The sequence below is a fragment of the Paraburkholderia sp. BR10141 genome (assembly GCF_056155635.1).
In genome coordinates this window covers 343388-401058 of the sequence record NZ_JBMIQH010000003.1, presented here as the reverse complement: position 1 = coordinate 401058, position 57671 = coordinate 343388, and the positions used below count along the sequence as shown (strand labels likewise).

The following is a 57671-nucleotide window of genomic DNA, read 5'->3' as shown; positions in this document are numbered from 1 at the left end:
CGGGTCTTGCCTTCGTGACCGAAGACCGCAAGAAGGATGGCCTCGTGCTCGACCAGTCGCTCGAAGCGAATTTCGTGCTGCCGTCGTTGCCGCGCGTGCCCGGCTTTCCGTTCTACCGGCGGCGCAGGCTGTGCGGCTGGGCCGCCGAACAGGCGCGGGCCTCGCGGGTCAAGCATCGCAGCCTCGCGCAAAGCGCCAGTAGCTTGTCGGGCGGCAATCAGCAGAAGCTCATTATCGGCAAATGGCTGATGACGAAGCCGCGCATCCTGCTGCTCGACGAACCGACGCGCGGCGTCGACGTCGCCGCCAAAGCGGAGATCTACCGCCAGATACTCGACGCGGCGCGCTCGGGCGTGACGGTGCTGATCGCCAGTTCGGAAATCGACGAATTGACCTTGTTGTGCGACCGCATTCTCGTGCTGTGCGAAGGGCGCGCCAAACAGATCGTACCGCGCAGCGATTTTTCCGGCGACCTGCTGATCAATCTTGCTTCGCCTTGAATCGATACTGACTGGAGACTGACCATGCTGCATGTGCAGGACCATGTCGCCGAGCCGGACGCGCCCACGCGCAGGCGTCAAATCAGCACGCTCATGACGCACCTGAAGTACTACCTGGGGCTGATCCTGTTGCTCGTGGTGGGCGCGTTCACTTCGCCTCACTCGACCGATGGCAGCAACATCTTTCTTTCCAGCGCCAATATCTCCGACGTGTTTCGCGAGGTCGCCAACGTCGGGGTGATGTCGATCGGCATGACGCTCGTGATCATCACCGCGGGTATCGATCTTTCCGTCGGCGCGATCATGGGCCTCGGCAGCGTGCTGACCGCCATGCTGCTGACTACCGAGGGATGGAACCGGGCGACTTACGCCTCGCTCGTGCTCAATGCGATTGCCGTGTTCTCGATCGTGTTCATCGTGCTCGGTGCATGGCGCAGGCCGCTGCGTTCGCATCGCGCGCATATGGGCGCCGCACGCGCGGTGCGCGGCGGCATTGCGCTGCTGTGCGCGGCGCTGGCGTGCCTGTATATCGTGTTGCACGCGGCGCACCGCATGCCGCTCGCCGGCGTGCTCTGGATCGTGCCGCTTGCGGGCTTCACGGTAGGCAGCATCAACGGCTGGATCATCACGCGCGGGCGCATGCAACCGTTCATCGTCACGCTCGCGGCGATGGTCGGCGTGCTCGGCGCCGCGCGGCTGATCGCCGGGCAGGACACCGCCGTCTATTCGATTTATAGCGGAACGAATGCGACCGCCGAAATCGAGAATCTGCGCGCGCTGCTGTTCAATCTGATCCCCGTGCCTGCGCTTTTCTTTCTCGTGATCGCGCTCGTCTTCAGCTTCGTGATGAACCGCACGGTGTTCGGCAAATATCTGTACGCGATAGGCGGCAACGAGAAATGCGCCGTGGTTTCAGGGCTCGACGTCAACCGCTACAAGCTGATGGCCTACGCCATTTCCGGCCTGCTCTCGGCGCTCGTTGGTGTGCTCTATGCGGCGCAGTACCGCCAGGGGAAGGCCGATGCCGGAACCGGCTGGGAACTCGATGCGATTGCGGCCGTTGTGATTGGCGGCACGAGCCTGGCCGGCGGAGTCGGACGGATATCGGGCACCGTGGCGGGCGTCCTCATATTCGGCTTCCTCGGCAACATCCTGTTGCTCAACGATATCGACAGCAATACGCAGCTAGTCCTCAAAGGCCTGATCATCGTGATTGCCGTGTTTCTGCAGCAGACCGACTATGGGCGCGGCGGCTGGATCAAACGGATCAGACACAGCATCGCGCAGCGCGATCGATAAAGAACGGCGCGCGGACGAGAAGCGCGCCGTCCGCGCGGCGATGCATTCGATCGCATTGACCTCAGCGTCCACGCGCAAGCCAACTGTCCACCGATTGCACGCCCTCGACCGAAGCCGCGCTGCGCTCGGCCAGCGCGACCTGTTCGTGCGCGTCGACCCATCCGAGCAGCGTGACGGTGCCCCCGCGAGCAAAGACAAAGATATGAGAAGTGTTGACGCCGTTACGCGCAAAAGCGACCCGGACGTTGTGCGCGAGTTGCGGGTTGCTCGCGCCTGAGTCGGTTTGAGCCTGTGCGGCCGGCACCATGGCGCTGGAAATCAGCAATGCGAGCGTGGAAGTGATGATGGCTTTCACGATACCTCCTTGCAGTGTGGCAAAAATGCCGGTCACATCCGGCAGCAAGTCTTCCGGTCCTTCTTCAACGCAGGGCCGCGGAAGTCAGAGGGCAAAACCAGCCCGCGCAGTGCGCGGTGCAATGGTCACCGCAAGGACGCGTCAGGGGTTCCGCCAGCCGGGCATGGAACGGCAGCGCCGTCGCCCGGCGAAAGTTGCGCTGGTGCGTGCTGGTGCATTGCGTTCGGACGGGACGTCGCGCGCGACGTGGCGGGGAACAGCGGGAGTCGAGGCGCGGGGAATTGCGTGGCGCGATGGTCTAAAGCCGGAAAGCCCGCGGGATTGATTCAACGCCCGCGCTGAATGTGCTTACCGGAGAATCTCGACTCGTTGCCCGGCAGGGTATACCTTGATCATAGTCGCTATTGCCCAGGCCTGCTGGTGACAGCGCTATCAGCAGATTTGCAACGCTGCGGACGCAACAGGCAAGAAACTCTTGTGTCGCCGTTGCAACTTCACAACGTCACAGCGTCGCTTTTGAAAGCGCTGTCAAGCGCGATTTGGCCGAAGTAGCACGGCTGTTCGGTACATTTCCCTCGCTGCGCATATTTTCCCTCACGACCGCAAACGGAGTTGCGAGCTTTATGACCATAACGGAATGGTCACAAAGCAGGGGCCTACTCCGGGGCCGCGCGTCGCGCAACTGTTATCGGTAACAGCGTTTTCCCTAGCCCGCCGGTTCGATACACGGGGCAGGGGCGTCCCTATAATCGCCTCGAAATGTGATTCGGAACATTTCAGTGAGGCAGCCTGGTAGGGAACGTGTAGAGCGCACGCGACCTGCGCGGTTTGGAGACGCCAAAATATATATAGGATAGCTAATGAACAAGAAGCTTATTGCATTGTCGGTGATGGCAGCTGCGACGACGATGGCGCACGCGCAAAGCAGCGTCACACTGTATGGCCGTATCGACAACGGCGTGCAGTACGAAACCGGCCTGCCGGGGGGTAGCAGGTTCTCGGCACAGAGCGGCGACTGGGGTTGCTCGTGGTTCGGCTTGCTGGGTTCGGAAGATCTCGGCGGCGGCACGAAGGCGGTGTTCCAGTTGGAAGGCCAGCTCAATACGATGACGGGCGCCTCGGCAGGCAACCTGTTCGGTCGTCACGCCACGGTGGGCTTCAGCAACGACCGTTTCGGTCTGTTCAAGATGGGTAATCTCGGCGCCGGCGAACTTTCGCAGGACAGCTGGGGCGCGGACCCGCAGTTGATGCAGCGTTACGCGATTTCGACGCTGGTGCGCGGCCGCAACTGGGCGAGCACGAGCAACGGCGCGGAATATGATTCGCCCACGCTGTTCGGCGGTCTCGTGTTCAAGGGCCAGTATTCGCTGACCAACAACACGAGCTGGAACTCGGCGCCGGTCAACGCGAAGGGCGTCCCGACGGGCCAGGGCCGTACGAATGCGATCGAAGGCATCTATACCTGGGGCAGCGGCGATTTCCGTGTGATCTATGACGAAGTCCGCGGCGCGGACGGTTCGTTCAACAACGTGTATTCGGCTTCGCGCTCGATTCTCGCTGGCGGCACGTACGTGATCGGTCCGGTGAAGATCTACGCTGGCTACCAGCATTTGAGCGCACCGAGCGCCACCAACGCAAGCATGGGCGTGACCGACGCGTCGCAGCCGGCTGGCGTGCGCGCACCGACGACGGTGGACCACGAGTGGATCGGCGCTGGCTGGCAGGTGAACGACGCTTCGGCGATCACGGCTGCGGTGTTCCACGCGAACGCGAACAACGGCAACGGCAACGCCACGCTGTTCACGCTCGGTACGACCTACAACCTGTCGAAGCGTACGTTCCTGTACGCGGAAGCCGGCTACGTGCACAACAGCTCGACGTCGAACATCAACCTTGGCAACGGTTCGTACGGCAACAACAACTTCGACGCGACGACGGGCACGTCTTCAAACGACAACCCGAACTACGGCCACAGCCAGACCGGCGTGTTCGCGGGCATCATGCACATGTTCTGATTTGACTTCGTTTGACCTGTAGTTGTTGTGATCTCTTTGTGTTAGGTACTGCTTAATTCTCTACATAGAGAGGCCGGTGCGATCTCTCCTCCACCCTGGTCGCACCGGCTGCTTTTTCTGCGTTCTTTTAGCCCCTTCGAATTCGTATCCGGGAGCGCTTTTTTCAGTGTTTGAAAGCGCTTTCATGAAAATGTTCAGGCGGAACTCATGACCGACGGCACCAACGAAGCACCCGGCGCGCCCAGTGTCCAGAGCGGACCCACTCCGGGTCCCAACGTGACGCTGGAAGAAATTGCGCGCGCAGCCGGCGTGTCTCCGAGCACGGTGTCGCGCATCCTGAACGGCACCGCGCGTGTTCTCCCCGAAAAGCAGCGCGCGGTGGAAGAGGCGATTGCGCGGTTCAACTATCGTCCGAATGTGCTGGCGCGCAGTCTTGCGAGCGGCCGCACCGAAACTATCGGTGTCCTGACACAAGCCGTGTCGAGCCCGTTTTACGCCGAGTGGCTGCGCGGTATCGAAGAGGCGCTTTCCGAGCCGGGCTTCACGCCGATTTTCGTGAGCAGCCGCTGGAATGTCGTCGACGAAAAGGCGCGCCTCGAAGAATTCATCGCGCGCCGCGTGGACGGCATCATTCTGTTGCATGCGCAACTCGACGAATCGACGCTCACCGAATACTCGCGCTACGCGCCCATGCTCGTACTTGGGCGCTCGGTGCAAAACGGGACGGCGCTCGCTGGCCTGCCGATCGACAACCTGCAGGGCGCACGCGACGCGACCCGTCATCTGATCGAGCAGGGCCACCGCGAGATCGCGTTCATTGCCGGCCCGAGCAGTCACGAGGACGCGATCGAGCGTCTCGACGGTTACCGCATCGCCCTGGAAGAAGCGGGTATCGGCTTCGACGCCGATCTGGTCGAGCAGGGCGATTACCTCGAAACGGGCGGGCTCGCCGCCATGGAGCGGCTGCTGATGCGCCGGCCGTCGTTGAGCGCGGTGTTCTGCGCGAACGACCAGACCGCGTACGGCGCGCGTCTCGCGATGTTCCGCCGCGGCGTACGCGTGCCCGAAGATGTGTCGCTGGTTGGCTTCGACGATCTGCCGACTTCTTCGTACATGACGCCGCCTCTGACGACAGTGCGCCAGCCGACCTATGAAATCGGCCGTCTCGCCGCGCAAGGCATCGTGCAGATGATCCGCAAGCAGCCCATCGCACTGAGCCCCATTCCGCTCACGCTGGTGACGCGCGAGACGACGCGTCGCATCGGGCCGTCGCCGAGCCCGGGAGACACGGCGGCATAAGGTTCGAATCCAGATCGGGCCGTTTTTTTAGTTTTGCAGTGAAAGCGCTTTCAAACAGATGAGCGCGGCAAGCAGGGCGTCAGGCACTGCGAATGAATACAACAGGGGAAGTAGTTCGTAGCAGCAGGGGAGCAATTGAACGTCACTCACAAACGTTTCACCAGGAGACATGTAATGAATTTCCGTTTTTCAGGCACTGCCGCTGCAGTTTTGCTCAGCCTGGCTACCGTGGCTGCGCATGCCAGCACCACGCTGACCGTCGCGGTGTTTCCGAAGCTCGACCAGGAAATCAAGGACGCGATTCCCGCGTGGAAGAAGCTGCATCCGGACGTCGACATCAAGGTGTCGTCGCTTGCGATCGCCGATCACCACAACGCCATGACCACCGCGCTCGCAACGAGCTCGGACCTGCCCGACGTGATGGCCGTCGAAGTCGGCTTCATTGGCCGTTTCGCAGCGGGCGGCGGTCTCGAGAACCTGGCGAAGCCGCCCTATAACGCAGGCCAGTACAAGAGCCAGTTCATCAACTACACGTTCGCGCAGGCTACGACGCAGGACGGCCAGATTGTCGGCATGCCGGGCGATATCGGCCCGGGCACGCTGTTCTACCGCAAGGACATTCTCGACAAGGCAGGCGTGACCGAAGCCGACTTGACCAAGTCGTGGGAGTCGTATCTGGCGGCCGGGCAGAAGATCAAGAAGGCGACCGGCGCATACCTGATGGCGTCGTCGCGCGATATCGAAGACATCTATATTCGCGCCGACCTGAAGGAAGGCGATGGCGTGTACTTCGACAAGGCCGGTAATCCGGTCGTGACCTCGCCGCGTTTCGTGAAGGCATTCGAGCTGGCGAAGAAGGCGCGTGATCTCGGCCTCGACGCGAAGATCACGCCGTGGTCGAACGAATGGGCCGAAAGCTTCAAGCGCGGCACGGTCGCCACGCAAATGATGGGCGCATGGCTCGGCGGCCACCTCTCCTCGTGGATCGCGCCGGATACGAAGGGCCTGTGGCGCGCAACGAATCTGCCCGACGGCGCTTATGCATCGTTCGGCGGCACGTTCTGGTCGATTCCGGTGAAGGCCACGCAAAAGCAGCTGTCGTGGGAATTCATCAAGTTCCTGACGACGCGCCCGGACGAGCAGCTCGCTTCGTTCCGCTCGATCGACGCCTTCCCGGCGCTGCTTTCGGCGCAGCACGACGACTTCTTCGCGCAGCCGGTGGCGTTCCTCGGCAACGAGAAGGCACGCCTGATCTGGCGCGATGCGGCCGCGCATATCCCGGCGATCCAGCGCAGCAAGTATGACCAGGTTGCCGAAGAGGCGGTCCACTCGGCGCTCGACAAGGTGGTCGACAGCAACGAGGACATCCACCAGGCGCTGCAGGAAGCACAGGCTGAAATCACGCATCGTGTCCGCCGTTAAGCGGCTCTGATGAAACGGCGCGGCACGCATCGCCGCGCTTTGAAGCCCGCTGCAACAGCGTGGCCGGTCGCCCCGGCCGGCCACGCCCGAATGGACGGAATTATTGATGAACTCTCCTCTGCCCACAACTGAACAGGTTTCCCGGGAAGGGCTCGTGCCCGATACGCACGCGCCGCTCGCCCACGCTCGTGGCAAGCCGCGGTTCAATCCGGTCAAGATTGCGCCGTACCTCTTTCTCGCGCCGTTTTTTCTGCTGTTCGCCGTGTTCCTGGCCTTTCCGCTGCTGTTTTCGCTGTATCTCTCGTTCCAGAGTTGGGACGCGACAGCGGGTCTGGCGAGCATGAAGTGGGTGGGCCTGTCGAACTTCACCTTCACGCTGACGGACCCGTGGTACTGGAAATCGCTCTACAACACGGCTTCGATGGCGGTCATGTCCGGCGTGCCGCAGCACCTCATTGCGCTGCCGCTGGCGTTCTTTCTGCAAACCGCATTTCGCCGCTGGCGCAATTTCGTGGTCGGGCTGTATTTCCTGCCTTTCATCACGTCGAGCGTGGCGATCGCGCTAATCTTCTCGTCGCTGTATTCGACCGACTTCGGCATGATCAATCTCGCGATCGCCGAGATCGGCAAGATTCCGGGGCTGCACTGGATCGTGCCTTCGAAACCGATCGAGTGGCTGTATAACCCCGCGAACGTGAAGCCGGCGGTTTCCGTCGTCGTCTTCTGGCGCTACGTGGGCTGGAATACGGTGCTTTATCTGTCCGCGCTGCAAACCATTCCGAAGGATCTCTACGAAGCGGCGCGCATCGACGGCGCCAATGGCTGGCAACAGTTCACGCGCATCACGATTCCGCTTCTCAAGCCGATGATCTTCTTCGCGGTCACGCTTTCGATCATCGGTGGGCTGCAACTGTTCGAAGAGCCGTTCATCCTGCTCCCGAACGAAGGCATGGGCACAAGCCAGTCCGGCCTGACGACGGCGGTCTACATGTATCGCACGGCATTCCACGACGGCGACTTCGGCACGGCCAGTTCGATTGCGTGGCTGCTCTTTATCACGATTTCCGCGCTGATGTGGCTCAACACGCGCATTTTCCACCGCAGCGGCATGAAAGAAGAGGCACAGCGATGAAACTGTCGAAAAACAAGGCGCGTTATACGGGCTACGCCGTCGTGCTGGCGGGCGCGGTGCTGATGTTCTCGCCGTTCTGGTTCATGTTCGTCTTCGCTACACATACGAGTTCCGAAATTTTCTCGATGCCGCCGCCGCTGTGGTTCGGCAACGCGTTTCTCGACAACATGGCGTCGCTCATGCGTCACATTCCGTTCTGGCGCAATCTGGGCTGGAGTTTTTATACGGCCACGATCCAGACCGTGCTGACCCTGCTCGTCACCTCGATGGCCGGTTACGCGTTTGCGATGTATGAATTCCGCTTCAAGAAGACGCTCTTTGCCGTCGCGCTCACGGCCATGCTGGTGCCGCCGTTCCTCAGCATGATTCCGACCTTCATGACAATGAATCTGCTCGGCTGGATCAATCAGCCGCGCGCGCTCTACGTGCCCGGCGCGGCTGCCGCGCTCGGCGTGTTCCTCATGCGCCAGTACATCGCATCGGCCATTCCGTCCGACCTGATCGAGGCGGCGCGCATCGACGGCTGCGGCGAGTTCCGCATCTACTGGAGCATCGTGCTGCCGCTGCTTGGGCCGGCACTGGGCACGCTCGGGCTCATCAGCTTCATTCAGGCCTGGAATAACTTCCTCTCGGCGCTCGTGGTGCTGCGTTCGCCCTCGATGTACACGCTGCCCCTCGCGCTGCGCATTTTGCAAAGCCCGACCAATTCGGACTGGGGCGCGGTAATGGCAGGCTCGGCGGTCGCCGTGGTGCCGTTGCTGGTGCTGTTCGCTTTCAGCTCGCGGCGCTTGATCGACGGTTTGACGACCGGCGCGGTCAAGGCCTGAGTTTCGCTTCGTTCATTTCATGCCGCTCGAGCAAGAGCGGATACGACTATTCAGGATACCTACCGTTATGTCGACGTTTCAATTCAAGGAAAATTTCGTCTGGGGTGTGGCCACCAGCTCGTATCAGATAGAAGGCGCAGCCCGTGAGGACGGCCGTGGCGAATCGATCTGGGACACGTTCTGCCGCGTGCCCGGCAAGGTCGTGAAAGGCGAAAGCGGCGACGTGGCCTGCGATCACTACCATCGCCTCGAGGAAGATCTCGATCTGATGGCGCAAATGGGCGTCAACGCCTATCGCTTTTCGATTGCATGGCCGCGCGTGCAGCCGGATGGCCGCGGCGCGTACAACGAAAAGGGCCTCGCGTTCTACGAGCGTCTGGTCGACGGCTTGCTCGAGCGCGGCATCCAGCCGTTCGCGACGCTGTATCACTGGGACTTGCCGCAAGCATTGCAGACGGAGCAAAACGGCTGGGAAAGCCGCGATACGGCTTATCGTTTCGCCGACTACGCCCGCAAGATCGGCAGTGTGCTGGGCGACCGCGTGGCGTCGATCGCCACGCACAACGAGCCCTGGTGTACCGCATGGCTCGGCAACGCAACGGGCTACTTCGCGCCGGGCAATGCCGACCTGAAGAAGGCTGCGCACGTGGCGCATCATCTGCTGCTTTCGCACGGCCTGGCCGTTCAGGCCATGCGCGCCGATGGTGTGAAGGCGCCGCTCGGCATCGTGCTCAACCAGTCGCCGGCACACGGCGCGACCGACGCGCCTGAAGACCTCGCAGCCGCATCGCTCGAATATGCGAAGTTCGTCCGCTGGTACATGGACCCGATCTTCAAGGGCGAATATCCGGCCGAAGCGCTGCAATGGTATGGCGCGAACGGCCCGCAAGAGGTGATTCGCGAAGGCGACTTCGACATCATCGGCACGCCGCTCGACTTCCTCGGCATCAACTACTACACGCGTATCTTCGCGAGCGCTTCGGGCAACAAGCGTCCACCGGGCGTGCACGGCTTCACGGACATGGACTGGGAAGTCTATCCGGAAGGTCTGACCGAACTGCTCACGAAGCTCAATGCCGAGTACAAGCTGCCGCCGATCTTCATCACCGAGAACGGCTGCGCGTCGAAAGACGTGCTCGAAAACGGCCGCGTGCAGGACACCGACCGCATCCGTTTCCTCGATCTGCACCTCGCCGCATTGTCCGAAGCCGCACGACAAGGCGTGGACGTGGCCGGCTATTTTGCATGGAGCATGCTGGACAACTTCGAATGGGCGTCCGGTTACGACAAGCGCTTCGGCATGGTGTACGTCGACTACGAGACCCAGAAGCGGACGCTGAAAGACAGCGCGCACTGGTATGGCAAGGTCATCGCGGAACATGCCGCCGCCGATCAAGCGTACTAAGGAGGACATAACAATGGGCGAACTCGTATTGCGCAACGTCGTGAAGACGTATGGCGAAGGTCCGCAGATCATTCAGGGCATCGATCTTCATATTCCTGATGGACAGTTCACGGTATTCGTCGGGCCGTCGGGTTGCGGGAAGTCGACCATGCTGCGCATGATCGCCGGGCTCGAGGAAGTGAGCGGCGGCGACATTCTGATCGACGGCCTACGCGTGAACGATCTGCAGCCTGTGGACCGCGGCGTGTCGATGGTGTTCCAGAGCTACGCGCTCTACCCGCATATGACGGTTGCGGAGAACATGGGCTTTTCGCTGAAGCTCTCGGGCAAATCGAAGCGCGAAGTACGCGAGGTCGTGGGCCGCGCTGCCGAAATCCTGCAGATCACGCACCTGCTCGAGCGCAAGCCGAAGGCGCTCTCGGGCGGCCAGCGGCAGCGCGTCGCGATTGGCCGCGCGATCGTGCGCAAGCCGCGCGTCTTTCTGTTCGACGAGCCGCTGTCGAATCTCGACGCGGCGCTGCGCGTGCAGATGCGCATCGAACTCGCGAAGCTGCACCGCGAACTCGGCACGACGATGATTTACGTCACGCACGATCAGGTCGAGGCGATGACGCTCGGCGAGCAGATCGTGGTGTTCAACAAGGGGAACATCGAGCAGACGGGCGCGCCGCTCGATCTGTACGACCGGCCCGCGAACCGTTTTGTCGGCGGCTTCATCGGTTCGCCGCAGATGAACATGCTCGGCGCGACGGTCGTGTCGCAAAACGGCGTGCAGACCGTCCTCGCGCTTGCGGGAGCGAGCCACCGTATCGCGTTGTCGGGCCGCCCGGATCGCGCACTCAATGGCGAATTGACCCTGGGCGTGCGCGCGGAACACTTGAGCATCGGCTTCGCGGACGAAGGCATCGCCGCTCGCGTTGAGCTGGTCGAACATCTGGGCGATGTCTCGATCCTGCACGCGCGTCTCGACGGCATGGCGCACGCCGTCGCGCTCAAGCTCGACAAGAAGGACGCGCAATACGAGGCGGGCGCGCGCGTGGCCATCAAGGTGGCCTCGTCCGCGGTCACGCTGTTCGATGCGAAAGGCGACGCGGTGGCGTTCGAGCGTCCCCAGGTGGGAGAGCACGTTCAAGCCGTCGTTTGACGTGCCGGTTTGGTCGGGGAAGAGTGCCATGACGAACAAAGGGTCGAAGGACGATTTCGCGTCCGCTGTCAATGCGCGCAGCAGGCAGGCCGCGACGTCCGATGAAACGCGCGATGTGACGGAGAGGGAGCGCGAGTCGCAACGCGACCGCCAGGAGAAACGGCGCGAGCCGCTGCATGCGTTTATCGTTCATTTCGACGCGGAGCCTGCGACGAAGCCGCCGCCGGATGAGCCGGACCAGCGAGTGTGACGATATGGGGGCAGGGATGATTATGAGTGTCGCGAATCGGCGTTACGACTTTTCTTGCCGCCCATTTAACGTTAGCCGGAACGGTACTTTTTTGCAGTACCCTGTGGCCAGCTTTCCAGGCGCTCTTTCCTTACTGGGCCGGGATCCGGCGCGGTTTACGCGGACTCCGCGTCGATTCGCCAAGCCCAGGTAAACCACGCATGGCGGCGCCGGAAGCGGGCATTTAACATGAATTAACGTTAAGGGTAACGTTATTATGTTTCTGCTTAATCGATGGTCTGCAGCAAAGGTAATCACCTCCCCCAACGCTCCGCTTTCCTGCGGCAGCGTCCGTATCGGCAAGCGAAGCGTACACCGCTACTCGCGCATATCCGCCGGCAAGCAACACACCCTGTTGTCGTGCCTCGCGGGTCGCTCGATCACAACTCGGGCTGCTTGACGGGCATCCATCAGACAGACCGATTATATGAAAGCGCAAGGGCCGCGGGGCGGATTCGGGCGAAACATGTTACCGGTAAAAACCCGCAGTTCGTTGGTGCGAGATATACCGGTGCAGGGCGTAGTTCAGGCAGGAAACGGTTGGGCAACGCCGATAAAGAGCCATTGGGGTGCGAAGCGCAATTTCGTTGCGTGCGCAACGACCCGATGCAATAAAAATCCGATAGAATTTTGATGGGTGGAGAGCGTCATGGAAAAGCGAGTATCCAAAGCCATTTTCAAGTCCCGCGCCTGCGAGCTGTTCCGCCAGGTCGAAACGCTGGGCGAAACCGTCGTCGTGACGGACCGGGGACAACCCACCATTGAAATCCGGCCGTATCGCAGCAAGACGGAGAATCCGCTCGAGCTGCTGCGCGCGTCGATCACGCATTTCAATCTCAAGCACGCGCTTGCACCGGTTCCCGCCGAGCAGGAAGAGTAATGATCACGCTCGACACGCTTGCGCTCGTGTGCTGGCTCGGCAAACAGAAAGCGCTGAGTCAGGCCGCGCACGATGCGATCGACCGTGAACTCGACGGCGGCGAGATCCTCATTTCAGCCATCAGCGCGCTGGAAATCGCGGAGTTCGTGAAGGCGGGCAGCCTGGGGCTTTCCATGGATGCCCGTAGCTGGCTCTCGACGTTTCTGAAGCTGGATGGCGTGCGCCTGATTCCGGTCGATTCGGAAATTGCGTTCCGGGCGGCGACGCTGCCGCCCGCGCTCACTTCGCATCAGAGGCTGATCGTTGCGACCGCCCGCACGCATGGCGGCGCGCTCGTGACCTCCGATGCGAAGGTGCGCGCCTCGACTTACGTCGAAACGATCTGGTGACGCGAGCGGCGGTGGCGCGCTCGCACCGGTCCGGTCGAGTCGCGCACCACCAGCTCGGCAGGCAGCGTGATGCGCTGCGAAGCGGCGTCGATGCCGGCGATCTGCGCGAGCAGCGTATTGACCGCCGAACGCGCCATTTGCTGAAACGGCTGGCGAATCGTAGTGAGGGCAGGATGAAACTGCTCGGACATGGGGATATCGTCGAACCCGATCACGGAAATGTCGTCGGGCACGCGCAGGCCTGCTTCCCTGACTGCGGCGATCACGCCGAACGCGCTCTGGTCGTTGGCCGTGAAGATCGCGGTGGGTGGATCGGGGAGATTGAGCAGGTCGAACGTGACGTCGAACGCCATCATTTGCGAGAGGTCGCCCGCGGCGACCAGCGCGTCTTCACGTGGCAGGCCGAGCTTGGCGAGGGTGTCGCGATAGCCGCGCTGGCGGTCGCGCACGCCTTCGATGGTTTCGTCGCCGGCGAGAAACGCAATGCGCTTGTGGCCGAGTTCCGCGAGATGCTCGACCGCGAGACAGGCGCCGCCGTAATTGTCGACGGACACTGAAGGAAAGCCCGTGAGCGTGCCGCGCTGATCGACCACCACTACGGGCACTTTGGCCGTGGCGAGGGCTTCGAGGCAGAGCGATTCGCGCGGCAGGATGGCGAGAATGCCGTCGGAAAATTGCTGGATCAACCCGAGCAGGTCGTGATGCGTATGGCGGTCTTCGTCGAACACGGTGTACACGAGCATTTCCATGCCCGCGCCGCGTGCCGCGCGGCCCGCGCCGAGCACCAGTTCGCTCGAGAACTGCGTGTCGAGCGTGGGCGTAATGATGCCGATGATGCCGTTGCGGCCGCCCGAGAGTTTCTGGGCGGTGCGGTTCACGACATAGCCGATGTCCGAAGCGATTCTCAGTACTTCGTCGCGCGTTTCGCGCGACACGCCCGGGCGTCCATTGAGCGCGCGCGACGCGGTCATCTGCGACACCCCGGCAAGCTTGGCGACGTGCTCAAGCGTTGGAGTTTGCCTTGCCATGCGTGGTGTGGGCTTACGAGAGGTCATGTCTGCGAAGACTCGCTCGTGACTCGCTGGTTACTCCGCGGATGGGCCGCTCGTCACGTTAGCGATACCGTTTGTGTGCTGGTTATTCTATCAGATGCGCGCTTGTGCAACCGTCCCCGTGCGTACCACCCTTGCGCAGGGCGCAAGCTCCCACGGGGGCTCACCAGGAAAATCCCGCATAGCCGTAGTTTGAGTCTCGGCTTAACATCCACTAACGTTAAGGCTAACGTTAAACCCGCAGATAACTCAGGTAGCTCTCAAAATTCCTAAAGAGGGGACACAAACATGGCGTACCCAGGTTTCTCCACGGCGCGGGCCATTGCCGGCGCCACGGCACTGCTGTTTTCACTGTCTGCAGTCGTTTCGAACGCCGTTGCGGCGGAATCCAAAACCATCACGGTATGGGATCAGCAGACCAATGCGTCGTCGAGCAAGATCATCCGTGACGCGTCGGACCGCTTCGAAAAGGCCGATCCGGGCTACAAGGTCGAGAATTCGCACGTCCTGAACGAGGCGTACAAGACGAAGCTGAAGGTGGCGTTCGGTGCGAACCAGCCGCCGTGCGTGTTCGAGAACTGGGGCGGCGGCGGCCTGCAGGAATATGTGAAATCCGGTCAGATCGTCGACCTCACGCCGTACCTGAACAAGGACCCGGCGTATCGCAACCGCTTCATGCAGTCGTCGTGGAGCGTCACGACGTTCGGCGGCAAGACCTACGGTGTCGCTGCCGAAAACGCCGCGGCCGCCGTGATCTTCTACAACAAGGAAGTCTTCAAGAAGTACGGCATTACGCCGCCCAAGACGTGGGATGAACTGATGCACGTCGTGGATGTGCTGAAGCAGCACAACGTGGCAGCGTTCTCACTTGCGAACAAGAACAAGTGGACGGGCTCGATGTACTACATGTACCTCGTCGACCGTATCGGCGGTCCGCAAGTCGTGAGCGACGCGATCGCAGGAAAGGGCAAGGGCTTCGAAGATCCGGCGTTCATCGAAGCCGGCAAGCGCATTCAGGAACTCGTGAAGGCGGGCGCGTTCGCGCCGGGCATCAACGGCCTCGACTATGACTCGGGTGCATCGCGCCGTCTGCTGTATACGGGCAAGGCCGCGATGGAGCTGATGGGCGCCTGGGAAGCTTCGACGATCGCCAACGAAAATCCGACGTTCTCGAAGGATCTCGACTTCTTCCCGTTCCCGAGCGTGCCGGGCGGCAAGGGCGACCCGCGCGACCTGATCGGCACGGTGGGCGATGGCTTCCTGAGCATCTCGACCGAGTGCAAGACGCCGGAAGCTGCATTCAAGCTGATCCAGTCGCTGACCGACGACCAGGCGATGCAGGCGCGCGCGTCGGATGACCACAAGCTTCCGCCGGTCAACAACGTCAAGATCGACGATCCGTTCACGCAGCGTCTGCAGCAACTGCTTGCCGCGGCGCCGAGCGTGCAGCTCTGGTACGACCAGGCTCTGCCGCCGGCGTTGGGCGAACTGCACAAGGACACGACGCAGGCGCTGTTCGGTCTGTCGGTGACGCCTGAGGCGGCCGCGCAGCAAATGGAAGCCGCTTCGAAGAAGGGCGGTTGATCTCCAGCACTCAGGAAAAGTCCGGCTGGCGCCGCAAGGCGCCGGCCGGCAGAAAAGCTCGTGAATATTGCACTTTCCGCTACACCCGAACGCCGGCTGAAGCTCTCCTCGCAAACGCTCGTCACGGTCGTGTTTCTCGCGCCGGCGCTGCTGCTGCTGGCCGTGTTCCTGCTTTACCCGCTCGTTTCCAGCTTGCGGCTGTCGCTGCTCGACTGGAATGGTCTCGGCAATACGGCCCGCTATACGGGGCTCGCGAACTGGGCGCGGCTCGCCCATGACACGGTGTTCTGGCAATCGCTCAAGAACAACGTGATTCTCGCGCTCGCCTCGATTGTCATTCAGCTTCCTGTCGCGCTGGCGCTCGCCGTGCTGCTGGAAAAGGCCGGCCGTGGCTCGCGCGTACTCAAGGTTCTCTATTTTTTGCCGCTGCTCATGTCGAGCGTGGCGATCGGCGTGCTGTTCAAGCAGATCTACGATCCGAATTTCGGACCCCTGAATGTCGCGCTGCAGGCATTCGGGCTCGATGGTCTCGCGAAGGACTGGCTGGGCGACCCGCACTTCTCGCTGGGCGCGACCATCGCCGTGATCATCTGGCAGAACGCGCCTTTCTACATGATTCTGTTCCTCGCCGGCCTCTCGTCGATGCCGGCCGAGGTTAACGAGGCAGCGCTGCTCGACGGGGCTTCCGAGTGGACCATCTTCTGGCGCATCAAGCTGCCGCACCTGCAGGGCACGGTGCGCACGGCCGTGATCCTTTCCGTGCTCGGCTCGCTGCGTTACTTCGATCTCGTCTTCGTCATGACCGGCGGCGGCCCCGAGGGCTCGTCCGAGGTGATGGCCACCTACATGTATCGCACGGTGTTCAGTTCGTTCCAGCTCGGCTACGGCAGCACCGTCGGCTCGGCGATGTTCCTGATCGTCATCGCAGTGGCGGCGGTGTCGATGTACTTCACGCGCCGCTATGCAACCGAGGTCTGAAGCATGATCAAAAAATTCCGCTTTCCCCGTGTGACGATTCCGATCCTCGCGCTGATCTGGCTGGCCGTCACCACGGTGCCGTTCATCTTCATGGTGGTGTCGAGCGTCAAGAGCCAGGAAGAGACCTTCACGACATCCGTGTGGGCGCCGCCGAGCCACCTTTACTGGGGCAATTACGCGGCCGTGCTGAAGGGGCCGTTCTTCACATATTTCCGCAACAGCCTGTTCACGGTGGGCGTGTCGGTCGCGCTGATCGTCGTCATCAGCGCGATGGCGGCCTATGTGTTTGCGCGCATGCGCTTCAGGCTGAACAAGCTGCTCTTCGGTCTCGTGGTGGCGGGCATGATCGTGCCGCTGCATGCGACGCTGGTGCCGATCTACCTGCTTACGCGCAACCTCGGTCTTTACGATACGCAGTTCGCGCTGCTCGGCCCCTATGTGGCGCTCAGCCTGCCGGTGTCGATCTTCATCCTGACCGAGTTCATGCGGCAGATTCCGCGCGAGCTCGAAGAAGCCGCGCAGCTCGACGGCTGTAGCCCGTTCCGCATTTTCTGGCGTATTTTCTTCCCGCTTTCGGGACCGGGGCTCGCCACGGTGGCGATCTTCAACGGCATTGGTCTCTGGAACGAATTCATCTTCGCGTACATGCTCACGTCGACGTCCGAGCACCGTACGCTGCCCCTCGCGATCTGGGACTTCATGGGGCAATACGCGTCGAACATACCCTCGATGCTTTCCGTTCTCGTGCTCACGTCGTTGCCGTTGATCGTCGCTTACGCGTTCGGTCAGGAGCGCGTGATCAAGGGGATGATGGCCGGCTCGCTCAAGGGCTGATTCAGGTCTGATTCGCACCGCTAACCGAACTTCGCATAAAACGATATGGCAAGCATTTCCCTCAACAACGTACAGAAGGCCTACGCGAGCGGCAACGCGGTGATCCGCGACGCCAACCTCGAAGTCGGCAAGAACGAGTTCTGCGTGTTCCTCGGCCCGTCGGGCTGCGGCAAGTCCACGCTGCTGCGCATGATCGCCGGACTCGAATCGATCACCGACGGCGAACTGCGCATCGACGGTGAACGCATGAACGAGGTCGAACCCGCGAAGCGCAAGGTCGCGATGGTGTTCCAGAACTACGCGCTTTATCCGCATATGAGCGTGTACGAGAACATGGCATTCGGTCTGCGTCAGGCGAAAATCGACAAGGCCGTCATCGACAAGAAGGTGCGCAGCGCGGCTGCCGCACTGCAGCTCGATAGCTATCTCGAACGCCGCCCCGCAGCGCTTTCGGGCGGCCAGCGCCAGCGCGTGGCGATCGGGCGCGCGATCGTGCGCGAGCCGGGCGTGTTCCTGTTCGACGAGCCGCTTTCGAACCTCGATGCGGCGCTGCGCGTGCAGACGCGTACCGAAATCGCGCGTCTGCATCGCGAGTTCAGCGAGGCGAGCGCCGTGTATGTGACGCACGATCAGGTGGAAGCCATGGCGCTGGCCGATCGCATCGTGCTCCTGCAGGCCGGCGATCACATGGAGCGCCACGGCAGCGTTGCGCAGGTGGGGGCGCCCCTCGATCTGTATCACCATCCGAAGAGCCGGTTCGTCGCGGGCTTCATCGGCTCGCCGAAAATGAACTTCTTCGCAGGCACGGTGGTGGGTGGCGACGATGGCGGCGTGGACATCGACCTGCAAAGCGGCGAGCGCGTGCGTGCGCGCGTGGACGGCTCGCGTGCGCGCGCCGGCATGAAGGTGACGCTCGGTGTGCGTCCGGAGCATCTGCGTGTGGCCGGCGATGCACGCAACGAACAGACGCTGGCGTGCCGCGTGAAGCTCGTCGAGCACATGGGCGAGCACAGCTACATCCACGCAACGCAGACCGGCTCGGGCGCGGCGACACTGATCGCCAAGGTGCCCGGCGACAGCGCGTTGACGCACGATGAAGTGGTCAAGCTTGCGTTGCCCGCCGAGGCATGCCACGTGTTCGACGATCACGATATGGCGCTGCGTCGTCTCATCTAAGCCGGGCGCCGCTTTCGCCGCGCGCCCGCCAACGCCATTTTCAAAAGCACAACTAAACGGACGGCGAAACATCAGCGCCGTCTCGTGCAATACCAGGGAGTGAAGCAATGTCGCTTGAACACACCACAGAGATTCCGCTTTACCGCCGCTCCGACGCACCGACCGCGCAGCGCGTGGCGGATCTGCTCGCGCGCATGACGCTCGATGAAAAAATTGCCCAGCTTCACGCCGCGTGGCTGGTGCTTTCGGCCGACGGCGAGCACAAGGCGCGCAGTATCGACTTCGCGCAAAGCGCCAACAGCCTCACGGTGAACCAGATTCTCGAACACGGTCTTGGACAGATCACGCGTCCGCTCGGCACCCACACGGTCGATCCCAAAGAGGGCGTGCGTGCGCTCAACGAACTGCAGCGCAAGATGGTCGAAGATACGCGCCTGGGTATTCCCGTCATGTCGCACGAGGAATGTCTCGTGGGCCTGATGATCAAGGACGCCACGCTGTTTCCCTCGCCGCTGAACTACGCGGCGACGTGGAACCCGGATCTCGTGGGCGAAGTGGGGCGCGTCATCGGCGAGCAGGCACGCTCGATCGGCTGCCACCAGGGCCTGGCGCCCGTACTCGACGTGTCGCGCGATCCGCGCTGGGGCCGCACCGAAGAAACGCTCGGCGAAGATCCGTATCTGGTGGGCGTGCTCGCGTGTCACTACGTGAACGGTCTGCAAGGCGAGCGCCGCGACGTGCTCGCCACGCTCAAGCATTTCGTCGGCCACTCCGCGAGCGAAGGCGCCCGCAATCATGCGCCCGTGCACGTCGGACCGCGCGAGTTGAACGACGTGTTTCTGCTGCCGTTCGAAATGGCGGTCAAACTCGCGCACGCGGGCTCGATCATGCCGGCGTACCACGATATCGACGGCGTGCCCTGCCATGCGGACCGCACGCTGCTGCACGATACGCTGCGCGAAAAGTGGGGTTTCGAGGGGCTCGTCGTTGCGGACTATGCTGCCGTCGACCTGCTCTACAGCCATCACGCGGTGGCGCACGACAGCGCGTCGGCGGCGGCGCTCGCGTTCAATTCGGGACTCGACGTCGAGTTGCCGGGGCACGAGTGTGCGGTCCATCTGAAAGAAGCGCTCGATCGCGGCGAGATCACCGAAGCGACGATCGACACTGCGGTGTCGCGCGTGTTGAGCACGAAGTTCCGCCTTGGCCTGTTCGAGAATCCGTATGTGGACCCCGAGCGCGTGGACGTGAAGGGCACGGCGGCGGCCGATACGGCTTATCAGGTCGCGCTCGAATCGGCGGTGCTGCTGCGCAATGAAGGCGGCGTGCTGCCGTTGAACGCCAATGGCGCGCAAACAATCGCGGTGATCGGCCCGACCGCCGACGACCCGCTCGCGCTGCTCGCCGGCTACAGCTTTCCGGTGCACCTCATCAACTCGGGCGAGCAGTCTGTCGCGTCGATCGCCACGCCGCTGGGCGCACTGCGCGCGCTGCTGGGCGATTCGCGCGTGCTGCATGCCAAGGGTTGCGACATCATCAAGACCCGCCGTGCGGGTGCGCCGGTTTTCCCGGGCGACGTGTCGCTCGACCTGAGCGCCGACGCCAACCGCGACGAACTGATCAGCAAGGACACCGATGCGATTCCCGACGCGGTCGATGCTGCGGGAAAAGCGGACGTGGCCGTCGTATTCGTCGGCGATCTGGCGGGCTTGTTCCAGTCCGGTACGGTGGGCGAAGGCTCCGATACGGACAGCCTGGAACTCCCGGGCGTGCAACTGCAATTGCTCAAGGCCGTAGTCGAGAGCGGCACGCCTACGGTCGTCGTGATGACGGGCGGCCGCCCGTACAACCTCGGCGGCCTCGAAGATCGCATTGCCGCGCAGATCATGGCATTTGCGCCGGGCGAGCGCGGCGCCGAGGCGCTTGCCGATCTGCTGGTGGGTCGCGCCGGGTTCAGCGGCCGCCTGCCGCTCTCCGTGCCGAAGAGCGCAGGAGCGGTGCCGTATGTGTACAACCATCGCCTCAAGAGCGCGGGCACGCCGATCGCCTACCACTTCGGCAGCCGCTATCCGTTTGGTTTCGGCCTCGGCTACACGCAGTTCCGTTACGGCAGTCTCGCGGTGGCGCAACACGAAGTCCCGCTCGAAGACGGCACCGTCGAACTGAGCTTCACGGTCGAGAACACCGGCTCGCGCGACGGCACGGAGATCGTGCAGATCTACGTGCGCGACCAGCATGCTTCGACGGCGCGGCCGGTACGCGAACTCAAGGCGTTCGCTCGTGTGCCGCTCGCGGCAGGCGCGCTCACTCGCGTGAACGTGAAGCTGCCCGTCGATATGTTCAATTTCACCGACGTACGCGGTGAGCGCATCGTCGAGCCGGGCAAATTCGATCTGATGGTGGGCAGTTCGAGCCGCGATATCCATCTGAGCGGCACGGTCACGGTGGTGGGCAATGCCGCGCGCACGCTCCCGCGCGACTGGCGCATGCTGAGCGCCGTCGAAGTCGTCTCGTAAGCGAAAGGGAAGCGGCAGGTCAGGGCGGCGAGCCATTTGCGGCTCGCCGCCCTGTTTGGGTTCTGACAAGTCAACACTGGAATATTTGATGTCGTACGCAATCTATCCGAGCCTGGCGGACAAAACCGTCGTTATCACCGGCGGCGGCAGCGGGATCGGCGCCGCGGTCGTGGAGGCATTCGCGCAGCAGGGCGCGCGCGTGTTTTTCCTCGATGTGGCCGAAGACGATTCGCTCGCGCTTCAGGAAAAGCTTCGCGGTGCGAAGCATCCGCCGCTGTTCAAGCGCTGCGATCTGTGCAGCGTGGACGCGATCGAGAGCGTGTTCGCGTCGATCGTCGATGCCGCGGGCCCGATCGACGTGCTCGTGAACAACGCGGGCAACGACGACCGCCATGATATTGGCGAGCTGACCGCGAGCTACTGGGACGGGCGCATCGCCGTCAACCTGCGCCATCAGTTCTTCTGCGCGCAGGCCGCCGCGCGGGGCATGCGCCAGGCGGGGCGCGGCGTGATCCTGAACTTCGGTTCGGTGTCGTGGCACGTCGCGTTGCCGAACCTGCCGATCTACCTGACCGCCAAGGCCGGCATCGAAGGTTTGACGCGCGGCCTCGCGCGCGACCTGGGCGGCGCGGGTATTCGCGTGAACTGCATTATCCCGGGCGCCGTGAAGACGCCGCGGCAGATGAACCTGTGGCAAACGCCGGAGAGCGAGGCGAAAGTCGTCGCGGGGCAGTGTCTGCAGCTGCGCATCGAGCCCGAGCACGTGGCCCGCATGGCCTTGTTCCTCGCATCCGACGACGCTTCGCGCTGCTCCGGGCGCGATTACTTCGTCGACGCGGGATGGTACGGAGAATGACGATGCCGCATCCCGTGTGCGTCTGGCCGATCGGCGCCGAGCTGGCCGAAGGGCCGCTCTGGCAGGCCGCGGAAAACGCGGTCTATTTCGTCGATATCAAGGGCCGCCGGATTCATCGCTTCGTGGTCACGACCGGGGAGCGCACGACGTGGTACGCGCCCGACCAGGTCGGCTTCATCGCGCCGCTGGGCGACCGGGCTTTCGTGTGCGGCCTGCCTGACGGCCTCTATCGTTTCGACGCCGTGAGCGGGGAATTCGACAAGCTGGTCGATGTCGAGCCGCATCTGCCGGGCAATCGCCTCAACGACGGTTTCGCCGATGCGCGCGGGCGCCTGTGGTTCGGCTCGATGGACGACGCCGAGCAAGCGCCGAGCGGCACGCTGTATCGAGTGGACGCAGGCGCGGTGTTGAGCGCGCAGGACAGCGGCTACGTGATCACCAACGGTCCGGCCATGAGTCCGGACGGCCGCACGCTCTATCACAACGATACGATGCGTCGCGTCGTGTATGCGTTCGATGTCGCCATTGACGGCACGCTCTCTCGCAAGCGCGTCTTCACCGCAATTGCCGGCGACGGGCACCCGGACGGCATGGCGGTGGACGCAGAGGGCTACGTGTGGGTCGCACTGTTCGGCGGCTGGCGCATCGACCGTTATTCGCCCGAAGGCGAACTGGCCGGCCAGATCGCGTTTCCGTGCGCAAATATCACGAAACTCGCGTTCGGCGGGGACGATCTGCAGACCGTGTACGTTTCCACCGCGTGGAAGGGGCTCACGGCAGCCGAGCGCGAGAAGCAGCCGCTGGCGGGCGGCCTGTTCACGTTCCGCTCGCCGGTGCCGGGGCAGGCGCCGGGAAGCTGTGCGGCGGCCTTCGCACGGTAGGGAGCCTCGACCCCAGCCTCGACCCCAGCCTCGACCCTATAGGACCAAAGTCCGATGGTCGGCGCGTCCTGCAGTGTTAGGCTCCGAGAACACACGCCATGGTCCCGGACCGGCGCAGCAAGCGTGGCACCTGATCGTCTCAAGGGGACTACCATGCTCTACCGATCGAATACGCGCATTGCGTTCGCGCGCTGCCTGGCGCTCTCAGTCGTAGCATGCGGCTTCTTTGCGGCCTCGGTACCCCTGTGCCGCGCGGCTGACGAGGACGCCTCTGCTGCCTCGGAGGCCATGCCAGCCGGGGCCTCCGTCGACACGGAAAGCGGCACCATCAGTTTGATCGATCAGAAGAATGCACTCATCGTCGTGACCGTGCCGGGTCACGACGACCTGAGCTTCAATGTGAAAGATCACCCCGATGTGCTTAAGGTCATCCGGGTCGGCGACAAGCTGACGACCCACTACATGGAGCCGTACGTCACCGGATTGACGCCGGCCGAGGGCGCGGCGGTGACGCGCCTGAGCCACACGGCAAAGGTGACCCAGCACTCCTCCGGCGCCGACCAGGAAAACTTCCAGGTACTCCGGGTCTTCAGCGGCGTGGCGCAAGTCACCGGCGTCGACCGCAAGCTCAACCTCCTGACCGTCGTCGACAAGTCCGGCACTGCCCGTTCCATTCGGGTCAGCCGCCCGGATCTGATCGAAGTGATGCAGTCCCTCAAGCACCATAGCCACGTGCGGATCAAGTACGAATCCGAGATGACGATCATCGTCGCCCGTTAGCGGATACGCTGTGGGACGCCCGTTTCTTCCGGACCTAAAAGGTGGTGAGTGCAATCGGACCGATAATTCTCGCCGATCACGTGAAGTCAATCAGCTACCTCAAGAGTGAAGCCGCGTAAATCGTCAAGGATCTGACCGATTCAGGGGAGCCGCTCATCATCACGCGGAAACGCTTCGCTAATGCAGGCCCTGCTGGTGAAGTACCGCGTCCTGCCGACCGCGCGGATCGGTATCGATGAGCTGAGAAGCTACATCGTCCGCGCATCCGGATGGGAGACCTGGCGTCAGACGTCGGCTCAACTCCAGGACACCATTGCGCAGACCCGCGAGTTCCCGGAGAGCGGCCATGTGCCTGCCGAACTCGATGGCTTTGTCGACGACACTTTTCGACAGATGTTTTCGGGCAAGAACCGGATCATCTATCAGGTCGACGACGACACCGTTTTTATTCACCTCGTGATCGACACGCGACGCGACCTGCAAGCGCTTCTCCATAGAATCGTGCTCCGCTTGATGTAAATTGCATGGGCGCAGCGTATCGAATACCGTGGCCGTGTCTCGCCGGGCGCGCCGCTTTCTTCAGGTTTTCGCGCCGAGATCCAGCAGCCGTACCGCATTCTCCTTGAGGATCAACGGGCGCACTTCCGGCTTGATGTCGAGCGTATCGAAATCCGCGAGCCAGCGATCCGGACGGATCAAGGGAAAGTCGGAAGCGAACAGCACTCGCTCGCGCAACAGCGTATTCGCGTACTTCACCAGTTCCGGCGAGAAGTATTTCGGCGACCAGCCCGACAGGTCGAGATACACGTTGGGCTTGTGCAGCGCGATGGAAAGCGCCTGCTCCTGCCACGGCCAGGAGGGATGCGCGATGACGATTTTCATGTCGGGGAAATCGGCGGCCACGTCGTCGAGATAGATCGGCTCCGAGTACTTCAGACGCAACCCGCCGCCGCCGCGCATGCCCGAACCCATGCCCGAGTGGCCGCTATGAAACACCGCGGGCAGGCCATATTCGGCAATCACTTCGTATAGCGGGTAAGCCAGCCGGTCGTTGGCGAAAAAGCCCTGCATGGTGGGATGAAACTTGAAGCCGCGCACGCCATGCGCCTCGATCAGCCGCCGCGCCTCGCGCGCGCCGAACTTGCCCTTGTGCGGGTCGATGCTGGCGAACGCGATCATGATGTCGGCGTTCCGCTGCGCGAAGTCGGCGATCTCTTCGTTGTCGATGCGGCGACGCCCGATATTCGCCTCGCAATCCACCGTGAACATCACGAAACCGATGTTGCGCTCGCGGTAGTGCTCGATCGTTTCCGGAATCGTCGGGCGGCGGCCTTGCTTCAACACGGTGCCGAAATACTTGTCGGCGGCGTCGTCGAACTCCTTCGCGAAGAGGTCGGGCGGCTGGCAGCACGACACTTCGGCGTGGACGTGCGTGTCGATCGCAACGAGCTGGTCGATGTTCAAAGGTGTCTCCTCCTTATTGTCACTCGCCGCACGAGCGCTTAAGCAGCGCGCAGATTGCGCACGCAGGCATGCAGCAGCGCGTGGAGTTTTTCCGCTGTTTCGGTGTCCATATCGTCGAGCATTGCGCCTTCCACGTGGTCGGCGGCGGCGTCGCATTCGCCCAGCAGCGCGTTGCCGGCTTCCGTGAGCGAAAGCAGCACCACGCGGCGGTTCATCGGATCGGCTTCTCGCATGACCCAGCCGTTCGCCTCCATCGTCTTCACGACTTCGTTGGCGGCCTGCGGCGTGATGAACGAGCGCTCGGCGAGTTGCGCATTGGACGAGCGGCCGCGCGCACGCAGCACGGAAAGCGCGGTGTACTGCGGCAGCGTGAGCCCGTGGCGCGCAAGCGCTTCGGTCAGGCGGCGCGACACGACGCGGTCGAGCTGGCCGATCAGGTAGCTCAGGCGCATGGGCGGCACGGTGTGCGGGCTGCCCTCGGCGGCTGGCTGCGCGATTCGGGCGCGCGGCGCAGTGGGTGAGGTTTTCTGGTTCATCGCGTTTTACGGGTTTGTACCGACGAGATCATATTCTACTTTACATATCAAGTAGCCTGATAGTAAATTGATTTCAAGCCGCGAGTGCGGCAGTGTCTACGGAGAGAGAGAATGAGTTACGAAGGTCGCTGGAAAACGGTCAAGGTTGCGGTCGAGGGCGGCATCGGCTGGGTGACGTTCAACCGGCCGGAAAAGCGCAACGCCATGAGCCCGACGCTCAACAAGGAGATGATCGACGTGCTCGAAACGCTCGAGCTCGACGCCGAGGCGCAAGTGCTCGTGCTGACCGGCGAAGGCTCGGCATGGACGGCCGGCATGGACCTGAAGGAATACTTCCGCGAGGTCGATGCGGGCCCCGACGTGCTGCAGGAGCGCATTCGCCGCGACGCGAGCCGCTGGCAATGGCAGCTGCTGCGCATGTATTCGAAGCCGACCATCGCGATGGTGAACGGCTGGTGTTTCGGTGGCGGCTTCTCGCCGCTCGTGGCGTGCGACCTCGCGATTGCCGCGGACGAAGCCACGTTCGGTCTTTCGGAAATCAACTGGGGCATTCCGCCGGGCAACCTCGTGAGCAAGGCGATGGCGGATACGGTGGGCCACCGCGAGGCGCTTTACTACATCATGACGGGCGATACCTTTACGGGCCAGCAGGCCGCGAAAATGGGCCTGGTCAACAAGAGCGTGCCGCTCGCGCAGCTGCGCGAGGAAGTGCTCGCGCTTGCCGCGAAACTGCTCGACAAGAACCCGGTCGTGCTGCGCAACGCGAAGCATGGCTTCAAGCGTTCGCGTGAACTGACGTGGGAGCAGAACGAGGACTATCTCTACGCGAAGCTGGACCAGGCCAACCATCGCGACAAGGAAGGCGGCCGCGAGCAGGGCCTCAAACAGTTCCTCGACGACAAGAGCATCAAGCCGGGCTTGCAGGCATACAAGCGCTAATCGATAGCGGCGCACCAGACAGAGGAGACAACGACATGCATGAAACCCGGCTTCTGATCGGCGGCGAGAAGCGCCGTGCGTCGAACGGCAAGACCTTCGAGCGCATCAATCCGGCCACGCGCGCGGTGGCCACGCGTGCGGCAGCGGCCACGGTGGAAGATGCGGACGCGGCCGTTGCCGCGGGCGCGCGCGCCTTCCCGGCGTGGGCCGCGCTCACGCCCACGGAGCGCCGCAAGCGCCTGCTGGCCGCCGCCGAGCGCATGGATGCGCGCACGGCGGACTTCATCGCCATCGGCGCGGCGGAAACGGGCGCAATGGCGAACTGGTACGGTTTCAATGTGATGCTCGCCGCCAACATGCTGCGCGAAGCGGCCGCCATGACCACGCAGATCGACGGCGCGGTGATCCCATCCGACGTGCCCGGCAGCCTCGCGATGGCCGTGCGCCAGCCGTGCGGCGTGGTGCTCGGCATGGCGCCCTGGAACGCACCGGTGATTCTCGCCACGCGTGCGCTCGCCATGCCGCTCGCGTGCGGCAATACAGTGGTCCTGAAGGCATCCGAAGGGTGTCCCGGCGTACATGCGCTGATCGGCGAAGTGCTTAACGAGGCGGGGCTGGGCGAGGGCGTCGTCAACGTGCTCACGCATGCACCGGAAGATGCACCGGCCATTGTCGAGCGCCTGATCGCCAATCCCGCCGTCAAACGCGTGAACTTCACGGGCTCGACGCGCGTGGGGCGCATCGTCGCCGAACTTTCTGCTCGGCATTTGAAGCCCGCACTGCTCGAACTGGGCGGCAAGGCGCCCGTGCTCGTGCTCGACGATGCCGATCTCGACGCGGCAGTGGAAGGCATAGCGTTCGGCGCGTTCTTCAATCAAGGGCAGATCTGCATGTCGACCGAACGCGTGATCGTCGACCGCAAGATTGCCGATGCGTTCGTCGACAAGCTCGTTGCGAAGGCACGCACGCTGAAGGCCGGCGACCCCACGCAGCCGGGCTCGGTGCTGGGGACTCTGGAGAGCGAAGCATCGGCGCGACGCATACTCGCGCTCGTGGAAGACGCGCGCGAGAAGGGTGCGAAACTGCCGCTGGGCTGCGAGGTGAACGTCGCGATCATGCAGCCTGTGATCGTCGAAAACGTCACGCGCGAGATGAAGCTCTACGCCGACGAATCGTTCGGCCCCGTGGTGACGGTACAGCGTGTGGACAGCGACGAAGAAGCGGTGAAGGTCGCCAACGACAGCGAGTACGGGCTTTCGGCGGCGGTGTTCAGCCGCGATATCGCGCGCGCCATGAACGTGGCGAAGCGCATCGAATCGGGCATCTGCCACATCAACGGGCCGACGGTGCACGACGAAGCGCAAATGCCGTTCGGCGGCGTGAAGGCGAGCGGCTATGGCCGCTTCGGCAGCAAGGCTTCGATCGCCGAATTCACGGACCTGCGCTGGATTACCGTGCAGACCGGCCCGCGCCACTATCCGATCTGAACGCGCGCATCACGACATGAACCACCGGGCCGTCTGCGCCGATCCACCGCGCAGCCTGGCACCGGTCAAGCAAAGGAGACAGGCTTTGGATTCGGAGCCGACCCAAACGCATGCTCGCGCCGTCGTGCAACCGGACTTCGCCGGTTATCGCGCCGTCGCGATCGGCTCGGCCGCGCCGCAGATCGAACGGCGCGGCGACTGCTGGTATTTGCGCTCGAGCGAGGCGCTCGACGACTACCCCGAACGCGTGACCGACCGGCTCGTGAGCGGCGCGCGCGAGCATCCGGAGCGCTGGCTCGTGGCGCGCCGCGGCGCCGACGGCCAATGGCAGGGCATCAGCTACGCGCAGATGCTCGAACGCGCCCGTGGGATCGGGCAAGCCTTGATCGAGCGAGGCTTGTCGGCGGAGCGCCCGGTCGCGCTGCTCTCGGGCAACGATCTCGAACATCTGCAGATGGCGTTCGGCGCGTTATGGGCCGGCGTGCCCTATGCGCCCATTTCTCCCGCTTATTCGCTCGTCTCCAGCGATTACAACAAGCTGCGGCACACGCTGGGTCTGCTCAATCCCGGCCTCGTATTCGCGGCGGACGGCCCCGCTTTTGCCGCGGCGCTCGACGCCGCGGTGCCCGCCGATATCGAGCGCGTGGTCGTGACGCCGGCTGGCGGCGGCCGCCGCGAGACGCCGTTTTCGACGTTGCTCGAGACGCAGGCGGGCAGCTTCGAAGCCGCGCAGGCGCGCGTGAGCGGCGACACGATCGCGAAGTTCCTCTTCACCTCCGGCTCGACGCGCCTGCCGAAGGCCGTGCCCACCACGCATCGCATGCTGTGCAGCAATCAGCAGATGCTGCTGCAGACGTTCCCGCAGTTCGGCATCGAGCCGCCGGTGCTGGTGGACTGGCTGCCGTGGAATCACACCTTCGGCGGCAGCCACAACGTGGGTATCGCGCTCTACAACGGCGGCACGCTCTATATCGACGACGGCAAACCCGTGGCCGGCCGCTTCGAAGAGACGCTGCGCAATTTGCGCGAAATCGCCCCCACGCTCTACTTCAACGTCCCGAAGGGTTGGGAAGAACTGACTGCCGCGCTCGAAACCGACGCGCAACTGCGCGAGACGTTTTTCTCGCGCGTGAAGATGTATTTTTTCGCGGGCGCGGGGCTCTCGCAGGCGGCGTGGGACCGGCTCGAACGCGTGACGCAGGCCCATTGCGGCGAGCGCATTCGCATCATGGCGGGCCTTGGTATGACCGAGACCGCGCCGTCGTGCCTCTTCACGACCGGCCCGGTGATGGGCGCGGGCTATATCGGCCTGCCCGCGCCGGGCTGCGAGACGCGTCTCGTACCCGTGGACGGCAAGCTCGAAGCGCGCTTTCGCGGCCCGAACGTGATGGGCGGCTACTGGCGCGCGAACGAGGCGGACCGTCACGACGTGTTCGACGAAGAGGGCTACTACCGCACCGGCGACGCCGTGCGCTTCGTCGATGCCGGGCGGCCCGAACTCGGCCTGCTGTTCGACGGACGCATTGCTGAGGATTTCAAGCTCAGCTCCGGCACGTTCGTGAGCGTGGGGCCCATGCGCGCGCGCATCGTCTCGGGCGGCGCACCGTACGTGCAGGACGCGGTGATCGCGGGCATGGACCGCGACGACATCGGCGTGCTGATCTTTCCGCGCCTCGACGAATGCCGCCGGCTCGCGGGGCTCGATGCGAGTGCGCCCGCGCGCGACGTTCTGGACGCGAGCGCCGTGCGCGACTTCTTTGCTGACCTGATGGAGCGGCTGAACCGCGAGGCGACGGGCAGCGCGACCCTCGTCACGCGACTGCACCTGATGGACGCGCCGCCGTCGCTCGATCTGGGCGAGATCACGGATAAAGGGTCGATCAATCAGCGCGTCGTGCTGAGCCAGCGCGCGGCGCTCGTAGACGCGTTGTACGCCGCGCGGGGCACAGAAACGCGCGTGATTTTCGCTCGTCATCTGCAGCACGTTTGAGGAACGGTCACGATGAGTCTCGACTATCAGGTCCCGCTGTGCGACATGCGCTTCGTGATCGACGAATGGATCGAAGCACCCGCATGGTGGCGCAGCGTTCCCGCATGGGCGGACCTCGACAGCGCGACGGCGCAGCAGGTGCTCGAAGAAGCCGCACGTTTCGTGATGGAACGCGTCGCGCCGCTGAACCCGGCGGGCGACCTCGAGGGGTGCCGCTTCGAGGGCGGCGAGGTCTCGATGCCCACGGGCTTTCGCGAGGCGTATGCGGATTTCGTCGCGGCAGGCTGGCCGACGCTCGCGCTCGACGCCGACGCGGGCGGCCAGGGCCTGCCGCAACTGCTCGAAGTCGCACTGCAGGAAATGCTCGCGGCGGCCAACCACGCATGGCTGATGTCGCCCGGCCTCACGCATGGCGCGACGGCGTGTCTGATGGCGCACGGCAGTGATGCGTTGAAGCGCGACTGGCTGCCGAAGATCGCGAGCGGCGAGTGGCTTGCCACGATGTGCCTGACCGAGCCGCAGGCGGGCAGCGATCTCGCGCTGCTGCGCGCGCGAGCGACGCCCGACGCGGCGCACGGCGCCTGGCGCATCGACGGCAGCAAGATCTTCATCACGGGCGGCGAGCACGATCTGACCGACAACATCGTGCACCTCGTGCTCGCGCGTCTGCCCGATGCGCCGGCGGGCACGAAGGGCCTCTCGCTCTTCGTGGTGCCGAAATGGACCTTCGGCGAGACCGGCGAGCGCGTGCGCAACGGCGTGCATTGCGAAGGCATCGAAAAGAAGATGGGCCTCAAGGCCAGCCCGACCTGTTCGATGCGTTTCGAGCACGCGCTGGGCTGGCTGGTGGGCGAGCCGCATCGCGGCCTCGCTTCGATGTTCGTCATGATGAACGCGGCGCGCCTGCAGGTGGCGATGCAGGGTGTGGGCCACGCGCAGCTTGCCTGGCAGCGCGCGCACGCCTACGCGCACGAACGCGTGCAAATGCGCGCCGTGAGTGCGCCTGCGCAATACGAGGGCGAGCCGGCGCAGGCCGCGCCGATCGCGTTTCATCCGGCCATGCGGCGCATCCTGCTCGACTTGCGCGCGACGGTGGAGGGCCAGCGGGCCATCGGCTACTGGATCGGTTACTGGCTCGACGTGGCCGCGCGCCACCCCGATGCGAACGAGCGCCAGGCGGCGGGGCAGCTCGCCTCGCTGCTCACGCCTGTCGCCAAGGCGTTCTTCACCGCCAATGGCTTTGCGGCGGCATCGCGTGCGCTGCAGGTGTTCGGCGGCTACGGCTATATCCACGAATACGGCGTGGAGCAGACGGTGCGCGACAGCCGCGTCGCCATGCTTTACGAAGGCACGAACGAAATCCAGGCGATCGATCTGCTCGTGCGCAAGGTGCTCGGCGATGGCGGCGAGGCGTTGCGCGCGTTGCTTGCGCATGTCACAGCGGACGCCACACGCTGTGTCGCTTCCCACGATCCTGCGCTTCACCGTGCAGGCGCACGGCTCGATGCGTTGGTGGCGGACGTGCAGCGCATCACGGGCGAAATCAGGCAGGGCAGCGCAGACGATTGCGAGTTGCCCTACCGCGTGGCCGACGACTATCTCGCGCTTATCGGCTGGCTGCTGCTTGCATTTGCCTGGGCGCGCACGCTGCGCATCGCGATGGATGCCTCGGCCGACGATCCGTTCTATGCCGAAAAGTGCGTCACGGCGCACTACTTCTTCGCTTACCCGCTCATGGCCTTCGATCACCGGCTGCGGCTCATCGAAGCGGGCTGCCGCACTCCGCTGCCCCATGCATGAAATTTTTTTAGCACGTAGGTTAGGTTAACTAACTAGTGACGGCGCGGTGAAAGGCCGCGACATTCCATTACAAAACGAGGAGGCAACGTGTCGTCATCGACTACGCAGGTGAGCGCGCGCACGGCGGCGGGCACCGCATGGGTGTTGGGTTTGTGTCTGATCGTGGCGGTGCTGGAGGGCGTCGATCTTCAGTCGACGGGCGTGGCCGCGCCGCGCATGGCGCGCGAGTTCGGTCTTTCGGTGAGCCAGATGGGGCTCGCGTTCAGTGCGGGCATGCTCGGGCTCCTGCCCGGGGCGATGATCGGCGGACGCCTCGCCGACCGCATCGGGCGCAAGCGCGTGCTGCTGCTCTCGATGGTCGCGTTCGGCGTGTTCTCGATCTTCACCGCCCATGTGTGGAGCTTTGCCACGCTGCTGGTGGCGCGCGTCTTGACCGGCGTCGGCCTTGGCGGCGCCATGCCGAACCTGATCGCGCTCTCGGCCGAAGCCGTGGCGCCGCGGCTGCGCAATACGGCGGTCAGCATCATGTATTGCGGCATGCCGCTCGGCGGCGCGCTCGCGGCGCTGATCGGCGTCCTCAGTGCGGGCGACACCGAATGGCGGCATATCTTCTATGCGGGCGGCGTCGGACCGCTCGTGGTCGCGCCGCTAATCCTCGCCTGCCTGCCCGAATCCGCGGCCTATGAAGCGGCCTCGAGCCGCGCGCAGTCCACGCAGAGCGGCCCGCCGCCCACGTGGCGCGTGCTGTTCGGCGACGGTCGCGCCGCGGTGACCGCACAGATCTGGATCAGCTTTTTCTGCACGCTGATCGTGCTGTACTTCCTGCTCAACTGGCTGCCCTCGCTGATCGTGAGCCGGGGCCTTTCGCGCAGCCAGGCCGGCGTCACGCAGATCTTCTTCAACGTGGGCAGCGTGATCGGCGTGCTCGGCATCGGCATGCTGATGGACCGCGTCAGGCCCGGGCGAGTCGTCGCGGCTGTCTATGCCGGCATCGCGATTTCGCTTTTCATGCTCGCGGGCGCGGGCAACCTGTTCTGGATCTCGGTGTCGGTGCTGCTCGCGGGCATGGGCGTGGTGGGCGCGCAGTCGATGCTCTACGCGCTTTCCGCGGCGAGCTACGCGACCGTCATGCGCGGCACCGGCGTGGGCGCGGCAGTGGCGGTGGGCCGCGTAGGGTCGATCGTCGGTCCGCTCGCGGCAGGGCAGTTGCTGGCGGGCGGCGCGAGCGCCACGACGGTGATAGGCGCAAGCGTCCCGGTTACGGTGGTGGCGGCGCTCGCCGCGCTGCTCGCGGTGAAGCGAGCGCGCGAATCCTGATGGGCGCCGCCGCGCCGTATCAGAGGTCGAGCACGAGCATGGGCGAGCGCGAGCGCGAGCAGCACGGCAGCAGCTGGTCGTTGGCGGCGCGCTCCTCGTCGGTCAGGTAGAGATCGCGATGGTCCGGCTCGCCGGACAGCACGCGCGTGATGCAGGTGCCGCATACGCCTTGCTCGCATGAGACCGGCACCTCGACGCCGCCCGCGCGCAACGCTTCGACGATGGTCGTGCCGGCCGGGATGTCGATCACGCGCTGGCAGCTCGCGAGGGTGACCTGGAAGGCGCCGTTCGTGTCCGCGTTCGCGCTCGCGCCTGCTTGGGCCGCGCCGAAGTACTCGCGGTGCACGTTCTGCGCGGGCCACCCCGCGCTGGTTGCGGCTGCGAGCACGGCGTCGATGAAGCCCGCAGGGCCACATACGTAGGTATGCTTACCGTCGTGCGGAGCGCCAAGCACGCGCGCGAGGTCGATGCGTGCATCGGCGCCTTCGCTGTCGAAATAGAAGTGCGTGTGCTCGGCAAAACCCGCTTCGGCAAGACGCTCGCGAAAGGCGGCGCGCTGTGGGTCGCGCGTGCAGTAGTGCAGTTCGAACGGGCGGCCTTCCTCACGCAACTGCTCGGCCATGGCGATGAGCGGCGTGATGCCGATCCCGCCCGCGAGCAGGATGGTATGCGTGGCTTGTTCGTCCAGCGGGAAATGATTCTTCGGGATGCTGATTTCCAGGTTCGTACCGGCGTCGAGCGCGTGCATCGCAACGGAGCCGCCGCGCGAAGCCGGGTCGCGCAACACGCCGATGCGGTAGGCGCCGTGATCGGAGGGGCGGTTGCACAGCGAGTACTGGCGCACGAATCCATCCACATGGACGTCGATGTGCGCGCCCGCCGCGAATGCCGGAAGCGGTGCGCCGTCGGCGCTCGCCAGTTCGAACTCGCAGATGTCGGTGGCGACGGGAATCTTGCGCAGAAGGGTGACTTTCATGATGCGTTGGGGCAAGGGAAGGAGAGCGGCCGCGCGTGTCCGCGCGACCGTGGCTTTGGTCGAATCAGTCCGCTGCGGCAGTGGCCGTTGCGTTGCGTTCTGCAGCGATCAGCCGGTCGAGCACGCGGCGCGACTGCACGCCGCCGGCATCGATGTTGAGGCTCAGAATGCGGCGTTCGGGCCACATGAGCAGATTGCGCTGCTGCGATTCGAGCATCTCGAGATCCTCCGAGAAGATCTTGCCCTGGCCCGTGCGGATCGTTTCGGTGAGCGCGTGATCGTGCACGGCGAAGCTGCGCGCCATGCCCCAGAAGTACCAGATCGACGTTTCGGTTTCCGGCGTAATGAAGTCGACGACGATGCTCGACGCCTTGTCGCGCGCATCGGCGTCATATCCGCCTTTGCCTGCGTGCGCCACGCCCACTTCGATCATCACGTGGCTGGGCGGCGAGAAGTGGCAGATTTGCCAGCGGTCGCAGGGCACGTTGTCGGCGAGGCCGTTGCCGCGCAGCGCTGCGGCCCAGAAAGGCGGCGGCATGATGTTGTGCATGAAGCGGCTGGTGGTGACCACGTCGCCGTTGACCGTGGTCTTGGGCGGTGCTTCCTCGATCTCGGGCTGGCCGATGCTCGAGGCGTGCACGTAGGTCTCGTGCGTGAGGTCCATGAGGTTGTCGACCATCAGGCGATAGTCGCACTGGATGTGATAAAGGCCGCCGCCATACGCCCACGCGGGATTGTCGGCCCAGTCGAGGTGATGGATCTTCGCCGGGTCGGCTTGCGCCGCATCGCCGGGCCATACCCAAATGAAACCGTAGCGCTCGACCGCGGGATAGCTGCGCACGGACGGAATGCCGCCCACGCGCTGGCACGGCATGCTCACGCATTTGCCGCTGGCGCCCACGGTGAGGCCGTGATAGCCGCACACCAGATGCCCTTCGCGTACGCTGCCGAGCGAGAGCGGCGCGCCGCGATGCGGGCAGAAGTCTTCGAGCGCGGCGACGCCGCCTTCGGCCGTGCGCCAGAACACCATGCGCTCGCCGCAGATTTGCCGCCCAAGCGGCTTGCCGTCGATTTCATCGGGGGTGCATGCGACATACCATGCGTTTTTCAGGAACATATGTCTCCTCCAGGGCGCCTGGCTGCGCCTTCGTTCAGGGTGAGGGGCGGCACGCATGCCGCCGTTCGAATCAAGCCGTTTAGCGAGCGTGTATACCGCGCGCCACTAGCGCGGATTGCGGCGAATGAGATTGCCGCCAATCAGCCTCGTCATGGCGCGTTGGTTGTCGAGCACGCGCTTGAGGTTTTGATGGGCGATATGCGAATGCTCGCGCATCAGCGCTTCGGCGCGCGCGCCTTCACGGCTTTCGATCGCTTCGAGCACGGCGCGATGCTGGGCTTGCGCGACGATCAGCGTTTCGCGCGCACGCGGGTCGAGCGACTGCACGACGACGAACGCGCTGGCGGATGCAAACGGCAAGGTGGCGACTTTCTCGATCTGCCGCGCCACCACTTCGCTGTCGGAAGCCGCGGCCAGCAGCCGGTGAAAGCGGCCATTCGCTTCGACATAGCGGGAGAAGGTTTCTTCGCTCAACTCGCCCACGAGCAGTTCGTCGATGTCGTCGATGCAGTCGTGCAGGTCGCGGAACATCGAATGGGTGATGCCGCGCTCGGCGGCAAGGCGCGCAGCCAGCCCTTCGAGCGTGCCGCGCAGTTCGATCGAGTCGCGTATTTCATTTTCCGAAAACGAGCGTACGGCATAGCCGCCGCTCGGAATCGGTTCGAGCAGCCCTTCTTCCTGCAGGCGCATGAGCGCCGCGCGCACCGGCGTGCGCGAGACGCCAAGGCGCTCGACCACGGCCAGTTCGGAAATGCGCTCGCCCGGCGCGAGTTCGCCGCCGAGTATCAGTTCTCGCAGCCCGAGCTGGGCCTTGACGGTTTGCGAAGCGGCGGAGCCGGCGCGCGTGCTGGCGGGGGTGTCGTCGATGCCGTTCATGCGTAAGGAAGTGGTGAAAAGCGAATGGAGAAGCGGCCAGAGACTGCACCACGATGTGTACAGATTGTATACAGCGAATCGATCTATTCAATACAACTGTCGCGAAATACAGGGTAAACGTGGAAAAGCAAGCGGAAAGTAAAGAGAAATTGTGTACAACGAGGGTCTTTTTTGATTGACATCACTAGGTCAGGTTTCCTACGATCTCGCTCGAAGTTCGATAAACGAAGCGGAGTTCGTAATACGAACACGCAAGACAACCAAGGAGACAAACGTGACGAGGCAGGCCCAATCACATCATCCGCACGAACCACACGATCTGAAAAACGAACGCAGGACGCTGGTCCTGCTCGCCATCGGCTTCGGTCTGGTCGGGCTCGATCGCTGGATGATCGCGCCGCTCTTTCCTCACATGATGAAAGACCTCAACCTGAGCTACCAGCAGCTCGGCCAGTTGATCGGCATTCTCAGCATTGCGTGGGGCGTGTTCTCGATCCTCATGGGCCGCCTGTCCGACCGCATCGGCCGGCGCAAGATCATGATCGCGGCGATGGTGATGTTCTCGCTGCTCTCGAGCTTCTCGGGTTTCGCGACCGGCTTCGCAAGCCTGCTGCTCATTCGCGCCCTGATGGGCGTCGCGGAGGGCGCATTCACGCCCACCAGCGTGGCCTCCGTGGGCGAGGCCTCGCATCCGTCGCGCCGCGGGCGCAACCAGGGGCTGCAGCTCAGCATGTTCGCGCTGATGGGCCTGGGCCTCGCGCCGATCATCGCGACGCAGTTGCTGCGCGTCGTGCCGTCGTGGCACTGGGTGTTCGCGGTTTCCGCGGTGCCGGGCCTCATCGTGGCCGTGCTGATCGCGACGATGTTGCGTGACGCGCCGCAAATCAAGCCGGTGCACGCGGCGGTTGCGCACGCAACGGGCGGCCCGCGCTGGAGCGCGCTCTTCGCCAGCCGCAATGTCGTGCTAGCCATGCTGGCCACGCTGTGCGCGATGGCGGGCATCTTCGTGATCGGCGCGATGGTGCCCAACTATCTCGTGGACTATCTGCATCTCGACACCGCGCAGATGGGCTTTGTCGTGTCGGCGATCGGCTTCGGCGGCTTTCTCGGCGAGTTCGGCCTTGCCAGTCTCTCCGACGTTGCGGGGCGGCGGCTGACCTCGGTCGCGTCGTTCGCGGGCGCGGCGATTTCGCTGTATGTGTTTGCCCGCATCGGCGCGAATCCGTGGATGCTCTTTGCCGTCCTGTTCGTCGTTTCGTTCTTCGCGCTTGGCATGCTGGGCGTCCTCACCGGGCCGATCGCGACTGAAGCGGCGCCGGCGGGTCTCGTCGCCTCGGCCATCGGCATTACTTCGGGTGCCGGCGAGATTTTTGGCGGCGGCATCGCGCCGGCCATTGCCGGTTATGTCGCGCAGCACGACGGCATTCAGTTCACGCTGCAGTTCGCGCTCGGCGGGCTCATTTGCGGCATCTTCGTTTCGATGTTCCTGATCGAAACCGCACCGCGCGCGCTGGCACGCCGGTCGGCTCCGGTCGCACTGCAATCCGACTGATGTCGCGGTGACGGCGCCCCGGCGCCGTTACGGTTTCCCGAAGTTCGACGATTATTTCAATTAATAAGGTATCCGTAATAAAAGGATGCCGACAAAGAGATCAAGGTAAAGGAGACGTCAATGAAGAGCCTCGCACTGTGGTGCACGGCGGTATCGGTGATGGCTTGCGCCCAGGCACATGCGGAAGGCGGCCCGGCAGGCGACAGCGTGTTGCTGTACGGCATGGTGGACGCGGGCGTGTCGTGGGTCAGCAACCAGGGCGGCCACTCGGTGGTGAAGTTCGACGACGGCATTTTCACGCCGAACCTGCTTGGGATACGCGGGCGCGAAGATCTGGGCGGCGGCTTGCACGCGGTGTTCGATCTCGTCGATCAATTTTCGATGGGAACCGGTTCGATCATCTCGGGTCAAGGGATCTTCGGGCGCAACGCCTACGTTGGCCTCGACAGCGACCAGTACGGCAGGCTCACGATGGGCAATCAATACGACTTCATGACCGATTCGCTGTTTTTCGGCCACGACGACGCGGCGATGGAAGTCGGGGGCCTCTACAACTTCCGCGCGGGCCCGTTTGCGAAGATCGCGATTCCGGGCAACCCACCCTTCGCGCAGCAGTTCGACTGGGACCGCATGGCCGGCGCCACGGTCGAGAACTCAGTCAAGTATCAATCGCCGAAGTTTGCCGGCTTCAGCTTCGGCGGCCTGTACGGCTTTGGTGGCATTCCGGGCGCATTCGGACGCGGCAATACAGTCAGTGCCGGCGCGAATTACACCAACGGCGCGTTCGGCATGGCGGCCGCGTACACCGAAGCCAAATATGTAGAGGCCGGCGAACCCGATGTCGGCATTCGCAACTGGGGCGTGGGCGCGCACTACGATTTCGGCAAGGTCATGGCGACGCTGCTGGTGACGACCGTGCGCAACACCTTCAACGGCGGCGCCATTGCCCAGGCCGAGGCCGGCGCGAACTGGCTGCTCGCGCCAGACTGGGCGATTGCCGCCGACTACATGTACATGAAGGGCAACGCGTATCTCGACAACAATCACGCGCACCAGATCACGGCCATCGTCGATCACTTCCTGTCCAAACGGACGGTCGTGTATGTGGAGACCGTGTATCAGCGCACGAACGCCGGGGCTCAGGCGCTGATCAGCGGCGTGCTCGACCCCAACGGTACGTCGAGCGGTCCCAATCAGTTCATCGCCCGCGTTGGCGTGCAGACGCGGTTTTGAACCCAGGCGCCTGCGAGCGCCTCGCTTGACTTGATGGACCGGTTTTCCGGCAATTCCTCACGGGGCGCTTTCCCGGCGCCCTTAGTCTCCTGTCCAGTGACCAGCAAAGCATCTATTCGATGCCTAAATTGTCCCCAGAAAAATATCGTTTATTTTTCCGGCTCTGAAATGACATAATCACCGCCCCGCCGGCCCGCGCGGGGCAGGCCGCGTCACATTCCATTCATAACCCTTTTGTCGACCCCTCTAATCGCAGGGCCGCACGCGATTCTTTATTTGATGTTAATTTAAACGCCATTCCCGATTGACCATTTAAGCGGCGATTTTCCCCATTTTTTGGTGCGAAATTGCCGAACAATGGCTTTTATTATTCGCCACACACAAAACAGTCATCGAAACATGAACGACCGTTCTCCCAATCTCGCGCCCGCGCCGCTCGAAGAGACGACACTGCGCCAGTGGCTGTCAGTCTTGGCCGTGGCGATCAGCGCATTTGCGTTCGTGACGTCCGAATTTTTGCCGGTCGGTTTGCTCACCGAGATCGCCCGCGACCTCGGCGTGACGCCGGGTACTGCCGGACTCATGGTGACCACGCCGGGCGTGATGGCGGCGATCTTCGCGCCGGGCCTGATGATGTTTGCCGGCCGCATGGACCGGCGTCAAGTCTTTCTCCTGCTCACGGCCATGCTGCTCGCGTCGAATATCGTCTCCGCGCTTGCGACGAATTTCGCGTTCATGCTGGTTGGCCGCGCGATGCTCGGCGCGGCGCTCGGCGGATTCTGGACGCTTGCGACTGCAGCGGCGGGCCGCCTCGTGCATACGAGCGACGCCCCGCGCGCAACGGCGATCATCCTGACCGGCGTGACCTTCGCGACGGTGATCGGCGTGCCGCTCGGCACCTTTATCGCGGGTTTCGCGTCGTGGCGCATGTCGTTCTTCGTGACGGGCGGCCTCGTCGCGCTCGCGCTCGTTGCGCAGGCGCTGCTGGTGCCAACGCTTCCTTCCGCCGCCGCATTGCGTCTTGCCGATTTCGCCACGCTGCTGCGTCGCCCGCAAGTGCGTCTGAGCATGCTGATGGTGGCGCTCGTGTTCGGCGCGCATTTCTCGACGTACACGTTCATCGCGCCGCTGCTCCAGCAGGACTTCTCGATGAGCGCCATCACGCTGCTGCTGCTCGCGTTCGGCGTGATCGGCTTTTTCTCGAACGCGCTGACTTCGGCGGTCGTTGCCACGCGCCTGAAGCTCGCCGTGGCGACGATGACGGCGCTGCTGTTGTGCGCGCTCGCAGCGATGATTCTGCTCGACCACGTGCGAATTGGCGAGATCGCGGCGATGCTGATGTGGGGCGTGGCGTTCGGCGCGATTCCGCTGTGCTTCTCCGTGTGGATTCAGCGCGGCACGGCCGATCTTGCCGAAGCAGGCTCGGCGATGTTCGTGAGCGTGATCCAGGTGGCGATTGCGCTTGGCTCGTCAGTGGGCGGCACGATCGTGGACCGCGCGGGCATACGTGCCGATCTGGTGCTCGGCTGCGCGCTCGCCGTGTTCGGACTTGTGACGCTGCATCGGCTTGCGGCAATGGAGCGGCCGGCGCGGGTCGCGGCGCTCGAATGCGAATGCAGCCCGTCGCTCGATTGAAACGATCGCAACGATTGATTCGAAAGCGACGCAAGGCGGCGACCCATCGACCTCGCCGCGCCGCGCTCCGGGTCTGCGCAAAGAGACCCGCTGCTATTGCACCACGTTAGCGCATCGCGCCGCGCTAACGTTTGCGAACGGGCATGATCGTTCGTCCGCAAGGCTCGCCAATTGTTGCGTGCCACGCTCACGCGCAACCCCCTCAAGTGACGCCCGGTTTCGGCCGATATGCAATGTGGTTCCCCTGCGTTCCGCGGGGTCCGCCATTCCCGAACTGAAAGCGAGCGTTACGTGCACGGAATCAAGTTTGCCTGGCTGTGGTCCGGTCTGATCGGCATGCTTTTGCTCCTGGGTTGCGATCAGCAGAACGGCGCCCAGAGCAGCAAGGCCGCGCCGGCACGGACCACCATCACCGCGCTCATCTGGGCGCCGGACTGGCCGGAGGAGATGCTCCAGATCGCCGCCGGGTTCGACAAGCTCAATCCCGATCTGCACGTGAACGTGCAGTTCATGGTCGGCAACTCGATCGAGGAGAACATCAAGCCGCGCGTGGCGGCGGGCACGCTGCCCGACCTCGTCAGCATCAATCCGAACGCCTATGCCGCCGAGCTGGCCGACCAGGGCGTCCTGACCGATGTCCGCCAGAGCGCCGCATGGAAGAACATGCTCGATCCACTCAAGGCTGACTGGACCAGTCGCGAAGGCAAGGGGTTCGGCATATCGGGCGGCGTGGCGACGACGATGATCTATTACAACCGCGCCATGTTCGCCAAGGCCGGCATCGACACGCTGCCGACGAATTTCGATGAGTTCCTGGCGGTGTGCGCGAGGCTCAAGCAGGCGGGCATGATTCCGGTGATGTGGAGCGGCGGCTTTCCGAACATGCTCGGCAACGGGCCATTCGCTTCAGGCTTTGCCAATGATGTGGTCGCGCGCGAGCCCAACTGGAAAGAGAAAATGGCGGACGGCACGCTGAACCTCGATACGCCGGAGGCGGCCGATATCTTCGCCAAAATCGCATTGATCCCGGAGCGCGGTTACGCGCAGCCGTCGTTCATGACGACGGGGTACGACGAGGGCATTCGCCTTTTCAAGGAAGGCAAGGTGGCGATGGCGTTCCAGGGCAGCTGGTCAGCCGGACTCATGCTGCATGGAAACGATTTCTCGGTGGGCGTGTTCGTGCCGCCCTGGAACGCGCGCGGCGAACGCGTCGTGCCGGTGCTCGGCAGCGAAACGGGCTTTGCCGTTTGCGAAACGCCCAACAAGGCCGCGGCCATGCGTTTTCTGGAATTCATCGCCGGCAAGGGGTTTCCGATTCTTCAGCGGAAACGCCACAACATTTCGCCGTTCCAGAAAGGCATGGGGACCGTGGTGAGCGACGTGGAGATCGTCGACTACACGAACGCGCTCAGCCGTTATCCCGTCACGGCAAGCCCCTATTATTCGTCGCTTCCTTCCAATACGATTGAGCTGGTGCATGAATTGATGCAGGATGTGCTGCTCAGGAAAATTACACCCAGGCAGGCTGCGCAGCGCCTGGATAACTCGGTCAAGACTGAAGCGAAGATGCACTACAAATGAATGCAATCTCCGCACTGCTGCGACGCGCTTTCGACTACCTCTGCCAGGATTTGCTTCGACGCGTCGAGATTCGCTATCGACTGATTGCCGCTTTCATTCTGTTGGCGCTGTTGCCCATTATCATTTCGGGCTGCATTTCCTATGTGAAGTCGATCGCGGCGATCAAGGAAAATGCGGAGATATTTTCGAAAGAGGTGGTGAGGCAGGTTTCGAGAAATGTCGAGCTGCGCATGCACGAGATCGAAACGGAAAGCAATCTTCTCGTGCTTTCGGACCGGGTCCAGGGCGCACTGGCGAGAGCGGCGAGCGGCAGTGCGACGGAGCAGAGCGAGGCGCGCGAGGACATGACGCGTTTGCTGCTCGAGCATTATGGGTCGGTCGATTTCATCAACCAGAAATATTTGCTCGACCAGAAAGACCGGATTCTGGATACGCAGGCATTTGCGCAGTTGACTTCGGGTGTGACGGCGCTCGTCGGCATTGCGGAAGAATCGCATGAACGCACCTACTGGGGCAGCTACGACGATGGCGTGGGCCAGCAGAACCTGGGAATGGTGCGCGCCATCTACAACAAGAGCGACAACGCGAAGATCGGCAGTCTGGTTCTGGTCGTTCGCCCCGAATACTTCTCGACGATTTTCAACGACGTCGCGACGGGCAGCGGAACAGAGATTTACGTATTCGATGCGAGCGACAACAAGATCATCGTGGTTCCGAATCACGCCTCGTCGCCCAACCCGGGCGCCGCACCCGAGCCCGGCCTGATCGAGGATATCGCGCGCCACCGCGTATCGGGCGAGTCGAGCCGGTTCGTCAATTTCGCGGCAAAGCGCGGCGGGCATTATCTTGCTGCCTACGCGCGCATTCCCGGCACGAGCTGGTTCGTGGTCAGCACGATCGCCGAACGGAATCTCACCGCGGAGGCGCAGGCCGTACGCAACCAGATCGTGGTGGTCGGTATTTCCGGGTTTCTGCTTTCCATTTTCCTTGCCTACTTTATTTCGTACAGCATTTCGGCGCCGCTCCAGGATCTGGTGCGCCGCATGCACGACACTGGCGAGGATGCCGGCGCCGTCGAGGACGATGGCAAGGACGGGGAAGGCCCGCCTGGCGGACCGGACGAACTGGCCCGGCTGGCGCAGCGCTTCGAGCGGATGCGCACGGCGATCAGGCAGAAGATTCACAAGATCAACGAAATCAATGCGTCGCTCGAACAGACTGTCGTCGACCGGACGGCGGAACTCGTCGCCCGCGAACGGGAATCGCGCACGCTGATCGAGAATTCGCCCGATACGATCACGCGATATGACCGCGAGCTGCGCCGCATCTTCGCCAATCCGGCCTTTTGCACGTCGGCGGGATGCGATCTCGCCAGCGTGCTCGGCAAGCGGCCTTCGGAGCTTCCCGGCGGCGCCAATGCGCTGGTCTACGAAAGGAAGATCGGCGAAGTCATCGCGACGGGAAAAAGCGCCCAGTTCGAACTGCGGTGGGCAGGAAAGGACGGGCAGGAGCAATGCACTCACATTCGCATCACGCCTGAGATCGATCGTTCCGGCCATGTCACTTCGGTGCTGGCAGTCGGTCGCGACCTCTCCGACCGGATGGCGTTCGAGGCGACCATCTGGAAGCAGGCCAATTTCGATGCGCTGACGGGTCTGCCTAACCGGCAGCTCTTTCACGATCGTCTTACCGAGGAGGCCGCGCTCGCGCGCCGTTCGCAAAGGCGCGTGGCCCTGATGTTGATCGACCTCGACCGCTTCAAGGAGGTCAACGACTCGCTGGGGCACGACCGCGGCGACGTGCTGTTGATCGAGGCTGGTCGCCGCATCAGCGCGTGCGTGCGCAATCTGGATACCGTCGCGCGACTGGGCGGCGACGAGTTCACGGTGATCTTGCCCGATCTCGAAGACATGGACGCGGTCGAGCAGACCGTGCGCAATATCAATCGCAAACTGACTGAACCGTTCAAACTCGGCGCGGACGAGGTCTACATCTCGGCGAGCATTGGCGTCACCGTTTTCCCCGACGACACGGTTGAACTCGACGCCTTGTTCAAGAACGCAGACCAGGCCATGTACGCGGCCAAGAATGCCGGACGCAACCGCTTCAGCTACTTCACGCCCGACATGCAGCTGGAGGCGGAAACGCGCTTGCGCCTGACCAGCGACCTGCGTTCAGCGTTGCCTCGCAATCAGCTTCGGCTGGTTTATCAGCCGGTCGTCGACCTGGCAACGGGCCGGGTCTGCAAGGCGGAAGCCCTGTTACGCTGGCTGCATCCGGAGCGCGGCATGATCAGTCCGCTGGAATTCATTCCGCTGGCCGAAGATACCGGCCTGATCATTCCCATCGGCGACTGGGTGTTCAGGCAAGCCGTGCAGCAAGCGCGCATCTGGCGTGAGCAATACGATTCGTCGTTCCAGATCAGCGTGAACATGTCGCCGGTGCAGGTCCGCCAGGACAGCACGGTCGGCGTGCGGTGGCACGACTATCTCGATCGCGAGGGCATGCCGGGGCAAAGCGTGGTGGTGGAAATCACCGAGGGGCTGCTGCTGCAGGCCGAATCGAATATCGACGAGCGGTTGCTCGATTTCCGTCTGGCGGGCATCGGTATTTCGATCGACGACTTCGGCACCGGCTATTCCTCGCTGGCCTATCTCAAGCGCTTCGACATCGATTACCTGAAAATCGATCGGTCGTTTGTCCAGAACCTCAGCGTGGACGAAAACAATCAGGTGCTCTGCGAGGCGATGGTGGTGCTCGCACACAAGCTGGGAATCCAGGTCATCGCCGAAGGCGTGGAAACCGTCGAGCAACGGGATTTTCTCAAGTCGATGGGCTGTGATTTCGCGCAGGGCTATTTGTACTCGAAGCCGATCGAGCCCGAGCAGTTCGAACAGGTGGTTTGGTCATTGATCGCGGAAGGCGCGGCGGCCGGGCAGGAGCGAAGCAATCGCAAATGAATCGATACGGCAGCATCGTATCGACTCACTGCGGAACGATACGAAATAATCAGCCAGCACATAAATCGGCGCGCTCAGGTGTTCTGTACGAAGACGTACGGAATACGCACGCCATGAAACTGCGGCGCATGGCGCGCGATTGACGCGTCGTACGTCGTTCGCGCGCCGCTGCCGTTTCTACTGCGCGAGCCAGCCGCCATCCACCTTGAGTTCGGCGCCGCGCATCTCGTTCGCCGCTTCCGAGCACAGGAAGGCCGCTACGCCACCGATTTGCTCGACCGTCGCAAAGCTTGCCGACGGTTGCTTTTCGCCGAGCAGTTTCAGCGTGGCGTCTTCGACGGAGATGGCCTCGCGGTGAGCCAGGTCATCGATCTGCTTCTGTACGAGCGGCGTGAGCACCCAGCCCGGACAGATCGCGTTGACGGTCACGCCGCTGCGCGCGGTTTCCAGTGCGGCGACCTTGGTGAGCCCGATCACGCCATGCTTGGCCGCGACATAGGCCGACTTGCCGACCGAGCCCACGAGCCCGTGTACCGACGCGATATTGATCACGCGTCCCCAACCCGTTGCGCGCATGATGGGAAGCGCTGCGCGCGTCGCGTGAAACGTCGCGCTCAGATTGATCGCGATGATCTGGTCCCAGCGCTCCACCGGGAAGTTCTCGATCGTTTCGACGTACTGAATGCCCGCGTTGTTGACGAGAATATCGAGCCCGCCGAACGTGCTTGCCGCGAAAGTCACGAGGGCTTCGATCTCGGCAGGACGGCTCATGTCCGCGTTGTGATGCACGGCGCGCACGCCGGTCGCTTCGATTTGCGCGAGCGCGGCCGCCGGATCGCCGAAACCGTTCAGGACGATATTGGCGCCAGCGCGAGCCAGCGCCGTCGCAATGCCGAGACCGATGCCGCTGGTCGAACCGGTGACGACGGCGGTCTTTCCGGCGAGGGAGAGCGTGTTGGGGAGATGCATGGGTGGGCCTGGTGTAGTTGCCGGTTAGACGATGCCGGTCAGGTAGAACACGGCGATGACGAAGAAGACCGCGAGTGTTTTGATGATCGTCACCGCGAAAATGTCGCGATACGACTCGCGGTGCGTGAGGCCCGTAACCGCGAGCAGCGTGATGACCGCGCCGTTGTGCGGCAGCGTATCCATGCCGCCGCTCGCCATTGCCACCACGCGGTGCAGCACTTCCATCGGGATATGCATGGCCTGCGCGGTCTTGATGAAGGTGTCCGACATGGCGGCGAGCGCGATGCTCATGCCGCCCGATGCTGAACCCGTGATACCCGCGAGCGCCGAAACCGACACGGCCGCATTCACGAGCGGATTCGGAATGGCCTTGAGCGCATTGCCGACCACGAGGAAGCCGGGCAGCGCCGAGATCACGCCGCCGAAGCCATACTCGGATGCCGTATTGAGCGTGGCGAGCAGCGCGCCGCTCACTGCGGTCTTCGTGCCGGTCGCGAAGCGTTCCTTCACGCGGCCGAACGCCGTCACGATGACGAGCAGAATGCCGAGCAGCAGTGCGCCCTGCACGGCCCAGATGGCCACGACGCTCTTCACGGCCACCGTCACGGGCGCATGCATGCCGGGCAGCACGTCGGGCGCGACGGTGAAGCTGTCGCCGTACCACTGCGGAATCCCCTTCGTCAGCAGGAAGTTGGCGACGCCAACGAGCACGAGCGGCGCGATGGCCAGCGCCGGATGCGGCAGATTGCCGGTCTCGACGCGCTCCGGTTCGTTCACGAGCGACGTGCCATAGCCTTCGCCCTTCGCCATGGCGCTGCGGCGGCGCCATTCGAGGTACGTGAGACCGACCACGATGATGAAGATCGAGCCGATCACGCCGAGCCAGGGCGCGGCCCACGCGGTGGTCTTGAAGAACGTGGTGGGAATGATGTTCTGGATCTGCGGCGTACCGGGCAGCGAATCCATCGTGAACGTGAACGCGCCGAGCGCGATCGCGCCGGGCATGAGGCGCTTCGGAATGTTGCTCTGGCGATAGAGTTCGGCGGCGAAGGGATACACCGCGAACACCACGACGAAGAGCGAGACGCCGCCATACGTGAGCAGCGCGCAGACCGCGACGATCACGGCATTGGCGCGCGAGCGGCCAATGTAGCGGATCGCGGCGGCCACGATCGCCTCGGAGAAGCCGGATAGTTCGATGACCTTACCGAACACGGCGCCGAGCAGGAAGACGGGGAAGTAGAGCTTGACGAAGCCGACCATCTTTTCCATGAAAATGCCGGAAAACACGGGGGCGACGGCGGAGGGATCGATCAGCAGCACGGCGCCCAGTGCGGCGATGGGCGCAAAGAGAATGACGCTGTAGCCGCGGTAGGCCACGAACATCAGGAACGCCAAAGCGGCGATCACAATCACAAAGGACATCTTGTCTCCAGTTGGTTTATTCGTGCAGGTCTGTTTGTTGTTCGCGCGCGCCGAAGCCGGCGCGACCGCGCAATAGAGCACGATGTGTGCCAGCGGGCGGAGAGCCTTGCGCGAAGCGGCGGGCGAACCCGCTGCGCGGGGCGCAGGGGTGCGCCGGGATGCTTGCGGCGGCTGCGAGTCGCAAAACTGAGACGAGTTAGGCGAAGAAAGCGCGGCGCCGCTTGCCACCCCCGCGCGCCAAGCCGGGAGATTTCAGGGGACGTGGCGCAATCTCACTTCTGAGATAATGCGTCCCGCAAATGAGAATCCACTGGTCGTGACGGGCTACGTCAGGGCCGCGATCCAGGAAAAGCACCGAATGGAAATTGAAACGACCGCGCTGCTGGCCGACTACGACCACGTGCGCAAGCTGGCGATGCAATCGCTCTTTCGATCACTCGACAAGTTCAGCGAAGGCACCGTGATCGTCGATCGCAACGCGCGCGTGGTGTGGATCAACCGGGACTATGCGGCGCGCTTCGGCTTTGACGACCCCACAGCCGTGATCGGTCTCGATTGCGAAGCCGTCATTCCCAACAGCATGATGCGCGACGTCGTGAAGGGGGGCGAGCCCATTCTGCTCGACATTCTCGAGACCGATCGCGATCCGATCGTCGTCACGCGTTTGCCGATCAAGGACGACAACGGCGAGACGATCGGTGCTGTCGGCTTCGTGCTGTTCAACGAACTCAAGGGACTGTCGCCGCTCTTTAGCCAGTACGCACGGCTGCGAGCCGAACTGATCAGCACGCGTCAGTCGCTCGCGCAGGTGCGTCGCGCGAAGTACAGCTTTTCGAGCTTGATCGGCACGAGCGCCGCAAGCCTCGAAGTGAAGCGCCAGGCGCGCCGGGCCGCGCGTCTCGCCTCGCCGGTGCTGTTGCTTGGCGAAACGGGCACGGGGAAGGAGCTGCTCGCGCACGCCATCCACGGCGCGTCCGGACGCGCGGACAGTCCGCTCGTGACGGTGAACGTCGCGGCGATTCCCGACACGCTGCTGGAACTGGAATTCTTCGGCGCGGAGGCGGGCGCGTACACCGGCGCGGAGCGCAAGGGGCGCATCGGCAAGTTCGAGCTGGCTCAGGGCGGCACACTCTTTCTCGACGAGATCGGCGACATGCCGCTCGCGCTGCAGGGCAAATTGCTGCGGGTCTTGCAGGAGCAGGAGTTCGAGCCGCTCGGCTCGAATCGCATCGTGCGCACCGACGTGCGCATCATCGCGGCGACCTCGGCGGATCTGCCCGCACTCGTGGCGCAGGGCCGGTTTCGTGCGGACCTCTACTACCGGCTCAACGTACTAATGATTCGTGTGCCGCCGCTGCGCGAGCGCCTGGCGGACATCGAGGCGATGGCGTATTCGATTCTCGACAAGCTCGCGGTGGAGAGCGGCGCGGGGCATCTCGAACTCGACAAAGACGCGCTCGCGGTGCTGTGTGCGTATGGCTGGCCAGGCAACGTGCGTGAGCTGCGCAATACGCTCGAGCGCGCGGTGTTGCTATCGGACAGCGAGCGCATCGATGCGCGCTCGCTCGCGCGCTTCATCGGCGATGGGCGCGGGCAGCGCCGCGACGAAGAGACGGGCACTCAGCACGATACGCAGGACGACACCGGCGTGCCGCAGTATCAGCAGTACGACGAAGCAATGCGCGATTACGAACGCCGCTTCCTGACCGACGCGTTACGCGCGGCCGGCGGCCAGGTGACGAAAGCCGCCGCGCAGATCGGCATGGCGCGCGCGACGCTGTACCGGCGCATCGTCGCGCTAGGTATCGAGGTGTGATGCGCAAGAATCGCGTCGCGGGCCACCACCGCGCCGGATTCGTATAGAGCCGGTGCCCCACTACGGCCGACCCCCAGTAATCGGGGACATATTGTCCTGCGCATCCGGTTATACCCTGGGTCTATTTCACACGCGTGAGCACTCTGGTATAACTGCGCTCCCAAGCTGATTACGTTTTAGCACGGCAAAAAACCGCAGGCGCGGCAAGCCGTCGAAAGGGAGTGCAATGGCGCGCGTAGTGGTGGTGGGCAGCATCAACATGGACATGGTCGTCACGACCGACACGTTTCCCCGGCTCGGCGAGACGCTGTTCGGCACGCATTTTTCGACCCATCCGGGCGGCAAGGGCGCGAACCAGGCGGTCGCGGCGGCGCGCCTTGGCGCCGAGGTGATGATGATCGGCTGCGTCGGCGCCGATGCGTTCGGGGGCGAGATGAAAGCGACGCTGGCGCGCGAAGGCGTCGATATCGCCCACGTAAGCACGGGCCGCGAGGCGACCGGCATCGCGTCGATCACGCTCTCGGGCGGCGATAACGCGATCATCGTCGTGCCCGGCGCGAACCACGAGCTTTCGCCCGACGACATCGACCGTGCAAGCACCGCGATCGCGCAGGCCGACGTCGTGCTCGCCCAACTCGAAGTGCCCTACGCAACGGTGCTGCACGCCGCGCGGCGCGCTCGCGAACACGGCAAGCCGTTCTTTCTCAATCCCGCGCCCGCAGTCGAACTGAGCGGCGAACTGCTCGAACTGACTACGCTGCTGACGCCCAACGAGCATGAACTCGCCACCGCGCTGCAAACGCCGGAAGGCGCGTGGGCCGAGGTCATCGCGCGCTCGCCCATGCGCATCGCCATGACCCACGGCAAAGACGGCGCGTACTACGCCGATGCCAATGGCGCGCTCGTGCATCAGCCGGGATTCGCCGTCGAAGCCGTCGATACGACCGGCGCCGGCGACACCTTCAACGGCGCACTCGCGGCGTTCTGGCATCTCGGCATTGGCGAGGCCGTGCGGCGCGCGAACGCAGCCGGCGCGCTCTCGGTGACGCGCGCCGGTGCGCAGGGCGGCATGCCCACGCTCGCCGAACTCGAAGCCTTTCTGAACACGCAAGCCCGAGATTCGCAGTGAAAAAACACGGACATCTGAATCGCGACATCGCACGCGTGCTCGCCCGCATGGGCCACACCGATAGCCTCGTGATCGCCGATTGCGGGCTGCCCATTCCCGACGGCATGGAATGCATCGACGTTTCGCTCGCGGTTGGCGTGCCCGACTTCTTCGCCGTGCTCGACAGCGTGCTCGCCGACTTCAAGGTCGAGCGCGCGGTGTTCGCGAGCGAGGCGCAGACGCATAACGCGGCCGTGGTGGCGCGCAGCCGCGAGATGGCCGCCACGCACATCGCCGTGGAAACCGTGCCGCACGAAGAATTCAAGCGCCGCTGCCGCGAGGCGAAGGCGGTGATCCGCACCGGCGAATGCAGCCCCTACGCGAATGTGATTTTGCATTCGGGCGTGATCTTCTGAGAGGTCCAGGATGCAAGTGATGATGCAGGGGATCGGCAAGGCGTTCGGTCCGGTTCGGGTGCTCGAAGGCGTCGATTTCCGCATCGAGGCGGGTGAGATCCACGCGCTGATGGGCGAGAACGGCGCCGGCAAATCGACGCTCATGAAGATCCTGAGCGGCGTGTATCAAGCCGATGCAGGCGAGATCCTCGTCGATGGGCGCGCGGTGCCGATCCGCAGCACCGTCGAGGCCGAACGCGCGGGCATTGCCATCATTCACCAGGAATTGAACCTCATCGCGCAGTTGACGGTGATGGAGAATCTGTTCCTTGGCCGCGAGCCGAGCCGCTTCGGCATGGTCGATGTCGCGACGATGCGTAAAGAGGCGCGCAAGTGGCTCGACAAGGTCGGCGCGCAGCGTATCGATCCGCAGACCGAAGCAGGGCTGCTCTCCATCGGTCAGCAGCAACTCGTGGAAATCGCCAAGGCGCTGTCGCTGAACGCGCAAGTCCTCGTGATGGACGAGCCGACCGCCGCGCTCACGAACCGCGAAATCGAAACGCTCTTCGAGATCATGCAGTCGCTCAAGGCGAGCGGAGTGGCGATCGTCTACGTTTCGCACCGCATGGAAGAGATATTCCGCGTGTGCGACAAGATCAGCGTGCTCCGTGACGGCCATTTCGTCGGCGAACGCGCGATTCGCGACACCGGTTTCGACGAGATCGTGCGCCTGATGGTGGGGCGCGAGATCGGCGAGCGTTTTCCGAAACGCAGCCATGCACCGGGCGACGTGCGCATGCGCGTGGCCGGTCTGGCGGATGAAGGCCATATCGAAGGCATTACGTTCGACGTGCGCGCGGGCGAGGTGCTCGGTATCGCCGGACTCATGGGCGCCGGGCGCAGCGAGATCCTGCGCACGCTGTTCGGCGCGAACCGCAAGAGCGCGGGCACGGTCACGCTCGACGGCAAGCTGCTCGAGGTGCGCGACGCGTCCAGCGCGATTGCGGCGGGCATTGGCTTCGTTACGGAAGACCGCAAGCGTCAGGGGCTCGTGCTCGGCATGTCGGTGCGCGAAAACGCGACGCTCGTGCATCTGGATCAGTACGCCACCCTCGGCTTCGTCAACGAGCGCGCGGAGCGCAGCGCCGTCGACGGTCTCATCGAGCAGTTGCGTGTGCGCACGCGCGACGCCGAACTGGACGTCAAGGCGCTTTCGGGCGGCAATCAGCAGAAGGTCGTGTTTGCGAAGTGGCTGGCGCAGCCGCCGAAGGTGCTGCTGCTCGACGAGCCCACGCGCGGCGTGGACGTGGGCGGCAAGGCCGAGATCTATACGATCATCAATCAGCTCGCGGCGCAGGGCGTCGCCATCGTGATGGTGTCGTCCGAGTTGCCCGAAGTGCTGGCCATGAGCGACCGCATTCTCGTCATGCATCAGGGACGCCAGAACGGCATCTTCGAGGCGGCCACGGCCACTCAGGAACTGATCATGACGGCGGCAGCCGGCGGCCAGGCGAGCGCTGCGCAAGCCGTGGCGGTCTGAGCGAAGGCGCTTACTCATACACTACAAACTAGCGAGACATGACATGTCGCAAGTGACCCTTACCCCCGGCAGCCGGGCGACGCTGCAAAAGCTCGGACCCTTCGTAGCACTGCTGATCATCTCCGTGGCGCTCTCGATCGTGAGCCGCGATTTCCTCACGCTCGACAACCTGCTCAACGTGATGCGGCAGGCGTCGATCAATGCGCTGATCGCGTTCGGCATGACGCTCGTGATTCTGCTCGGCGGCATCGATCTCTCGGCGGGCTCCGTGCTCGCGCTTTCCTCGGTGATCATCGCGACGCTGCTGAGCACGGGCACGCCCGCTATCGTCGCGACGCTCGCCGGCCTCGTGGCTGGCGGCCTGATGGGCTTCGCCAACGGACTCGTCATCAGCAAGGGCAAGGTCGCGCCGTTCATCGCCACGCTCGGTTCGATGACGGTGCTGCGCGGCCTCGCGCTCGTCGTGTCGAACGGCAGCCCGATCAGCAGCTTCAACAGCGACTTCTTCTCGCTGCTGGGCGGCGGCTATGTCGCGCGCCTCGTGCCGATTCCCGTCGTGCTGATGCTCGTGATGTTCGGCGTGTTCTGGGTGCTGCTGCGCAAGACCGTGTTCGGCCGCCATATCTACGCGACGGGCGGCAATGCCGAATCGGCGAAGCTTTCGGGCGTGAAAGTCGATCGCATCCAGCTGTGGGTGTACACGATCGCGGGCGTCATGTCGGCGCTCGCGGGCGTGGTGCTGACTTCGCGCCTGAACTCCGCGCAGCCGACCGCGGGCACGGGCTACGAGCTCGACGCCATCGCGGCGGTCGTGCTGGGCGGCACGAGCCTCACGGGCGGCCGCGGCTGGATCTTCGGCACGCTCGTGGGCGCGCTGCTGATCGGCGTGCTCAACAACGGCCTGAACCTGCTCGACGTGTCGTCGTTCTATCAGCAGGTCATCAAGGGCATCGTGATCCTGCTCGCCGTGCTGATCGATCGCGGCAACAAGAAGTCGTCGTAATCCCCAGGCTGCGCCACGCTTCATTCGCCTGGCGCGGCAGTTTGGCATCAATAGGTATCCTGAGATTTTATCTCCACACACTCCACATATAACGAGGAGGAAGACTATGCATAAGCACAATTCGCCGTCGATATCAAAACTCTTTGCGGCGCTCGCCGCCGGTTCGCTCGTGCTGGGCCTCGCGGCCTGCTCGAAGGAAGGTCCGGGCAGCACGGCCGATGCTGGCGCGTCGGCGGCGCCGGCTTCGGGCGGCGCGGTCACAGTCGGCCTGTCGATCTCGACGCTCAACAATCCGTTCTTCGTCTCGCTCAAGAAAGGCGCCGAAGACGAAGCGAAGAAGGATGGCGTGACGCTCATCACCGTCGACGCGCAGAACGATCCGGCGAAGCAGCAGGCGAGCGTGGAGGACCTGATCGAGAAGAAGGTCAACGTCATCCTCATCAACCCGACCGATTCTTCGGCCGTGGCCAACGTCGTGAAGGAAGCGACGAGCAAGGGCATCAAGGTGATTTCGCTCGACCGCAGCGTGAACGGCGCGGAAGTCAGCTCGCATATCGCTTCGGACAACAAGGCAGGCGGCAAGATGGCTGCCGGTTTTCTCGCCGACAAGTTGGGCGGCAAGGGCAACATCGTCGAGCTGCAAGGCATTCCGGGTTCGTCGGCGGCCAACGAGCGCGGCGCCGGTTTCGACGATGAAATCGCGGCAAAGGGCGGCGTGAAGATCGTCACGAAGCAGCCCGCCGACTTCGATCGCGCCAAGGGCCTTTCGGTGATGGAAAACATCATCCAGAGCAACAAGGACATTCAGGGCGTGTTCGCGCAGAACGACGAAATGGCGCTGGGCGCGGTCAAGGCGCTGCAGGCTGCGGGCCTGAAGAACGTGGCCGTGGTCGGCTTCGACGCCACCGACGACGCGATCGCCGCCGTCAAGTCCGGCCAGATGGCCGCGACCGTGCAGCAGCAGCCCGAACTGATCGGCCAGTATGGCGTGCAGGCCGCGAAGAAGGTGGTCGACGGTCAGCCGGTCGACAAGTTCATCCCGGTGCCACTGAACCTGTACAAACAGTAAGCACGTTTTCAGGCGCGCGCGAGCGTAGTACCATCGGACGCGAAGACTTCGCGACCGCGCGCACTTGAGAGTGACCGCGCGCCCCGTGCCACACGGGGCGCTTCGTTTTGGGCCTTGCCCTGGCTCGCAGCCGCGTCGCCCACTCTTCGCTCCCGCGTTCACCCGATCCCCAACCCACATCCAGCAGGAACGCCGCGTGTCCCAGTTCGAGCGTCTGACTATCGACGACATTGCCCGCCTCGCGGAGGTTTCGCGCACCACGGCCAGCATGGTGCTCAACGGCAACGCCGAGCGCTACCGCATCTCGGCGGCCACGGTCGAGCGTGTGCTGCAGGTGGCGAGGGACCATCATTTCACGCCGTCGCAATCGGCGCGCGCGCTGCGCTCGCGGCGCAGCAACACGATCGGCCTCGTGATTCCCGATCTGACCAACTCGGCGCACGCCGCGCTCGCCCAGGCCATGGAATGGCAGTGCCGCGAGCGCTACCGTTATCAGCTCGTGATCGTGACGAGCGACGAAGATCCGGTGCGCGAGACCGAGGGTCTTGCGCATCTGGTCGCGCAGCAGGTGGATGGCGTGGTGGTCGTCCCGTGCACGGCCGAAGCGCCGCGCTACGACAAGTGGGTCAAGCGTCTGCCGATCGTGTTCGCCGACCGCCGCGTGGCGACGAGCGCGATTCCCTATGTAATTACCGACGCCGCTGAAACGGTGGCGGCTCTGGTGGGCGAGACGATCGAACAGGGCGCACGGGAAGTAGTGTTCTTCGGTGGCCAGCCGGAACTTTCCCCGAGCCGCGACCGCCTTGCGGGCTATCGGCTCGCGCTAGAGCGGCACGGCATTGCGGAGCAGGCCGACTGGGTGTATCAGCGCGATTACCAGCGAGAGTCGGGCTATGCGCTGATGAAGGCCTGGTTCGAAGCCCATGGGCGCTACCCCGAGGCGCTGTTCGCCGGTTCGATCACGCTGCTCGAAGGCTTGCTCGAGTTCGTGAACGAAGCGCATCAACTGGCCCAGGCGCCGGGCCGCCTGATGACCTTCGACGATCATCAACTGCTCGACTGCCTGCCGCTTCGCATCGACGCCATCGTGCAGGACAGCGCGCAACTCGCGGAACATAGCCTGCGTTGCGTGTTTTCACTGCTCGAAGGCGAAGGCGCGCCCGAGTCCATTCAGGTGCCCGCGCAGATCCATTACCGGCAGCGGCGCGGGCGGCCCGAGCCCCGCTAACCCTGCACGCACGTAAACAATTTCGCGATGTTCACGTCGCCCGCGTCTTTCGACTCGCTTTCCGGCTGCTCCGCGCCGACGGGAGTATCGTTGCGCAGATGATCCACGAGGGTAGGACAACCGATGACGCGTCTTCACAGCCCCATCGATGCGCAGCGCCTCGACGACGAATGGCTCGAAGCGGACGGCGCCGGCGGATTTGCATCCGGCACAGTCGGCACCGCGCGTACGCGCCGCTACCACGCGCTGCTGCTCACAGCTATGCAGCCGCCCACGAACCGCGTGGTGCTCGTCAACGGCATCGAAGCCTGGCTCGAGGACGGGGAGCGCAAGACCGCGCTGACGATGCAGCGCTACGCCCCCGATCTGCTCTATCCCGATACCTCGGGGCGCATCGCGAGCTTCGACACCTCGCCGTGGCCCACGTGGTGCTACCGGCTGGACGGCGGCGCCGTGCTCACGGCAGAAGTTTTCGTGGCGAAGGCGAGCCGCGAAACCGTGCTGCGCTGGCGGCTCGATGCACCCTCCGGGGCTGGCGTTGCCGTGCTGAAAGTCCGTCTGCTGATCTCGGGCCGCGACTATCACGGGATGCACCACGAGAACCCCGCGTTCGACTTCAACGCCCAGATCGACGGCGAGCACGTGCGCTGGCAACCGTACGGCGATCTGCCCGCCATCGTCGCGCGCTCCAACGGCTGCTATACGCATGCGCCGGACTGGTACCGCAACTTCTGCTACCCGCGCGAACGCGAGCGAGGGCTCGACTACATCGAGGATCTCGCGACGCCAGGCGTATTCACGTTTGACCTGGGCATAGGCGATGCGGTGATACTGTTGCACGCGCAACCATCTTCGGGTGTGCCGGATGCCTCGCTCGACAGCAACGATAGCGCCGCGAGCCGCGCGCAGCTGCTCGCCGGCATCGAAGAAGCGCGCCGGGCGTCGCTCGGCTCGCGTCTGCAGCGTTCGGCCAATGCCTATGCCGTTGCACGCGGCGAAGGCCGTACGATCGTCGCGGGCTATCCGTGGTTCACCGACTGGGGCCGCGACACGTTCATCGCCATGCGTGGCCTGCTGCTCGCGAACGAGCGCTACGAGGAGGCGGGCGCGATCCTGCTCGAATGGGCGGCGACCGTTTCTGAGGGCATGCTGCCAAACCGTTTTCCCGACGCGGGCGGCGCGCCCGAATACAACTCCGTCGACGCATCGCTGTGGTTCGTCGTGGCGGTGCACGACTACTTTGCGGCCGGGAACGTGCCGCACGAAGCGCGGCATGCGCTCCAGGGCGCCGTCGACGCCATCCTCGAAGGCTATGCGCGCGGCACGCGCTACGGGATCGCAGCCGATCCGCGCGACGGCCTGCTGCGAGCGGGCGTGCCGGGCGTGCAGCTCACCTGGATGGATGCGAAGGCGGGCGACTGGGTGGTCACGCCGCGCATCGGCAAGCCGGTGGAAATACAGGCGCTGTGGATCAATGCGCTGCGCATCGCCGCGGCGTGGGATACGCGCTGGCGCGAATTGGAAGCGCGCGCAAGCGCCTCGTTTGCCGGGCGCTTTGTCGATCCGTCGACGGGCGCGCTGTTCGACGTGGTCGATCTCGATCACGTGGACGGTACGGTCGATTGCTCGATTCGGCCGAACCAGATCTTCGCGGCAGGCGGTCTGCCGTTCGCGCTGCTCGAAGGCGATGCGGCGCGCGCGGTCGTGGCGCAGGTCGAAGCCAACCTGCTCACGCCCATGGGGCTGCGCACGCTCGCGCCGTCTGACCGCGCGTATCGCGGGCAGTACCGTGGCGAGGTGCTGCAGCGCGACGGCGCCTATCATCAGGGCACCGTCTGGCCCTGGTTGCTCGGCCCCTTCGTGGATGCCTGGCTGCGCGTGAACGGCGATACCGCGGCGCAGTGCGCGCTCGCTCGCGAGCGGTTCGTCGCGCCGCTGCTCGCGCATCTCGACCGCGCCGGGCTCGACCATGTTTCCGAGGTCGCCGATGGCGATGCGCCGCACCGGCCTGGCGGCACACCGTTCCAGGCATGGTCGCTCGG

The 57671-nt window shown here is 63.9% G+C and carries 48 protein-coding genes (2 of these 48 running past the window's edge); 39 read left to right on the top strand and 9 right to left on the bottom strand.

Annotated elements, in window-relative coordinates:
• Positions 1-500 carry the end of a sugar ABC transporter ATP-binding protein gene (locus ACOJB8_RS06500; RefSeq protein ID WP_342948225.1) on the top strand. It extends 1021 nt beyond the left edge of the window, so the window shows 500 of its 1521 coding nt (coding positions 1022-1521); the start codon falls outside the window, past its left edge; it ends in the stop codon at positions 498-500.
• Between the two features lie 24 nt (positions 501-524).
• Positions 525-1799 (top strand): ABC transporter permease, encoded by a 1275-nt coding sequence (locus ACOJB8_RS06495; protein ID WP_342948224.1) that lies wholly within the window; start codon positions 525-527, stop codon positions 1797-1799.
• 61 nt (positions 1800-1860) lie between these two features.
• Here ACOJB8_RS06495 and ACOJB8_RS06490 read toward each other — a convergent pair whose 3' ends face one another.
• On the bottom strand, positions 1861-2154 hold the full coding sequence (locus ACOJB8_RS06490) for a BON domain-containing protein (protein ID WP_069262430.1): 294 nt from the start codon (positions 2152-2154) through the stop codon (positions 1861-1863).
• A gap of 860 nt (positions 2155-3014) precedes the next feature.
• Here ACOJB8_RS06490 and ACOJB8_RS06485 point away from each other — a divergent pair.
• The 10 genes from ACOJB8_RS06485 (at position 3015) to ACOJB8_RS06440 (ending at position 12956) form a co-directional block, all read left to right on the top strand.
• Entirely contained in the window at positions 3015-4169 is a 1155-nt protein-coding gene (locus ACOJB8_RS06485; RefSeq protein WP_342948223.1) for a porin, read from the top strand.
• A 207-nt stretch (positions 4170-4376) separates the two neighbouring features.
• The gene (locus ACOJB8_RS06480; protein ID WP_342948222.1) at positions 4377-5468 is read left to right on the top strand and encodes a LacI family DNA-binding transcriptional regulator; all 1092 of its coding nucleotides are present in this window, start codon (positions 4377-4379) and stop codon (positions 5466-5468) included.
• Between the two features lie 174 nt (positions 5469-5642).
• Positions 5643-6890: an ABC transporter substrate-binding protein gene (locus tag ACOJB8_RS06475; RefSeq protein ID WP_069262212.1), complete on the top strand. Its 1248-nt coding sequence runs from the start codon at positions 5643-5645 to the stop codon at positions 6888-6890.
• A gap of 106 nt (positions 6891-6996) precedes the next feature.
• A complete protein-coding gene (locus ACOJB8_RS06470; RefSeq protein ID WP_069262211.1) occupies positions 6997-8022 on the top strand; it encodes a carbohydrate ABC transporter permease in 1026 nt (341 codons plus the stop codon).
• Positions 8019-8849, top strand: a complete 831-nt coding sequence (locus tag ACOJB8_RS06465) for a carbohydrate ABC transporter permease (protein ID WP_342948221.1) — start codon at positions 8019-8021, stop codon at positions 8847-8849. Before ACOJB8_RS06470 ends, ACOJB8_RS06465 begins: the two co-directional genes overlap by 4 nt.
• A 67-nt stretch (positions 8850-8916) precedes the next feature.
• Complete coding sequence (locus tag ACOJB8_RS06460) at positions 8917-10254, top strand: GH1 family beta-glucosidase (protein ID WP_342948220.1); 1338 nt, start codon at positions 8917-8919, stop codon at positions 10252-10254.
• A gap of 13 nt (positions 10255-10267) precedes the next feature.
• Positions 10268-11398, top strand: a complete 1131-nt coding sequence (locus tag ACOJB8_RS06455; RefSeq protein WP_342948219.1) for an ABC transporter ATP-binding protein — start codon at positions 10268-10270, stop codon at positions 11396-11398.
• Positions 11399-11426: 28 nt separating this feature from the next.
• On the top strand, positions 11427-11648 hold the full coding sequence (locus ACOJB8_RS06450) for a hypothetical protein (RefSeq protein ID WP_069262208.1): 222 nt from the start codon (positions 11427-11429) through the stop codon (positions 11646-11648).
• Positions 11649-12336: 688 nt separating this feature from the next.
• Positions 12337-12567: a type II toxin-antitoxin system Phd/YefM family antitoxin gene (locus ACOJB8_RS06445; protein ID WP_069262207.1), complete on the top strand. Its 231-nt coding sequence runs from the start codon at positions 12337-12339 to the stop codon at positions 12565-12567.
• Positions 12567-12956, top strand: a complete 390-nt coding sequence (locus tag ACOJB8_RS06440) for a type II toxin-antitoxin system VapC family toxin (protein WP_133183964.1) — start codon at positions 12567-12569, stop codon at positions 12954-12956. The genes ACOJB8_RS06445 and ACOJB8_RS06440 overlap by 1 nt, the downstream gene beginning before the upstream one ends.
• On the opposite strand, the gene ACOJB8_RS06435 is transcribed toward ACOJB8_RS06440, so the two are convergent.
• On the bottom strand, positions 12935-13984 hold the full coding sequence (locus ACOJB8_RS06435) for a LacI family DNA-binding transcriptional regulator (protein WP_069262205.1): 1050 nt from the start codon (positions 13982-13984) through the stop codon (positions 12935-12937). The two genes, ACOJB8_RS06440 and ACOJB8_RS06435, sit on opposite strands and share 22 nt — an antisense overlap.
• A gap of 312 nt (positions 13985-14296) precedes the next feature.
• Here ACOJB8_RS06435 and ACOJB8_RS06430 point away from each other — a divergent pair, with 312 nt between their 5' ends.
• The 9 genes from ACOJB8_RS06430 to ACOJB8_RS06390 all read left to right on the top strand — a co-directional run bounded on the left by ACOJB8_RS06430 (position 14297) and on the right by ACOJB8_RS06390 (position 24132).
• Positions 14297-15592: an extracellular solute-binding protein gene (locus ACOJB8_RS06430; RefSeq protein ID WP_069262204.1), complete on the top strand. Its 1296-nt coding sequence runs from the start codon at positions 14297-14299 to the stop codon at positions 15590-15592.
• 60 nt (positions 15593-15652) lie between these two features.
• On the top strand, positions 15653-16570 hold the full coding sequence (locus tag ACOJB8_RS06425; protein WP_342948218.1) for a carbohydrate ABC transporter permease: 918 nt from the start codon (positions 15653-15655) through the stop codon (positions 16568-16570).
• A 3-nt stretch (positions 16571-16573) separates the two neighbouring features.
• Entirely contained in the window at positions 16574-17404 is an 831-nt protein-coding gene (locus ACOJB8_RS06420) for a carbohydrate ABC transporter permease (protein ID WP_069262203.1), read from the top strand.
• Between the two features lie 45 nt (positions 17405-17449).
• Positions 17450-18580 (top strand): ABC transporter ATP-binding protein, encoded by a 1131-nt coding sequence (locus tag ACOJB8_RS06415; protein WP_342948217.1) that lies wholly within the window; start codon positions 17450-17452, stop codon positions 18578-18580.
• 107 nt (positions 18581-18687) lie between these two features.
• The gene (locus tag ACOJB8_RS06410; protein ID WP_342948216.1) at positions 18688-21096 is read left to right on the top strand and encodes a glycoside hydrolase family 3 N-terminal domain-containing protein; all 2409 of its coding nucleotides are present in this window, start codon (positions 18688-18690) and stop codon (positions 21094-21096) included.
• Positions 21097-21184: 88 nt separating this feature from the next.
• A complete protein-coding gene (gene xylB, locus ACOJB8_RS06405; RefSeq protein ID WP_069262200.1) occupies positions 21185-21952 on the top strand; it encodes a D-xylose 1-dehydrogenase in 768 nt (255 codons plus the stop codon).
• Positions 21949-22833, top strand: a complete 885-nt coding sequence (locus tag ACOJB8_RS06400) for an SMP-30/gluconolactonase/LRE family protein (protein ID WP_342948215.1) — start codon at positions 21949-21951, stop codon at positions 22831-22833. Before xylB ends, ACOJB8_RS06400 begins: the two co-directional genes overlap by 4 nt.
• A 153-nt stretch (positions 22834-22986) precedes the next feature.
• Positions 22987-23613: a hypothetical protein gene (locus ACOJB8_RS06395; protein WP_069262198.1), complete on the top strand. Its 627-nt coding sequence runs from the start codon at positions 22987-22989 to the stop codon at positions 23611-23613.
• A 180-nt stretch (positions 23614-23793) separates the two neighbouring features.
• Positions 23794-24132, top strand: a complete 339-nt coding sequence (locus ACOJB8_RS06390) for a type II toxin-antitoxin system RelE/ParE family toxin (RefSeq protein ID WP_342948214.1) — start codon at positions 23794-23796, stop codon at positions 24130-24132.
• A gap of 60 nt (positions 24133-24192) precedes the next feature.
• Here ACOJB8_RS06390 and ACOJB8_RS06385 read toward each other — a convergent pair whose 3' ends face one another.
• Both ACOJB8_RS06385 and ACOJB8_RS06380 read right to left on the bottom strand, forming a co-directional pair.
• Positions 24193-25077, bottom strand: a complete 885-nt coding sequence (locus tag ACOJB8_RS06385; protein WP_342948213.1) for an amidohydrolase family protein — start codon at positions 25075-25077, stop codon at positions 24193-24195.
• A 38-nt stretch (positions 25078-25115) separates the two neighbouring features.
• Entirely contained in the window at positions 25116-25613 is a 498-nt protein-coding gene (locus ACOJB8_RS06380; RefSeq protein WP_342948212.1) for a MarR family winged helix-turn-helix transcriptional regulator, read from the bottom strand.
• Positions 25614-25724: 111 nt separating this feature from the next.
• On the opposite strand from ACOJB8_RS06380, the gene ACOJB8_RS06375 reads away from it, so the two are divergent.
• The 5 genes from ACOJB8_RS06375 (at position 25725) to mhpT (ending at position 33146) form a co-directional block, all read left to right on the top strand.
• Positions 25725-26552 (top strand): p-hydroxycinnamoyl CoA hydratase/lyase, encoded by an 828-nt coding sequence (locus tag ACOJB8_RS06375; RefSeq protein WP_069262195.1) that lies wholly within the window; start codon positions 25725-25727, stop codon positions 26550-26552.
• A 35-nt stretch (positions 26553-26587) separates the two neighbouring features.
• Positions 26588-28039, top strand: a complete 1452-nt coding sequence (locus ACOJB8_RS06370) for an aldehyde dehydrogenase (protein WP_475011596.1) — start codon at positions 26588-26590, stop codon at positions 28037-28039.
• Positions 28040-28124: 85 nt separating this feature from the next.
• Complete coding sequence (locus tag ACOJB8_RS06365) at positions 28125-30029, top strand: feruloyl-CoA synthase (protein ID WP_475011593.1); 1905 nt, start codon at positions 28125-28127, stop codon at positions 30027-30029.
• Positions 30030-30041: 12 nt separating this feature from the next.
• The gene (locus tag ACOJB8_RS06360; protein WP_475011592.1) at positions 30042-31829 is read left to right on the top strand and encodes an acyl-CoA dehydrogenase family protein; all 1788 of its coding nucleotides are present in this window, start codon (positions 30042-30044) and stop codon (positions 31827-31829) included.
• A gap of 87 nt (positions 31830-31916) precedes the next feature.
• Positions 31917-33146: a 3-(3-hydroxy-phenyl)propionate transporter MhpT gene (mhpT, locus tag ACOJB8_RS06355; RefSeq protein WP_069262191.1), complete on the top strand. Its 1230-nt coding sequence runs from the start codon at positions 31917-31919 to the stop codon at positions 33144-33146.
• A gap of 19 nt (positions 33147-33165) precedes the next feature.
• Here mhpT and ACOJB8_RS06350 read toward each other — a convergent pair whose 3' ends face one another.
• From ACOJB8_RS06350 to ACOJB8_RS06340, 3 genes are all read right to left on the bottom strand, one after another.
• Positions 33166-34122: a PDR/VanB family oxidoreductase gene (locus ACOJB8_RS06350; RefSeq protein WP_475011588.1), complete on the bottom strand. Its 957-nt coding sequence runs from the start codon at positions 34120-34122 to the stop codon at positions 33166-33168.
• A gap of 64 nt (positions 34123-34186) precedes the next feature.
• Positions 34187-35239 carry an aromatic ring-hydroxylating dioxygenase subunit alpha gene (locus tag ACOJB8_RS06345; protein ID WP_475011586.1) on the bottom strand — a complete coding sequence of 351 codons (1053 nt, stop codon included), beginning with the start codon at positions 35237-35239 and terminating at the stop codon, positions 34187-34189.
• A 105-nt stretch (positions 35240-35344) separates the two neighbouring features.
• Complete coding sequence (locus ACOJB8_RS06340; RefSeq protein WP_475011583.1) at positions 35345-36115, bottom strand: GntR family transcriptional regulator; 771 nt, start codon at positions 36113-36115, stop codon at positions 35345-35347.
• Between the two features lie 274 nt (positions 36116-36389).
• Here ACOJB8_RS06340 and ACOJB8_RS06335 point away from each other — a divergent pair, with 274 nt between their 5' ends.
• From ACOJB8_RS06335 to ACOJB8_RS06315, 5 genes are all read left to right on the top strand, one after another.
• Positions 36390-37667 (top strand): MFS transporter, encoded by a 1278-nt coding sequence (locus tag ACOJB8_RS06335; RefSeq protein ID WP_475011580.1) that lies wholly within the window; start codon positions 36390-36392, stop codon positions 37665-37667.
• A 120-nt stretch (positions 37668-37787) separates the two neighbouring features.
• Positions 37788-38900: a porin gene (locus ACOJB8_RS06330; protein WP_475011578.1), complete on the top strand. Its 1113-nt coding sequence runs from the start codon at positions 37788-37790 to the stop codon at positions 38898-38900.
• Positions 38901-39299: 399 nt separating this feature from the next.
• A complete protein-coding gene (locus ACOJB8_RS06325; RefSeq protein ID WP_475011576.1) occupies positions 39300-40535 on the top strand; it encodes an MFS transporter in 1236 nt (411 codons plus the stop codon).
• 336 nt (positions 40536-40871) lie between these two features.
• Entirely contained in the window at positions 40872-42116 is a 1245-nt protein-coding gene (locus ACOJB8_RS06320) for an ABC transporter substrate-binding protein (RefSeq protein ID WP_368603263.1), read from the top strand.
• On the top strand, positions 42113-45076 hold the full coding sequence (locus tag ACOJB8_RS06315) for a bifunctional diguanylate cyclase/phosphodiesterase (RefSeq protein WP_475011574.1): 2964 nt from the start codon (positions 42113-42115) through the stop codon (positions 45074-45076). The genes ACOJB8_RS06320 and ACOJB8_RS06315 overlap by 4 nt, the downstream gene beginning before the upstream one ends.
• Positions 45077-45253: 177 nt before the next feature.
• Here ACOJB8_RS06315 and ACOJB8_RS06310 read toward each other — a convergent pair whose 3' ends face one another.
• A complete protein-coding gene (locus tag ACOJB8_RS06310) occupies positions 45254-46045 on the bottom strand; it encodes a 3-hydroxybutyrate dehydrogenase (protein WP_069262182.1) in 792 nt (263 codons plus the stop codon).
• Between the two features lie 24 nt (positions 46046-46069).
• Positions 46070-47470, bottom strand: a complete 1401-nt coding sequence (locus ACOJB8_RS06305; protein WP_475011572.1) for a GntP family permease — start codon at positions 47468-47470, stop codon at positions 46070-46072.
• 358 nt (positions 47471-47828) lie between these two features.
• Here ACOJB8_RS06305 and ACOJB8_RS06300 point away from each other — a divergent pair, with 358 nt between their 5' ends.
• The 8 genes from ACOJB8_RS06300 to ACOJB8_RS06265 all read left to right on the top strand — a co-directional run.
• A complete protein-coding gene (locus tag ACOJB8_RS06300; protein WP_342948201.1) occupies positions 47829-49286 on the top strand; it encodes a sigma-54 interaction domain-containing protein in 1458 nt (485 codons plus the stop codon).
• A 226-nt stretch (positions 49287-49512) separates the two neighbouring features.
• Positions 49513-50415, top strand: a complete 903-nt coding sequence (rbsK, locus tag ACOJB8_RS06295; RefSeq protein ID WP_475011570.1) for a ribokinase — start codon at positions 49513-49515, stop codon at positions 50413-50415.
• The gene (rbsD, locus tag ACOJB8_RS06290; RefSeq protein WP_342948199.1) at positions 50412-50810 is read left to right on the top strand and encodes a D-ribose pyranase; all 399 of its coding nucleotides are present in this window, start codon (positions 50412-50414) and stop codon (positions 50808-50810) included. Before rbsK ends, rbsD begins: the two co-directional genes overlap by 4 nt.
• A 19-nt stretch (positions 50811-50829) precedes the next feature.
• Positions 50830-52329 (top strand): sugar ABC transporter ATP-binding protein, encoded by a 1500-nt coding sequence (locus tag ACOJB8_RS06285; RefSeq protein ID WP_475011568.1) that lies wholly within the window; start codon positions 50830-50832, stop codon positions 52327-52329.
• A gap of 43 nt (positions 52330-52372) precedes the next feature.
• Positions 52373-53332: an ABC transporter permease gene (locus ACOJB8_RS06280; RefSeq protein ID WP_368684302.1), complete on the top strand. Its 960-nt coding sequence runs from the start codon at positions 52373-52375 to the stop codon at positions 53330-53332.
• 106 nt (positions 53333-53438) lie between these two features.
• On the top strand, positions 53439-54401 hold the full coding sequence (gene rbsB / locus ACOJB8_RS06275; RefSeq protein WP_368617479.1) for a ribose ABC transporter substrate-binding protein RbsB: 963 nt from the start codon (positions 53439-53441) through the stop codon (positions 54399-54401).
• 196 nt (positions 54402-54597) lie between these two features.
• Positions 54598-55629, top strand: coding sequence for a substrate-binding domain-containing protein (locus ACOJB8_RS06270; protein ID WP_475011566.1), 1032 nt, complete (start codon positions 54598-54600; stop codon positions 55627-55629).
• A 123-nt stretch (positions 55630-55752) separates the two neighbouring features.
• On the top strand, positions 55753-57671 hold the 5' portion of the coding sequence (locus ACOJB8_RS06265) for an amylo-alpha-1,6-glucosidase (protein ID WP_475011564.1). 43 nt of this gene lie beyond the right edge of the window; the window shows 1919 of its 1962 coding nt (coding positions 1-1919); the start codon lies at positions 55753-55755; the stop codon falls past the right edge of the window.

Bases quoted from the DNA above. Each gene is read 5' to 3' on its own strand.
- ACOJB8_RS06440 (WP_133183964.1), top strand. From the start codon at position 12,567: ATGATCACGCTCGACACGCTTGCGCTCGTGTGCTGGCTCGGCAAACAG.
- ACOJB8_RS06315 (WP_475011574.1), top strand. From the start codon at position 42,113: ATGAATGCAATCTCCGCACTGCTGCGACGCGCTTTCGACTACCTCTGC.
- ACOJB8_RS06460 (WP_342948220.1), top strand. From the start codon at position 8,917: ATGTCGACGTTTCAATTCAAGGAAAATTTCGTCTGGGGTGTGGCCACC.
- ACOJB8_RS06485 (WP_342948223.1), top strand. From the start codon at position 3,015: ATGAACAAGAAGCTTATTGCATTGTCGGTGATGGCAGCTGCGACGACG.
- ACOJB8_RS06450 (WP_069262208.1), top strand. From the start codon at position 11,427: ATGACGAACAAAGGGTCGAAGGACGATTTCGCGTCCGCTGTCAATGCG.
- rbsK (WP_475011570.1), top strand. From the start codon at position 49,513: ATGGCGCGCGTAGTGGTGGTGGGCAGCATCAACATGGACATGGTCGTC.
- ACOJB8_RS06375 (WP_069262195.1), top strand. From the start codon at position 25,725: ATGAGTTACGAAGGTCGCTGGAAAACGGTCAAGGTTGCGGTCGAGGGC.
- ACOJB8_RS06400 (WP_342948215.1), top strand. From the start codon at position 21,949: ATGACGATGCCGCATCCCGTGTGCGTCTGGCCGATCGGCGCCGAGCTG.
- xylB (WP_069262200.1), top strand. From the start codon at position 21,185: ATGTCGTACGCAATCTATCCGAGCCTGGCGGACAAAACCGTCGTTATC.
- ACOJB8_RS06350 (WP_475011588.1), bottom strand. From the start codon at position 34,122: ATGAAAGTCACCCTTCTGCGCAAGATTCCCGTCGCCACCGACATCTGC.
- ACOJB8_RS06395 (WP_069262198.1), top strand. From the start codon at position 22,987: ATGCTCTACCGATCGAATACGCGCATTGCGTTCGCGCGCTGCCTGGCG.
- rbsB (WP_368617479.1), top strand. From the start codon at position 53,439: ATGCATAAGCACAATTCGCCGTCGATATCAAAACTCTTTGCGGCGCTC.
- ACOJB8_RS06410 (WP_342948216.1), top strand. From the start codon at position 18,688: ATGTCGCTTGAACACACCACAGAGATTCCGCTTTACCGCCGCTCCGAC.
- ACOJB8_RS06300 (WP_342948201.1), top strand. From the start codon at position 47,829: ATGGAAATTGAAACGACCGCGCTGCTGGCCGACTACGACCACGTGCGC.
- ACOJB8_RS06340 (WP_475011583.1), bottom strand. From the start codon at position 36,115: ATGAACGGCATCGACGACACCCCCGCCAGCACGCGCGCCGGCTCCGCC.
- ACOJB8_RS06345 (WP_475011586.1), bottom strand. From the start codon at position 35,239: ATGTTCCTGAAAAACGCATGGTATGTCGCATGCACCCCCGATGAAATC.
- ACOJB8_RS06430 (WP_069262204.1), top strand. From the start codon at position 14,297: ATGGCGTACCCAGGTTTCTCCACGGCGCGGGCCATTGCCGGCGCCACG.
- ACOJB8_RS06305 (WP_475011572.1), bottom strand. From the start codon at position 47,470: ATGTCCTTTGTGATTGTGATCGCCGCTTTGGCGTTCCTGATGTTCGTG.
- ACOJB8_RS06415 (WP_342948217.1), top strand. From the start codon at position 17,450: ATGGCAAGCATTTCCCTCAACAACGTACAGAAGGCCTACGCGAGCGGC.
- ACOJB8_RS06370 (WP_475011596.1), top strand. From the start codon at position 26,588: ATGCATGAAACCCGGCTTCTGATCGGCGGCGAGAAGCGCCGTGCGTCG.
- ACOJB8_RS06480 (WP_342948222.1), top strand. From the start codon at position 4,377: ATGACCGACGGCACCAACGAAGCACCCGGCGCGCCCAGTGTCCAGAGC.
- ACOJB8_RS06325 (WP_475011576.1), top strand. From the start codon at position 39,300: ATGAACGACCGTTCTCCCAATCTCGCGCCCGCGCCGCTCGAAGAGACG.
- ACOJB8_RS06470 (WP_069262211.1), top strand. From the start codon at position 6,997: ATGAACTCTCCTCTGCCCACAACTGAACAGGTTTCCCGGGAAGGGCTC.
- ACOJB8_RS06310 (WP_069262182.1), bottom strand. From the start codon at position 46,045: ATGCATCTCCCCAACACGCTCTCCCTCGCCGGAAAGACCGCCGTCGTC.
- ACOJB8_RS06435 (WP_069262205.1), bottom strand. From the start codon at position 13,984: ATGGCAAGGCAAACTCCAACGCTTGAGCACGTCGCCAAGCTTGCCGGG.
- ACOJB8_RS06390 (WP_342948214.1), top strand. From the start codon at position 23,794: ATGCAGGCCCTGCTGGTGAAGTACCGCGTCCTGCCGACCGCGCGGATC.
- ACOJB8_RS06285 (WP_475011568.1), top strand. From the start codon at position 50,830: ATGATGCAGGGGATCGGCAAGGCGTTCGGTCCGGTTCGGGTGCTCGAA.
- ACOJB8_RS06330 (WP_475011578.1), top strand. From the start codon at position 37,788: ATGAAGAGCCTCGCACTGTGGTGCACGGCGGTATCGGTGATGGCTTGC.
- ACOJB8_RS06465 (WP_342948221.1), top strand. From the start codon at position 8,019: ATGAAACTGTCGAAAAACAAGGCGCGTTATACGGGCTACGCCGTCGTG.
- ACOJB8_RS06455 (WP_342948219.1), top strand. From the start codon at position 10,268: ATGGGCGAACTCGTATTGCGCAACGTCGTGAAGACGTATGGCGAAGGT.
- ACOJB8_RS06280 (WP_368684302.1), top strand. From the start codon at position 52,373: ATGTCGCAAGTGACCCTTACCCCCGGCAGCCGGGCGACGCTGCAAAAG.
- ACOJB8_RS06475 (WP_069262212.1), top strand. From the start codon at position 5,643: ATGAATTTCCGTTTTTCAGGCACTGCCGCTGCAGTTTTGCTCAGCCTG.
- ACOJB8_RS06420 (WP_069262203.1), top strand. From the start codon at position 16,574: ATGATCAAAAAATTCCGCTTTCCCCGTGTGACGATTCCGATCCTCGCG.
- ACOJB8_RS06495 (WP_342948224.1), top strand. From the start codon at position 525: ATGCTGCATGTGCAGGACCATGTCGCCGAGCCGGACGCGCCCACGCGC.
- ACOJB8_RS06445 (WP_069262207.1), top strand. From the start codon at position 12,337: ATGGAAAAGCGAGTATCCAAAGCCATTTTCAAGTCCCGCGCCTGCGAG.
- ACOJB8_RS06320 (WP_368603263.1), top strand. From the start codon at position 40,872: ATGCTTTTGCTCCTGGGTTGCGATCAGCAGAACGGCGCCCAGAGCAGC.
- ACOJB8_RS06360 (WP_475011592.1), top strand. From the start codon at position 30,042: ATGAGTCTCGACTATCAGGTCCCGCTGTGCGACATGCGCTTCGTGATC.
- ACOJB8_RS06380 (WP_342948212.1), bottom strand. From the start codon at position 25,613: ATGAACCAGAAAACCTCACCCACTGCGCCGCGCGCCCGAATCGCGCAG.